The organism is Photobacterium ganghwense (assembly GCF_017329545.1).
GTDB lineage: Bacteria > Pseudomonadota > Gammaproteobacteria > Enterobacterales > Vibrionaceae > Photobacterium > Photobacterium ganghwense.
Map to the genome: position 1 here is coordinate 1,841,859 of NZ_CP071325.1, position 57,671 is coordinate 1,899,529.

Consider the following 57,671-nt stretch of genomic DNA (forward strand, 5'->3'; position numbering starts at 1 on the left):
ACAGTACGATAGTCACAATCACCACCAGCAGAGCAGCAAAGAAAGCAACGATCACCGGATGATTTGAGAAGTGATACCAGACAAGCTGCCATACCGGTAATTTACCCATATAGTAGTGCGAGCCAACGTTGTAACTGGCGACCTCACCATTACGCAGCGTCACCACAGAACCAAACATGTGTGCCACTTTACCGGAATCAGTGATTGCCTGATCCACCGCGGCAAAGTCTGCCGGTTTGGATGCCATAATGGAGACCAGAGTACGGTTTGGCGTAAATGGGGATTCCATGCCCGTAATGGCGGCAAACGAACCGCTCGCCTCAACAGAGACGAAATCAGCGGCATCCTGTTTGCTATTGGACGGATTCATCCAGTTCAAGCCAAGCTGTTGTTCGTTTTTACCCGGCAACAGAATCTGGCGTTTTCCGGCTTGCAGAACCAGATTGACCTGATCAGCATTTTGCGCAGCGTCTTTCAGTTCTGGCACCACACCAATACTCAGAATGTCTTTATTCTTCAGCGCCGCTTTATCCCATTGATCCGTTAACGTGACTTTAATGCCCGGATAGCCCGAGTCACCGCCCAGAGAGCCCATCACATTCATAAACGTTTGCAACGCTTCACGTGAGGCATTTTGCGGAATGACAACCACGGTTTCAGACAAGTCAGCCATACGCGTATACGGGAAACCGGACGTCGCAAAGGCACGCATGTTCGGCATTTCAATGTAATGCGGGAAGCCACTGAAATCGATGGTCGAATCGCCATCAATAACAGCATATTGCTTGCTCGGTTGCGTGACCAGACATTGCCCGTCAGTCACCGATGCAAAACCAAATTCAAACTCAATCTGGTTCTCACTGCCCACTTTGAACGCCGGGATACGAACCAGATCGTTAGTGCTCAGAAAACTGTCATCCAGCAGAGGGACACGAACGCGGTTGGAATCACCACCCTGTCCTGAAGTGGTCAGGTTGAAGGCTTCCACAAACTGATCGTTAATGCTCAGCGTCAGGCGCGACCCTGAGTTATCTTTAGTCGGTGGTGAATAGCGGTAGCTCAAATCCATCGGAATACCTCGGCTCTGCCAGGTAAACAGATCCGGCGGCAGACGCAAGCTGACATTGATCGGCGGCGGTGTCCGACCTTCTACCTGCAGCATGCTCTTTTGTTCAACCAGCTCTGACAACGCGACCGGGCGACTGGTGCTAACCCAGTTTGGCGCGTCATAAGGCACCCGAGGCTTAATCTGCTTGACCTCGTTGATTTTAGCCATGGGACCGGTCAGCAACTGGTTACCCAGCGCCAGTCCCTGCACTGCCGTGTTCAGATCATTGCTGTCGCGGCCGATCACCAGCAGCAGTTTGACATACGGATTTGTCGGATGACTGATGATCTGCAAGCGTGGGCCATCAGCATCAGGAAAATCACGCAGAAACGCCGGTTTGTTGTCATTGCTGACAAATACCACGGCGTTATGCTCAGGAACGCTATCAAAACTCAGCGGAAAGTGAGCGCCCCGCCAACCGGCTAACGAGCCAAAATAGGATGACAAGACCCCGGCCGCTTTGATTTCACTGAGCGAATAGTTATCTCCCATGATAATCGGCAGATTCAGCGGGCTGAAATCACGCACATCAAAGAAAGGCGCTGGCAGTAAACTCAGATCACTCTCCAGTTCCGTCTTTTGCACGTACATTTCGATACGGCTGCTCTGGCTAATTTCGGCCCAGATACTGGAGTCATTCGGGTTTGAACACTCTTTTTTGGTATTACCAATCAGTTCAAAACGAATCTGGTTAAAGTTACTGAAAAAGCGCGTATCCAAAGGCATCGAGAGGCTGAGCTTTTTCCCCTGCTGACCATCTTCAATGGAAGTGACACCCATCAGTTCATTATTCAGGTACACCTTGATATGCGAAACCAGTGACAACAATGCAGGTGACGGTGTCACATCAAAGTACAAGTTAGCCTTCGACACCACCTCATCAAGACGGGAACCAAAGCCAATGTATGCGTTTGCCTCACTGCCCAACATCGCAATCGAGCGGTTAAAGCCCAATTGGTTAAACGGCATCACCTTCTTGATAACAAGGGAAGCATCAGGTGTTTGAGACTGATCGTTGGAAACTGAAGAAAGCTGACTGACTTCCACAGCGGCAGCATCACCTGCCAGACAGGCAAGGCTTAATGCCGCAGTAAGCGCTGTTATTTTTTTATTAATTTTCATGAATAATGGTCCTGTTTGGGACATTTCGAGGTCGTAATGACCAAATAAAATTGCAACCTGCCATTACCGCACTGACACAAACGGTAACCGGCTTCGGACTGTGCTTAAGCAATCGCTTATAACCATTAAGCCCGACAAGAAGAACGGCCTGCATGCTCGACAAAGGCTTATCTGACTGATAACTCTGTTGCCATTTTGCCCATGTATCCGCGCGGGCAAACGTACACTGAACGTAATCAATTTGCTGCTGGTTAGTTAGTTCAGACAACTGCAATCCAACGATACCATTGCGCGCGTAAGCGACAACCATAGGGAAAACATACTCATGGCCGCCACGATTGAGCACGACGTCCAGCGGCTGCCCATTCTCGAACAAACCGATTTCAGCCTCAGATTCACTCATCTGAATGCGCACACCACCCAGAGAGAAATCTTTCATTTCCGCCTGCACCAAATGCCCGGAATTGAGTCGAACGGCAATAGGGATAGAAACTTCAACGCGATGGTCTTTACGTACTTGCTTGGCTTCTACAGCCACTGCGACAGCAGCCCCCAGAATCAACAGGTTGTATAGCGTCCAGACGATATTGACGATGACAGTACCAATTTCGTCCTGCGGCCCCCATCCGAGTCGGTAAACACCGGCTGCCAGACCTAAAATATTCAGCGCAACCAGCGCCAAATATGGCCGGGAGATAACCCAGTCGTAATGTGACTTCTCGACCAGACCACCTTTCGCGGTTACGTTAAAGGTTCCTTTATGCGGCGCAAACAAAGCAACTGTGGTTGGCCTTGCGATATACCAGGCCAGCACCGTTTCATACACCTCACCCCAGAATGAGTAGCGATAATCGCCCTGCATCCGCGAGTTAGTCATGCTGGCGTGAATCATATGCGGCAGCACGTACAGAATAATTGCTAATGCCGGTGCATAAATCACATAAGAGTGCAGAAGCAAATAAGCCAGTGGTGCGATCAAAAACACAATCCGTGGTATGCCCGATAAAAAATGCAGCATGGCATTGGCATAACACAAGCGCTGGGACAATTTCAGCCCTTTACCTTTAAAGGGGTTATCGACCCTGAAGATCTGCGCCATCCCCCTCGCCCATCGAATCCGCTGCCCCACATGGGCTGACAAGGTCTCTGTCGCCAAACCTGCTGATATCGGCTGCTTCAGATACGCAGAGTGATAACCCAAACGATGCATACGTAACGACGTGTGCGCATCTTCCGTTACCGTTTCAACCGCAATCCCGCCAACTTCTTCAAGCGGTTCACGACGCAAAATGGCGCAAGAACCACAGAAGAACGTTGCATCCCACAAGTCATTACCATCCTGAATCAAGCCATAGAAAAGGTTGCCTTCATTCGGCACATTTCGGAAGTTAGACAGGTTGCGCTCAAACGGATCCGGCGAGAAAAAGTGGTGTGGCGTCTGAATCAGCGCCAGTTTCGGATCTTTCAGAAACATACCCATGGTGAGCTGAAAAAAGGCCCGGGTTGGAATATGGTCACAGTCGAAGATCGCAACGTACTCACCACTGGTCTGCTTCAGGGCGTAATTGATATTACCGGCTTTGGCATGCTCGTTCGTTGGCCTTCGGATGTAATTCACCCCAATACTTTTGGCGAATTCACGAAAGTTGTCGCGTTTACCATCATCCAGAATATGGATCTTCAGCTTATCTTTCGGCCAGTCGACCCCCAGCGAGGCGTACACAGTTGCCCTTACAACGTCTAAATCTTCGTTGTAAGTCGGTATCATAATGTCGATTGTTGGCCATAAAGACTGATCATCCGGCAATGCCACAGGCTTGCGATTCAGCGGCCAGATATTCTGGAAATAGCCCAGAATCAGCACGACCCAGGAATAGGTTTCTGCCAGTAATAGAATGCCGCCTAGAAACAAGGCAAGCGGATCATCCCTGTTGAGCGTGGAAGAGTAACGCCACCACAGGTAACGGCACGACGCGGTGACCGACAAAATGATCAGCAACATCGTCGGGAAACGTCCCGGCATGCGCCGAAACATCATCGCCAACGACCACAACAGAAGAACAAAAACGATTTGCGCCTGATACCCAAATGGTACGGTAAAACACAGCAGTGCCAGGAACACAACCACAAACAGCAACAGATAATTCAGCAACATCGCTGACTTACTGGCTTTCATCTGTTCTCGAACTTCAGGTGATTTCGCCTGATTCGCCTTCATCTCAAGCCATTGCACACCTTTGGTAATGAATTCAAAAGGCAGGTAGAAGCACTCTGTCAGGACATCCAATGCTTTACCGGCCAGAAGATGTAAACGCTCAAGAAAAGCCATCGTCGCCTGCTGTTTGAAACACAGCAGCCAGATGCTCTGGATGATAAAGCGAAGAGGATCCAGTAACCCCGGTGCAGCAAAGTTAATCTGCGGGAAATACACCAACGGCAGTTTCCATGACGGAACACCTGCGATTGTTGGTTTTAAGAAGATAAAGGCAAAGCTGAGCCAGATTGTCAGACAGCACTCCCCTATCCAGGACGCACGGCAATCCCACTCACGTTCGTAAGTTCGCTTTTGCTTTTTGAACTGGTCAACAATCCAGTCCTGAAAAAAGAGATTCAGGCTACGAAACATAATCTAGTCATCAAGTTGATGTGAGGACAGAAACGACACGCACCAGAATGCCAGCGACTGAAAATCTTTTGCCGCCTGACTTGCCGGCGCATAGTGCTGAACTGTCGTTAGGTTGGCGACACTGTCCATGAGAGCCGTATCCTGATGAACTATAACCGGGACCAGAAGACCAGCCAGTTCCTGTTTCAGTACCAGCATAAAATCGCGGCCAACTTCCGTTTCTGGCTGGTATTTATTGGCGATAAATCGCAGCTTGCCTTGTTTGCTTAACACCTCTGCCGCAGGATGCGACTCTAACCATGACTGTAAAACCGTGTAGCTGACGGCATCTGGCGTTACAACAACAAACACCGCATCCATCGATGCCACAGCTTCTGTCAGGTATGAAGCATTCAGATCGGACATTTCCGCATGAAACAACATCCATTGCTCCCTGTCGGCAGAATCAAGCAGGTAGGTTTGCTTATTCAGGTCAACCAAGTACTGTTCGCGCGAAGCGTCAAATTGCTGTCTTTGTTCCGGTGACAACTGGCCAAAAGGTAATAAGGCAGCACCCTGAGGACTCTCAAAGCCAGCCTCATACCATGGGAGCCCTTTGAACAGATGGTGTGCCCATCCGTCAGTAGTAAAATTAGGAAGGCCAAAATGAAGGCGCAGCAGGTTAGCCGGCGCCGTATCAATCGCCAGCACATGCTTGTTGATCTTAACCAGAGCCTGAGCTAGGTTGGCGGTCACTGTCGTTGCGCCGCATCCACCTTTTAGGCTGACAAAAAGTAGTCGCTTCATACAGTATCCTGTTGTTCAGTGCCAGCAAAGGAATGCCCTTTCTGGTCTGTATGGGTTGAAGCGATATCTTCATTTGACTGCAATACCAGCCATTTACGACGAGCCCGCAGGTACGCTTCCTTTTCTGTAATTTCAATGTACTGGTGATTGTTCACCTTATATGATGCATAGATCGCATTAATATCTTTTGCTGATTCTGACACAACAATCATCCACTAATATGAGAGGGTTAACGCAACCTTGATGTTGCTTACGAAAATACTAAGAAGAAGCTTGAGCTAGGCACGCTACATGAAAAACCACACTGTTAAGTTTTTGTAATCAAGTCACAAACAAGAATCAACACAATATGGTAGAATTGAGACCTTAGTTCTGCACATCACAAGCATTGTCATCAAAGAGGATGAATCTGATAAGAACACATCATTAAGAATGATATTATCCCTGACAATATAATTACTTGTGATTTTTTGCTTGTAATTAATTGATTTACTTATCCATTAACAACTATTGCGCAAAATTGTATATCTATTTTTAATTTTTATCAATTTAGTTTAAGATTAAAGCGCCATTTTTTTGTCACTAATGATAAAATTCTGTCAGAAGACGTTTAAAGGCACTAACTGAAAGGCTATAACCTTTCTTAAGTTGCAAGAATTTAAGGTATTTTTATGTCTGGCATCCAAGGCCTAACAGCTATTACAAGCGAAAAACAGCTGAGATCTGTTTATGTCAATTTATTTTCACATAAAAGCTTAGCAATCGATTACCTTGCAAATTCTTGCTCTGTTGAAGATAACATTACCTTTACAAGCTGTTCTGATAAAGAATCCTTTTATTCGGGATTAAACAACCACAGCCAAGAGCAATTTAATGCTTGCGTCAATTCACGAATAAAGAATACCTATTTCCTTAATATTAAATACTCATCAAAGTTAATTAATATTTCTGATCTATCTGAAGATCTGTGCCGTATTAAAATTCAGAATAAATCCATTTTTATTCTTCTTATTCCTGACGCATTACTTTCAAATAGCAGTGATGCTGAAATTAATGATTTTTTGAAAAGGTTCAACTCCTTTTCAAAAAAACACACAGCAACAGTACAACTTTTTATATACGGTTCACTGGCACTGTCCCTGCTAAAGCCCAAGCTGCTAACAGCCAACAGTTATTTATCAGGTCTCGCAACGATGACCGTACTGGACGAGTACCGTTACAGTTACCTGGTGGATTTCTGGTCTAACACTCACGGTGTAAAGTCAGATGTTGAGTATATTTTGTCCCGGCTCGAAAATGGCGAAATTATTGCCGAGACGAATGAAAGTGCAGCACCAAGCATGCTAATTGAAGATAAAGCAGACAGTGAGCGTATGTATCTGAGTCAAGATGTACTTGGCGATAATACTATTCCGCCCAAAGGCGTGTATATCGCAGAGAACAATAAAGCATTATTAGGCTTACTCCAGAGTCCGCGTGCTTCTACGGTGATTTTCAGTTGCAGCAGTCAGAGCGAGATCCGTCAATTAACGATTGATTGCTTCCAACTTCGTAACCGAGCTGGTAATCAACTCAAAATCATTATTCGTGAAACCAGTCAGTGTTTACGTTACGCGGATGAAAAGTTTCTTATGCGGGCGGGGGTGAATCTGATCTCACCTTTCCAGGTGCCATTCGTAAGATTCATGACACAGGTTGAAGCTATTCAAGGACAAATACTTATCCGTCCTCAGCCAAAGAGTCTTGAAGAGTTGCTTAAATATGATCAAAAGTTCGGCCGAAAAGGATATTTACACAATAGCGACTTTACACATTATTGTCGGGACGTATTGAATAAATCCCTACAATCTAATATTCGCTTTGCGTTAATTCGCCTTCAGTTACTTCCGGGTATGAATGCAGAAGAATGTTTACGTCTTTGTCATATTCGCCGCGATGGCGATGTTATTACTGCGAGTGATAAAGCGCTATATGTTCTGTTTAGTGCAATCAGGCAAGATGACATTAATATTGCGCTAAACAATATTTTTGAGTTTCCGGTGAGGGATTTGTTCCATTCTGTTCGAACTTTCGAGAATCACCATGATATCGAAATTGAGCTCAAAAAGATTGATGAAAATGAAGTGATAATTTCTGAAGAAGTTTCAATGCTGGCTACAGAGAAACGTATTTTCTCATCAAAACCAACATCAAACGAAAACACGCCATCACTTTATGCCGTCAAAAAACCGCTTTCAGTTAAGGTGAGCGCATGAATATTAATGATTTCCTACTCACAACCGGAATTAGTTTAACCATAGGATTGCTTGTAGGTTATTTCATTCGGGATTTAATTGAGAGCGGTAAACGCTTTTATCAACGAAATCTCAAACGTTCGCGTTACTTTGAACAAGATATGACTACTAAGAAATAAGACAACCAGACAATGACGACCACTTCGAAAAACACCCCAACCCTACTGCAGGGACTTGGTTGGTGGAACATGTACTTTATTATCAAGATTGCCTTGTTTTTACAGGGGGTAATAGACTTCCACCCTGTCGAGAACTTTGCTCTGCTACTGTTGATCTTGTTTCCACTGCGTCAGAAAGCAATCAATGTGACCCGCCATATCGTTGCGGTTCCATTGGCTGTCTGGTTGATGCACTACGATTCATACCTGCCCCCGTTGGATCGGCTATGGGCACAAACCGGTCAGCTGCTGCAGTTTGAAACCGCTTATCTCATCGAATTACTGGGACGACTTGTCACATATCAGGTAATGATCGTGCTGTTCGTGCTCTGTACGGCCTATTACATATTGAGTAAGTTTTTGCGTGTGTCGGTACTTGTTGTAGCAACCATGATGTACATCAGCATCCCCCAACAGCAGACAGCACAAACCGTGGTGGCAGCGCCGATCACAAACCAGCAAACAGGTACTGCGGCCGGTAGCAAAGGAAACATGACAACAACACCTGTTGAAATCAATGACAGTGTTCTAAACAACCTTAAAGCGGACTTCTTTGAACGGGAATCAGCTCGTCAGGTTAACTTCAGTGCAGACAGCAGCAACGATGTTCCGTTTGATCTGTTGTTTCTCAGTATCTGTTCTGTTGCTTGGGATGACATCGAAATTACCGGCCTTGGTGACCATCCCCTGTTCAAAGAATTCGACATTATGTTCGATAATTTCAGTGCTGCTACCTCGTACAGTGGTCCGGCGGTCATTCGTTTGCTTCGAGCCAGCTGTGGCCAACAAGAGCAAGACGCGCTCTTTGAACCTGCACCAACTCAACAGTGCTACCTTTTCGACAACCTGAAAAACCTGGGCTTTGAAGAAAACCTGTTATTGAACCATAACGGTGTATTTGACAGCTTCCTGGATTTGATCCAGAAAAACGGAAATCTGCAAGCCAATATGATGCCTCAGACGGGATTAACCCCTTACCAGAAGTCATTTGATGGCTCGACAATTTTCAGGGATAAGCAAGTCTTAAATCATTGGTGGAACGAACGCTTGTCCAGTAACAGCGACAAAGTTGTGGCTCTGTACAATACCATCTCGCTTCATGACGGTAACCGTATCATCAGCGCCAACTCGTCAACCTCCATGGTGAGTTACAAGCGACGCCTCAATAATTTACTGGATGACTTGTACGATTTCTTCCAGACCTTGAAGGCATCAAAACGCAACATCGTGGTCGCACTTGTTCCAGAGCACGGAGCAGGTATGCGTGGTGATCGGATGCAAATCTCCGGTATGCGTGAAATACCGGCTCCGACCATTGTTCACACACCAGTAGGGCTAAAAATCTTTGGTGAAGGGATGGAACGTATTGGTGACAGCGTCGCAGTGAAGGCACCATCCAGTTATCTGTCTTTATCTCAGTTGGTGGCGAACATCCTTGAACAGGACATTTATAAAACCAAGCGTTATTCTCCAATCGCTTTAACTAAGGGTCTGCCTGAAACTCGTATGGTTTCTCAAAACTCTGGTTCTACGATGATGGAAGTAAATGGCAAGTATTATGTCACGCTGGATGAATCAAGCTGGAGTGAATACCCGGTTAAATAACGCAAACCACGTACCTCAGTCAGCCAGGAATAGATCATTCGACTGACTGAAAGACCACAGTACTCATCCAGTAACCCGCCGGATGAGTACTGCAACCTCAGGCTAAACTCTATTTAACCTTCTGGCCGCGTATGCTGAGCCGTTTTATCGTTCCTGCCGTCATCATTTACATCGGAAAGAACAATGAAACCTGACCTTCTAACTACCATTAGCAGTGATATTTTGCACTTTTCCTGCCACAGCGCACCGGGCAACCGCTTAGCACTGTATCTGCAAAATTGCCGTTCCCGCAGTCCCAATTGCCATACTCCTTCGTCTTCTCTCCCCTCAACAGATGTTGTGAGTTACCGGGTTCCATCTTGCCTGTGCGACCCTGCTGCCAACACTTTTGCACTGTCCGTTGAAGAGGCATTGACGCATATTCATCGCGAGCTACCTTTTATATCTGGCATCACGATTAGCTGTAATGAGGCAACACTGAAAGCCGATCTGGCGTTAGAATTGACGGTGGCGCTTTTCTCCGCCATCAAAAACAGTCCGGCACTGTGTCATTTGACTTGCTTGATCGACAGTAGCGGTTGTTTCAGTGAGGAAGGCTGGCTGAGACTGATGCCGTTTATGGATGGAGCGATGATTGATCTTCAAACCTGGCAAGCAGATACCCACCAATGGGTCACCGCTCGAGATCAGCACCGAGTAATTAGATCAATTGCTTTACTGTCACGTCATGACAAAGTGGAAGCGCTGAAATTGTTTTATATTCCGGGCATCACAGATTTTGAAGAAGAGTTAATTGAGCTTGCCCGTTGTTTAGGACAATTACCAGATAGAGCGCAGATTCAAATCAATCGATTTCAGCATCATGGTATGGATAGTGAGGTAGTGAACTGGGATATCTGCACCCACTATCAAGCAGTCGAATTTACTGAACAACTCAGGTTACTGGGAATAACCAGCGTCTGCCAAAGCGGGCTTGAAAAGAGGAAGAGCTAATGTGGCAAGGCAGTGCATTCGCTCCGACCCATCCGCTCCATTCATTCACTTTTCAATGCTTTCGATTTTCAATAGTATCACTTTTCAATAAAGAGGCAGATGGCTGGAACTCTGGTGATTAGCTCTCGCGAGCAACATGGACAATCTGCTCATAGAGCCACCGCTGGGCTGGATCATTCATGCCGGGCTGATGCCACACCAGTGAGTAAGCCACTTCACCGTAATCAAACGGCAGGGATTTAACCACTAAGCCCTTAGCCTGCCGCGCCGTTTCCGCCCACTTTTTCGAGCAGGTGAACAACAAATCGCTTTCGTGACACATGACTGCTGCGCTGCCAAAATCAGGCAGTTGTACTGACACCCGACGATGTCGGTGCTGCTGAGCCAATTGCAATTCAAAATATGGCACCGCGAGTTCACCATCAGAGATGCCAACATGGTTAAATCGCAGGTAATCATCAATCGTTAACGAATAAGCGGCCAGCGGATGCTCAGGCCTCATCAGGCACACCATCTCGTCATCCAGCAAACGTTCCCAGACCAGGTTACTCTGCGAGCTGGGCGGCTGGCTTTTGTCATGCGGCAAAATGATAAAATCCAACTGACCTTTACTCAGGCTATCGAACCCCATACTATCCCGCGAACAGATTTCCAGTCTCATGCCCGGAGCCTGACTCAATACCCGCGCGGACAATCGAGCAGCCAGCAATTCAAATGTACTTTCACGCATCGCCAGAGAAAACCGCCCCTGATAAGACGCCGGATCAAATGCCTCCTGCGTCAGCATCTGGTTCATTTCATTTATCATCTGGTGCACGGTTGGCCCCAGCCGACGAGCCAGCGGTGTGGCAATCAACTGATTACCGTGCCGGTAGAAAAGCTCATCATTGAGGCTTTCACGTAACTGACTCAGGGTTTTACTGACAGAGGAAGGACTCAGGCATAGCCGCTCAGCACTCACCGTCACGCTCAGAGTGTCCAGCATGACATGCAAAGTGATGAGGTGTTTCATACTGACACGCGACAGCTTGATAAGATCCATAACCCTTCTCTGGCTGAACAGTGGTAACAAAGGACGTTTAAACGTGAAAAAAGCCAGCAGTGAACCTGCTGGCTTATTGATAGTATCTGAACCGAGTGGTTATCTTCAAATGAAGATTTATCTTACACCATGCAGAAATTCAGCACGGGTCGCAGGGTTTCGTTTGAAAATCCCCCCCAGTGCCGTTGTGGTGGTCACACTCGTCGCATCCATAACACCACGCGCTTTCACACAGTAGTGAGTGGCATCCATGGTCACAGCCACATCGTCACTTTCTAGCAAGGTTTGTAGTGCAACCAGAATCTGCTGAGTCATACGCTCCTGCACCTGCGGGCGCTGAGCAAAGAAGCGAACAATGCGGTTGATCTTTGACAGACCAATAATTTTGCCACGCGGAATATAAGCGACAGTCGCTTTACCGTCGATAGTAACCAAGTGGTGCTCACAGGTACTGGTCAGTGTAATGTCTTTAACACGTACCATTTCATCACAGTTCATTTTATTTTCAATGACCGTGATTTTTGGGAAGTTGGCATAATCCAGACCAGAAAAGACTTCGTCGACATACATTTTCGCGATGCGATGTGGTGTCTCAACCAAGCTGTCATCGGTCAGATCCAACGACAAAAGCTCGAGGATTTCACGCATGTGATACTCAATCCTCTCTTTTTTCTCTTCGCGGCTGACAACCTTGTCGGTCATCGGGGTTTCAAGGCCACGATCAATCAGTGCCTGGCGCACCTTCAATGCAGATTCGCTGTATGCAGTCATTCTTTTCCTCCAACCGGCTGGCCGTACGACAAAACCATCTGCAGTTTTTGACTGAGACAACTTTCCGCTCTCCTTCCCCGTCATAAATCGGGACTGTCTTCTTTTTGCCGTCAGTAAATCGCATGCAATAAAAGAAGACCTGAGCTCCTGAACCTTCCGCAGCGATGAACACGAAAGACGCCTGAAACCCAGCAATGACATGAGATGAGAGCATGCCAGCAAACTTTGAGACCGAAGGATACCTGTAAATGGGAACAATTACACCACGAATTTGATCGGGTATTAGTGAACAACTTATTTTTTTGTCATAATAAGTGCTTACACAAAACAACGAAGATTATAGACGGATAGCAATTATGGGATGTTGTGACACACCAGGGTTGATGCCAGTTGAAGACGCACTGCAGAAGATTCTGGAACAAGTTAAACCACTGGAAACCGTCAATACGGTATCCCTGGCAGATGCCATGGGGCTGGTACTGGCTGAAGATATTCGCTCGCCGATTAATGTACCGCCTTTTGCCAACTCAGCGATGGATGGTTACGCCCTACGCAGTGCCGATCTGGCGCAGTCAGATACCTTGACCCTTGCCGGTAAATCATTCGCCGGGATCCCGTTTGAAGGCACCTGCGAAGCAGGCCAGTGTATCCGTATCATGACCGGTGCCCAAATGCCGGACGGTACTGATACAGTAATTATGCAGGAAGAGACCGAAGCGCATGGCGAGCAAATTCGCTTTCTGACGAAAGCGCCGGCGGGTGATAATGTGCGCCCGATTGGTGATGATGTTCGCCAGGGGGATGTTGTGGTTGCCAAAGGCACCCGTATCACCGCACGTGAAATGCCGTTACTTGCCTCTCTGGGTATTGCTACCCTACCTGTTTATCGTCGCCCTGTTGTTGCTTTCTTCTCAACCGGTGACGAACTTAGTCCGGTGGGTGAACCACTGGAAGCCGGGCAGATCTATGACAGCAACCGATACGGCATTCGTGCTCTGCTGGAAAAATTCGGTTGTGATGTGATGGATTTGGGCATCATCCCGGATTGCCCGGAAAAACTGCGTGATGCCTTTGCGGCGGCCACTAAAGCGGATGTTCTGGTCACTTCCGGCGGCGTCAGCGTCGGTGAAGCAGACTACACCAAAGATATTCTGGATGAGCAGGGAGAAATTGGTTTCTGGAAAATTGCCATGAAACCGGGCAAGCCATTTGCTTTCGGTACCATCAAAAACACCTGGTTCTGTGGTCTGCCCGGCAACCCGGTATCCGCCATGGTAACGCTATACCAGCTGGTTCAGCCTATGTTGGCTAAACTGTCTGGTCATACTCAATACCAGCCACCGCAACGCATGAAAGCTAAAGCGGCGACTGTCTTTAAAAAACGTCCGGGTCGGGCTGACTACCAACGCGGTATTTATCAGATTAATACCAATGGTCAGCTGGAAGTCTCCACCACCGGTAATCAGGGCTCTGGCGCGTTCAGCTCAATGCACCTTGCAAACTGTTTTGTCATCCTTGAGCAAGAGCGCGGTCGCGTGATGCCTGGCGAAGAGGTGACTATTGAACTGTTTAACCAGGCCATGTACTAATTCAAGGCAGTAACTGACAGGATATACCCGTGGTAGAACTTACCGATGCAGAGATGCTGCGTTATAACCGCCAGATCATTCTGCGCCAATTTGATTTTGAGGGTCAGGAGGCACTAAAAAGTGCTTCTGCCCTGGTACTGGGAGCTGGCGGACTTGGATGTGCCTCAACCCAGTATCTGGCTGCAGCCGGTATTGGCACGTTAACCCTGATTGACGACGACAAGGTGGAAGTCTCAAACCTGCAGCGTCAGGTACTGCATAACGACAATACGGTCGGTATGCTCAAGGTTGAGTCTGCGAAGCAAGCATTACAGACCATCAACCCGAACGTATCCGTCTCCACCATTGCCGCACGTCTTGACGACAGCGCTCTGCATGATTTGATCGAAAAGCACGATATCGTGCTGGATTGCAGTGATAACGTGGAAACCCGTAATCAGCTGAATCGTTTGTGCCACCAGCTGAAGACGCCTTTAGTGTCAGGGGCCGCCATTCGCATGGAAGGCCAGATCAGCGTCTACACCTATCAGGCCAATGAACCTTGCTACCAGTGCCTAAGCGCACTATTTGGACAACAGGCACTGACCTGTGTCGAAGCCGGAATCATGTCACCTGTGGTCGGTATCGTGGGCGCAGTACAGGCAATGGAGACCATCAAAGTGATTGCTGACATGGGGCAGCCCTTGTCAGGAAAAATCCTGATGCTGGACGCCATGACTATGTCGTGGCGCGAGATGAAGCTCAGTAAGCAACCTGCCTGCCCGGTGTGCGGATAACAGTCGCCATCAGCTCATTGATATAAACGGGCAGCGAACAAGAATTAATCGGTTTATTTGTTCACTGCCCGCTTTCTTATTGTCGATTTTATTTTGGTTTCCTGCTTCTGACAGGCTCACTGGTAAACAGGCGAGTTCGCGGACTCCCCTATGCTCCGTACTATTACGGCGTTGCCTCTTCAAATTTTGGCGACAATCTCGAAGCTATATTTTGACAATGACGATTGTGCTTGCGCACCGCCATATTGACTCTCAGCAATCAGCGCACTTTCCCTCCTGCTTACCTCCTGCGCTTGCGGAGGCTCCTTCCAAATCGATCAAGTTCTCAATTCACCGACTAACCTTCTATAAGGCAATCACAACGCACTAGAATAGATTCAAAGACTTAGCGTTATCAGATCCCTTAGCTCAGGAGTATCTCATGCAGGACTTATTCACGGTTATCGTTACGGTATTTATGGGTTTTTTTGCCATTATGAACCCCATTGCCAATACCGCAGTATTCGTCGGCCTCACCGGACAACAATCCGTCGAACAGCAACGCAGAACCGCTTTTAAATCAGTATTTACCGCTTTTTTGGTTGTCGCCGTATTCAGCCTTTTAGGCAAAGCCATTTTCTCGCTTTTTGGTATCACACTACCGGCATTACGGCTGTCTGGCGGTATTCTGGTTTTTATCGTCGGCTACCACATGCTGCAAGGCAGTAGTTCAACCATGCACAGCTCTACTGACAATTCTGACCAGGACATTGCCATTTCCCCGCTCGCAATCCCGATTCTGTCCGGGCCCGGAACCATTGCCACCGCAATGAACTACTCGGCAGCAGGAGGATTCTTGCAAATTCTGGTAACCATCGTCGCTTTTGCCATTTTGTGTGTCATTACCGTGGTTTGTTTCCTCTACGGTCAGCGGCTTGTGAAATATATGGGTTCGGAAGGCATAGGGATTGTCACACGTCTGATGGGACTCATCCTGACAGTCATTGCGATGCAGATGTTTATTCAGGGTGTGCATGATGCCAAGCACCTGTTTGATAAGCTGACCTGATTCGCCTGACCGTAACCAGAACGTGTCTCAGAGCAAGATCCTAATGCACTGTACAATGTATGGAATTGTATGGATTTAGGGTCTTAATAGTGCATTGCGATAAAAAGTCGTTATGATAGCCACCAACAAATTGAACAACGTTTTATATCAAGGTTATGGGCGACCCATGCGGATATAAAACCGTGATACAAACACAATGGCTTTCGAGAACGACGATGAATAAAGCAAGCATGACACTCTGTGGTTTAACTGCACTGATCCTGGCAGGTTGCGCCACCCCTTATGACACCGACAAAAGCTCCTTCTGGTCATTCGGTAAAGGATTCGAAGTAAGTAACCTGTCCAGCGATACCTGGCAAATCAGTTTTGTCGGTAATGAATACACTGATCGCACCAAAGCCCGTAATTACCTGCTGCACAAAGCTGCGGAACTGGCGCAGAATGCCGGTTACCCTTACTTCATGCTGCGTGGCGAACAGAATTATCGCGATCAGACCGGCACCAGCGGTTTTGGTACCAGCAGCCATGACTTTCTCTATGGCGTAGGCAACATTACTTCAGAAACAACCGTCATGGTAGAAGCTATCGGCCTGAAGGAAAAACCGCAAAACAGCACCCTGCCAGTCTACGAGTCAGGCTTTATCCTGCAGAACATTCAGGTTAAGTCTTAATCGCAAGTCAGGCTGCTACCACCAGCTAGCAACGTTTAATCGAAGATAAAAAGCCGGACCATGGTGGCCCGGCTTTTTCTGTTTTGATCTTGCTGATTTATTTCCGGTTGCCTGATTCCTCCGTGTGATACGGCAGTATCTGTAACAGGCATCAGGCTTCAGGCTTCAGGCTTCAGGCTTCAAAGTTCAGACATCATACGAATTACTGGATTTTATACAGATCACGGGTGTACCGGGCATCCGACGCATTGGTGGTTGAGTATCCACCGACTTTCGGGTTTTTCAGCACAGAACGTGTGTAGTGATACAGCGGGATAGCCGGCATCTCTTCTGCAAAAATCTGCTCAGCCTGCTGATAGTAATGATTACGTCCTTTACTATCTTTTGCGAGAATTGCTTTCGCCATGACCTCGTCATACTTCGGATTTGACCAGTCACCGTAGTTCATACCCTGGCTGTCAAAGAAAGACAGGAAAGTCGATGCTTCATTGTAATCCCCCATCCAGGCATAACGGGCCACACTGAAATTACGCTGTGACAGTTTTTGCAGAAACGTTTTCCATTCCTGATTGGCGAGTTCAACGTCGGCGCCCAGCGTTTTCTTCCACATCGAAGACATGACAATGGCCAGCTTTTTATGCGCTTCCAATGTGTTGTAAACCAGTTCAAACTTCAGCGGATTCGCCGCGTTAAAGCCTGCTTCTTCCAGCAACTGTTTCGCTTTCTGATTACGCTCTTTCTGATTCAATTCACCCCAACTCAATCTCGGCGCAGCAAAACCGTCCACTGACGGTGGTGTCAGGCCATAAGCGGGAATCTGTCCCTGCCCCAGAATCACATTAGTGACAACGTCACGGTCAATCGCATAAGCCAGCGCTTTTCGTACCCTCGGGTCATCAAACGGCTTCTTGTTAACATTGAACAAGTAATAGTACGTGCCGAGCGATGGCATGGTCAGCAGTTCATCCGGGCGCTGCTTCTTAATCGCATTGTACTGCTCCAGCGGAAACGACGACGTAATATCAATTTCCCCGGTACGGTAGCGATTGTATTCAGCGGTCATATCAACAATCGGCAAATATTTCACCTGGTTGATAACGGTCTTCGCGTTGTTCCAGTAATTCGAGTTTCGTTCCAGCACGATACGCTCATTCAGCGTCCATTCTTTCAGCTTGTAAGCACTGCTGGTAACAATATGCTCTGGCCTCGTCCAGGTGTCGCCGTGCGCTTCAATGGCTGGCTGATAAACCGGATAAGTGGATTCATGTACCAGCATTTTCAGCAAATACGGTACCGGCTTATCCAGCGTGATTTGAAACGTCTTATCGTCCGGAGCAGAAACACCCAGCTCTTCTACCGGCACCTTCCCTTCACTGATTGCGGTGGCATTTTTAATGTGTGCCGTACCGTAATACCAGGCATAAGGCGCGGCTGTTTTAGGGTTGATGACACGTCGGAAGCTGTAAACAAAATCACCGGCGGTAATGGGTTCACCATTGGACCAGGTGATGTTATCGCGAAGGTGGAAGGTATAGACTTTACCGTCAGCGGATTGTTCCCACCGGGTAGCGAGCGCAGGAATGATTTCCCCTTCAGGACTTTGAGTCACTAACCCTTCAAACATATCACCTATAACACGGGAACTGGCAGAGTCAGATGAGAATGAGGGATCCAGCGTGGGCACCTCATCACCGTTACCGCGTACAAGCACCTGCTCTTTTGCCAGTGTGACATCAGACGGCACATTTGCGGCCCAGGAGGGTGAGCTGGCGACAAGTCCGATAACCGCTGCGATAACGGAAAGTTTACTTCCTTGCATATATTGTCCTTTAATGCAGTTGTCTCTTTAGTGAAAACACCCATTAACATACACAGTTATAAAACATGACGATAGGTTTTCGGTCACAAAAAAACGGACAAAAACCATGCAAAAAGCCATGCCTTAAAACAAGTCAAACTGTTCCGATTAAGTCATACAAAACTGACAGCTTTTCATAGAGTTAACCGTGATTGAAAGCCGAAGGATAAACAGGCGATTTACGATGCTTTTTTATTCTTTTTATCCGCTTGGCTAAGCAATTGTTTCAGTACCCCGATTTGTTGTTTCATCGCGAGATACCCCGCATCGACTGCCGCTTCACGCTCCGGCGTGCGCCCGAAATTTACCAGGCTGTTATCCGGCGGGATGGGAGTGATCACCATATCAGCACTGGCAATTTCATCGCTGGCCAGCTGACAGCTTTGCAACCAGAAGGTATTCGCCATGGTATCAACGGCCTTCTCTCCCAGTGGAGGTGGTTGACTGCAGAAAACATCGACGGCAATAACGACATCGGCTCCCAGCTGGCGGGCGGCATAAACCGGCACCACAGACAGCACCCCGCCATCCACCAGTACATCCCCATGATGATTAACAGGCACAAATACCCCAGGTACACTGGCTGAGGTCTGAACGGCCTGCCCTACGTCACCGGCAGTAAACACCACCGGTTTCTGACGGGTCAGGTTCGTGGCAACAATGCCAGTTGGCATTGGTAGCTTGCGTATATCATCGTAGGCAACATGTTTATTAACCCACTTCGCGAGCGCCTTTCCTTTCAGCACACCCTCTGGCGAGAGGTTGACATCGGTAATGTCATGCTCGGCAAATTGAAACAGCAGGCGATGAACGGCGCTGTAATCATTCGCACTGTATAACGCTGCGGCAATGGCGCCCACAGATGTCCCCGTTACAATATCTGCTTTGATACCCTCTTCTTCCAACGCCTTCATCACTCCAAGATGCATCATGCCTCTGGCAGCACCACCGCCAAAGGCAATCGCCAGTCTAGGGGGATAGCGCCCGGATGAATCAGTACGTGGACTCGACGGAACAGAATCAGCTGGCCGACGAATCTCAGTTGTTTGCAAGTGGTCATACTGATTGACCGTGGAACATCCCGACAACGTCAATGATGCCAATGGAACCAACACCAGCATCGTAAGTGCGTTTCGTAAATGGTGAAAAGGTTGCATCTGGAGCCAAACATATTTTCTATACGCCATACCCTCACTCCTCCGGACCCGATCTAAGCCCTAACCGCGCAAGTTCCTTCTTATCTTCCTTTTCGTCATACGCTGCTATATCCCTGAACGTGAGGTGAGTAATACGTTTGCGCCACAGATTGTCCGGAATATGGGAGAAAGATGAACAGTACTTGCTGTTAATTTCCAAAACCAGCACAGCAATCTTATCCAATTCCAGGTCATAAAGGCGTGATGGCAGAGACAAGATCACCGGAAAATCAGTGACTTCGCTCACCTGCGATTTAGCCAGATACGGTCGCTGGGTATCTCCCAGTAAATAGTGACGTTTGAGTACCATGTACTTGCTAGGGATCGATTCCTGCGAGTCCCACCAGATGCCATCAACTGCATCCAGCGCCATTCTGGCCTGCGTCTTGTCAACGGCATCCAGCTGACGCAGACTGGCATCCAGCCACAGCGTCAGATTCCGGTTGTAGTCTTCTTCACTTAATATCTTGCGCTGCTGAATCAGCGCCAATACCAGCTTCGCCCCAAGCATGTTGGAATAGAGATCTTCTATCGAGTAGGCAGAGATCGTCTCCGGCCAGGCTGTAAAGCTGCTGTAACCGTGCCACTGGGCAATTTCATGGGATTCTGCTTTGAAATAGGCTAGTCGGGCCGCAACATGAGCGGCGATTTGCCACTGCTGTTCGGCAGTCAGCGCTGACGTATCAAAGGCTTTCAGTTCGATATACCGAGGACCAAGCTCCGAGGGCAATTCAATACGATGGGCCTTACCTAAGTGAGCCAGGATGTCAAAAAACAGCGAGATAGTATCGTCTGCGGTATCCCGAACATGCGCCAGGTCGATAAACCCACCGCGCCTGGTGTACATCAATCCGTTATTCTCCCCACCCGCTTGGTTCAGCGCAGAAGCCGACGCGGGGGTAAAATGGTAAATACCGCTGGCAAATTTATGCGGGCCCACATCCTCTCTGGCTCGCAGGTTGTCGAGACGGAAAAACGGCACCGGGACAGCGCCGACATTCACTTTCTGCATATCACCAAATGCGCAGCATGGCCTGACATTCTGGGGAACCCGAAACTGAGGGTAATGATGCTGACTGAGTTGCCACGAATCTTGGTTGATCGCCTCGCCATTCAGCATGGCATGAATCTGCTGCTCATCAGGCAGCGTGTTTGTATTCCACGATTGTGTCGTGCATCCCTGTACGGCCATTATCACGGCTGATAATAGAAAAACACTGAAAGTCTGTCTTTTCATAGTAAAGAAAGCGCCATATGCACTGAAAAATGTTGTTTTCTGAAAAGCTGTGTTAGCTGGATGCTCTATGCATTGGATAACTTATTGGCAGGATTACCTATTTAACTAACTGGCCACATAGCTAGCCGGGCAGTCCAGTCCCCTAAAAGGCTTCATTGATAGAAAAGTAAAAACCGCTCTGATCGTTGCCAAACCCCATATCCAGACGGAGGTTCACCCGCTGCTTTATTTCAAAGCGATAGCCAACACCGGCTGAATACAGCCATTTGTCCTGCCCAAGCTCGGAAAAGTCGCTGGCTAAGGTGCCGCCTCCCAGCCAATACACCATCCCGTGACGTCCACCCAGCGGCCTTCGGTATTCCACCTGAGAAAGCAACATATTGCGATCGCGGTAATGCCCTTGCTCATAACCACGCAATGCATCGGCACCACCCAGTAAGGCCATTTGATCCCAGCTGACATCACCGCGGTTAGATTCGAGCCGCACCTGCCAGGCCACAATGCCTGGCATGCCGGGTATCCCTTTCAGCGTCAGGTAATCGCTGTAGTTCAGTTTTATCCGTTCGAAATCATGATCCGAGCCTAAGGCTTGATCAAAATAAAAGTATTCAATCTGAACGAGTCGGCCAGACGAGGCATTCAACGCAAAGTCTCGGGAGTCATAAGTCAACGAGGCTTTTAGACCGATGTGGCTTTGTTTATGCGGAAAAGCGGTCATTGCCGACATATCCGCTGCGTCCCGATAAGCAATATCTGAGTTACCGTTTACAGAGCTGCTTGCTGCAATACGGGTGTTTTCAGCCCCTGTGTTTACTGAACCGTCACTGGCTTCCGTGCGAGTAAATTGCGCCCCCAACCCGAAATACGTAGAAGGAAAGATTTTCCTTTTTCCTTCCATTGAAACCGAATACGCCCGTCGGGTGTAGTCAACTCGAGGGTTGTACTGTCCGGCATCAATCCCGACCCCATAAAAGATATCCGGTGAATCAATCACTTCTGCGTTAAAGTACAACCGATATGTATCACGCTGAAGATAACTGGCGTTGCTGACAGACAAACCATAAGCGCCGTTTATCGAAGCAAAGCCATTCAGCGTCACTGCACTGGGTTGCGATACCTGATCATTCAGATCGGGTAAATACAGCCCAATCGCGGAAACCCCAACCCCCAGTTTTTTCTCCGGGGTATAAAACGGCCCGGGCATGACACTCCAGTCGATGCCTTTTTCCGGCGTAAATTGTCCGTCAGCACCCAGATCCAGCAATAAGTCGGAAAACCATGCCTGAGTTCGATGATACAGGCTGAGGTCATTATCAGCAGGCGGTGTCTCGTTTCCCGCCGCGGGTTTTGCCACCGCGGACACGGTAAACAACATCGCAAGCCATAGTCGCTTATGCTTCATACTGACTTAAAACCGCCGACCTAAGGAGAAAAACAAGGTCTCGCGGCTGCCGAAACCGGCCTCAAACAAGGCTTCCCAATCGCGGTTGAAGGCATACTGAAAACCAATCACCGAGTTCCATTTGTCTTCCGCATGCTGACTGACCTCAAACTCACCATCGGGTGCCAGTGATCCAAGCAGGTGATCGAGTTCTGACGGAAGCCCGATATCACGTAGGTTGCCGGACAAAAACTGTTCAACGTTCTGATACATCGCGCCGGCAAACACCCGAAGCTCCCTGCCGCCGTCATATTCCCAGCGATAACCGACCCGGGGTGCCGCAACAAACGTTTTGATATTGCCGTTAATCGCCGAAATGCTGGTGTAGGTATAGTTCATATCAAGCAAGGCAAACCAGTTGCCAATGCCACCCGCCAGTGTGGTGCCGACCCCATACGTGCCGCCATCCATATCGAGCACAAATTGGGTATTCTCCGGTAACGATTCGCCGCCCTTGTCTATGGCGGCGCACAACAATCGGTTAGGATTCAGCAAGCCTGGAAACTGACTGGCATCACAGTGGACCGCATTGATGTTTGCCTTACTTTTCCCCTGGGTATAACCGATGATGCCGTACACATTCATAAAAGGGAAAACCCAGACATCGCCACGTAAAGTAATGTTTGAGCCTGAAAAATGCGCCTGCCTAGCATCCACATCAACGGCGTTGAGTACGGGGTGGCCTGAAAAAGAAATGCTGTCGATAGTAATCGGATTATTCATGTCCATGTAAGACAGAGATAACCCATAAGGCTTAGGTAATGTGTATCCGCGCTGCTCTGCTTCCTCGCCCCAGATAGGGAAAAAACTGTCCTGGGCACTGAGGCACGACGAGGTCAATGCGGTAAGTAATAATAGTTTTTGTCGTTTCAAGGTGGTGTTTCAACCTATCCGCCCATTAACCATGAGCTAAAAGTGGTTATTAAAAGGGGGCCAGTATGGTTTCGGAATACTTAATGATTTCTTAATCAACCTTCCAATAATCCCAAGAGTCATATTTTCAATGTGTAACAATTCATGATTTTAACGCTAACTCATTGTCGGCATGTGGAGTTATTCAGCGCTGTTTACATGTAAAAAAAGAGGGGGAAATGAGAGGCAAGCAAGAGGAAAAGAGATGGGAAAACGTAGGTCAATTGTGGTTCTCCTGTCGCACCTGATACACACGAGAAACACACGGGGAAACGGGCGAGATAACCGGCATAACGCACGGATAAAAAAATGCCCCGTGAATACGGGGCACTTTCGAAGCAGTATTAGTTATCGTTCAGACGGATACCGTCACGCTCGATAATGATCAGTCCCTGTTTGTATAAGCTACCGATGGTTTTTTTGTAGGTCGCTTTACTGGTACGGAACTCTTTAAAAATTTCATCCGGGCTGGATTTATCGCTCAGCGGAATGAAACCGCCCTTGCGTGCCAGTGTGGTCAGGATTTTATCTGCTAGATCATCAACGCGTGCACGACCCGCTTTTTGCAGCGACAGGTTAATCTTGCCGTCAGGACGAATCTCTTTAATGAACGCTTTCAGCTTCTTACCCGGGAACAGTTTACCGAACGCTTCAGTTTTGAAAATCAGTCCCCAGTGCTCACCTTCAATCACTGCCTTGAAGCCAAGATCACTCACTTCGGCAATCATTACCTTTACTTCTTGGCCTACTTTGTAGTTTGCAGGGGTTTTATCCAGGAAGCGGTTAAACTTGGTACTGCCCACGATACGACCTGATGCCTTATCTGTGTAAATGCGCACCATGATTTCCTGTCCGACTTCCAGACGACGGCGCTGCTCACTGAACGGAACCAGCAAGTCTTTCTCCAGACCCCAGTCAACAAACGCTCCGACACCGCAGATACCCACGACTTTCAGGCGAGCAAACTCACCAACGGTCGCCAGTGGCTGCTTCGTGGTCGCAATAATTTCGTCTGATGAGTCAAAATAAACGAAGACTTCCAGTTTATCACCCAGCTGAGTGCCGGCAGGAACGGAAGCATTTGGCAGCAGGATGTTACCAAAGTCCTCACCACCATCAAGAAAGACGCCAAAATCTACCATCTTAACGACTTCTAATGTGTTGTATTGTCCGATTCTAATCATTCTCTCGACACTCTCTGGATACATGACATGGCGACGTTACCCACAGGCACACAACTTGTCACAACATGTCTCACAAACTATGGCCGCGCATTATACGTGATGTTACTCCACTGCGCCTGACCTATCTTAAAATTATTGGCTACTTTTCCACCTGTCAGCCTTATCATGGTGAATAAGCCATGCTAATAACTGATTAATTCATCTAAAATTAAAGTCATTTCCGACGCCTTAATACATACTGTCAGCCCCCTACTGTTTCCCCGCGGCCCGAAAGAGGATAAATACAAGCGTGATCACTGTTGAAAAGAAAGACGGACATAAGATTAAAATCTCTCATGTCATTCAGGAAACCACCAACAGGCAGCTTGACCTCTTCATTTTTGTCCCCGGCGAACTGGGGCTGAACAGCCATATTATTTCCGCTGACGAATTTTACCATAATGCCATTCAGGGTAAGCGGACTTACTACAGTGACGTGAACCATTTACCTTTGGTACACAGTCGGCTGGCCAGTCGCGGTAAACTCTCTACCGAGCAATACCGTCTGAGCCTGAGCCTCTATGCCTTCCAGTATGCGCTGGCATTAGAAAAAACGACCCAGGCGCTGCTTGATTCGCAGGAAGAGCGAACGCTGGAAGAAGTCGAGGAAGTCGCCCAGCTCACCATCCGTATCCTCAAGCGTCTGCGCCGTAATGTGCCGTCCGACAAGAAACTGCACAAATACTACGAGAACATCGACAATTACCTGTCATGGTTTACCGAACAGCGCCTGCTGGAGCTGGTTGCCCACCTGCCACGTAACAGTGAATACAGCAACATCAAAACCATGCTGCTGGAAGTGTGCGAAAACGAGGCCGAACACCGACTGAATCACGAGTACAATTCGTCAAAAGCCCGGTCTGATTTAACCCGGATGTCCAACAAAATGCGTCTGCTGCGACGGTTGATCGAATATCCGGTCACCATGAAAGAGAAGACGGACGAGCTGGGTCAGAACACCCGCAAAATTGTCACCGGTTTTGCCGCAGGTTTTGTGATGATTTTCGTGACCCTGATGCTAATCAAAGCCCGAGGCGTACTCGGGGACATTACCGCCTCCTTTATTCTGGCGTTGTCTTTCATTTATGCGGCCCGCGAAGTGTTCAAGGACGACCTCAAACTCATGCTCTGGCGCTGGGTACGCAAAGGCAAACCTAAGTGGCGCAAACAGTTTTACGACGTCAACACCAATCAATTGATTGGCCGTCAGCTGGAATGGATGGAGTATTGCAGTTTCAAAAATCTGGATGAAGAAATCCGCCAGATTCGTAAACACAAGGTCTCACAACGGGAAGAAACCATCCTGCATTACAAAAGCACCACCCGTATGTCTCCCACTAAATTCCTGAGTGGTTATGAACAGACGCTGGAATCGCTGATGCTGGATCTGCGCGGTATCACCAAGCTGATGGAAAAAGGCTCTCAGAAAATCTACCAGCTTAACGATGGTCAGGTTTCCAAGGAATCGGTCGATAAGCGCCACCTGATCAACCTGATCACCCGTGAAAGGGATGAAGACAACACGGTGCGAATCCAGCGCTGGAAAATCGTCATGAACCGCTCAAAAATCGTTGATATTGAGCCAATAGAGACCGAAAGCAGCACCGAACCTTCCGGGCTTGAATAGCCCTACTTTCTTTCCGTTGTAACCTGAGACCAAGTTGTTACGCTTAAAGGGAGAATTTTAAATCCGAGCCCTTTATGAAAACACTGTCGCAACTGGTTTTTAATAACACTTACCGTCAACTGCCAGCGTCTTTTGGCACCCCGGTTTCTCCTCAACCGCTGGATGACCCATTTCTGGTCAGCGTGAATCAGAAAGTCTGCCGCTGGCTGGAGCTGGATCCGGCGGATGCCGCGACGCCCTATTTCATCGACGTGTTTACCGGCAACGAAGACCATGACGGGTTTGAACCTTTTGCCATGAAATACACCGGTCATCAGTTCGGCCAATATAACCCGGACCTCGGCGATGGCCGCGGCCTGCTGATGGGCGAAATCGTGACGTCTGAAGGTAAAAAGTGGGATGTCCACCTCAAAGGGGCTGGCATGACACCCTACTCACGTCAGGGCGACGGACGGGCAGTATTGCGCTCCAGCATCCGTGAATACCTGGCCAGTGCCGCCATGGAAGGACTGGGGATAAAAACCACTCATGCGCTGGCCGTGTTATCCAGTAACACGCCGGTTTATCGTGAACGTATTGAGCGCGGAGCGACTCTGATCAGAATCGCGGAAAGCCACATCCGTTTTGGCCATTTCGAATATTTCTTTTATACCAACCAGCACGCAGAATTACAGTTGCTGGCCGATTATCTGGTTACACACCATTTCCCCGAAATTGCCCAGCAGTCTGACAGCCGTGACCCTGAGCGCTATTCCCTACTATTTCGGGAAATTGTCCGCCTCACCGCCGAGATGATCGCAGACTGGCAGGCCGTCGGCTTTGCCCACGGGGTAATGAATACCGATAACATGTCTGTACTGGGGCTCACCTTCGACTACGGTCCGTATGGCTTTCTGGATGACTATAACCCCGGCTTTATCTGTAACCATTCCGACTATTCCGGTCGTTATGCCTTTAATCAGCAGCCATCCATTGCCCTCTGGAACCTGTCTGCACTTGGCTACGCCCTGTCACCGCTGCTGGACAAAGAAGCTATCGACGATGCTCTGAACAGTTATCAACCAATACTGCAGACAGCCTACAGCCGGAACATGCGCAGCAAACTCGGACTCAAAGAAAAACGGGATGAAGACACGCCGCTGTTTTCCGATTTGTTCCAGCTGATGACCCAGCAAACCGTTGACTATACGCTGTTTTTCCGCACCCTATCGGACATTGAGAGCTCGGCGCTGCCAGACGCGGCAGAACAATTCGGTGCTTTCGTGAAGCAGCAGCCACCACTAAAAGAGTGGCTGGGGCGCTATGCAGAAAGACTGCAACACGAAGTCGTGCCGGACGAAGAGCGTCTCACCCTCATGCGCGCCGTCAATCCGAAATACATTTTGCGGAATTATCTGGCGCAACAGGCCATTGAAAAAGCAGAAGGCGGCGACTTCGCAATGATTGATCAGCTGCTGCATGTACTCGAAACGCCATATCATGAACACCCTGATTACGCGTATTTCGCCGACCTGCCACCGGAATGGGGTAAACACCTGGAAATCAGCTGCTCATCGTAGCATCGTCTTCAGGCACTCTGGTCAACAGCCAAACAAAGCCCGTCCGAGCACCTAATAGGCTCGGACGGGCTGCTTTTTGAATCGGTGATTTTGCGATTTTTTTGTTAACTAGATTTTTGGGTTAACTATATGGTTAGCTGTTTGGTTTGCTTGCGGGAAAAGGCAAGGGGGAATAGGTGAAAGGCAGCGCCCGCTCCCTTCCCTCACGGCTTCTTTAGTAAGCAATCACCCGAGTCATCCCCTGTTCCAACAGCCACTGCTGCAGGTTCGGTGCCTTGCTGATAAAGTGGCTGAGTACTTCTGCCGGTTTACCGGCTTTGCGTGCTGCACGGAGAGACTGAGCAACCAATTGCAACACGGCTTCGTTCTGATCATCATGCAGATATGCGAGCGCCGGATGATCAAAGTCCACGCCCAGCGCAAACCGGGCAAGCTGGTCAACATCAATGATCAAACCATCAAAGTAGTGCAGGAAGGTTTCAGCAGTCAGGGCATTTGCCGGCAACTCGGCCATCAGATGCACCTTCAGGCCGTCGGTTCCCCGGCTGAGCCCCTGCTCGGCCAGCAAATCCATCACTGTCGCCGCTTCGCTGAACGTGCGTACAAACGGGATCACCAGCTCTATGTTTTTCATTCCCGCTGACAAACGTGCCCGTTTGATGGCCTCACATTCCAACTCAAACGCCTTGCGAAAGGTGTGATCAGCAAAACGCGACACACCACGCAGCCCGATCAGCGGATACGCTTCTTTCGGCTCTAACTCCGCCCCCGGCAGCGCCTGACGGTGGCTGGAATCCGCGCCACTGAGACGAACACGCAGCGGCTGCTCTCCGGCCAACTTCGCCGCCTGCACCAGGTGCTCTGAAAGGGTCGAAACAAAAAATTCAGCCGGATTTCCCTGACAGCGCTTCAGCAACGACTGCTGGCTGTCCTGAGCAAGCTCAGCCACATACGCGGCAGCATAAGGGTGAATGTTCAGTTCACTGATTAAGTCATCCATTGACACCAAACCTATCGACACCTGTCCGATGGCAACATCCTGGTTTGCCAGTTGTTCTGACGACGTCATCACCGTCATGAATTGAAGTCCAGACTGAGCACAACTTGTCATAAGGCACCTTACTGCTAGCGAATATGCACATTGATAGAATGGCAGGCTCCGGACAGCTATCCCGAACATGCGCGACTGGTATTCAACTTACTGACAACATATGGATAACGCAAGGTGTTACTGGGCATCCCGTCTTTCCTTTTGAACAGGCAGATATTATTCCTGCAAGACTATTAGTTGACAGCATATTGATCGGCGGATTGCTTCACTGAATGTCTAAAAACTCACCACGCATTGATCCGGGTTGACTATTTTTGAATAAAAGGAAAGACGCAGAGAATAAAAAACTAAGCTATATCACAAGTTTGGTTTATTCCTACCGGCTTTTAAGCTATCTTTACGCGTTATTAATTTTTGCAATACCGAGATAGGCACGACTATGCCAATGAAAACCGATGAACTTCGTACCGTGAGTCTGGGCCCTATGCCTACACCTGCTGTGGTCGAAGCCGCATATCCGATTACGGATGCTATTGCGGAGCATGTCGCCCAAGCGCGTCGTCAAGTTGAAGCAATTCTGACGGGTGAAGACACTCGCCTTCTGGTTATCGTTGGTCCTTGCTCGGTGCATGACCCTGAAGCAGCCATTGATTACGCCACCCGCCTGAAAGCGTTGCAGGACAAGTATCAGAATGAGCTGTTCCTCGTCATGCGCACCTACTTTGAAAAACCGCGTACTGTGGTCGGCTGGAAAGGTCTGGTTTCCGACCCGAACCTGGACGGCAGTCTGGACTTGGCAAAGGGCCTGCATACCGCACGCAAATTGCTGGTAGATATCAATCGCCTTGGCGTGCCAACCGCAACGGAATTCCTTGATATGATCACCGGTCAGTACATTGCAGATCTGATTGCATGGGGAGCTATTGGGGCTCGGACAACAGAATCTCAGATTCACCGTGAAATGGCCTCGGCCCTGTCCTGCCCAGTAGGTTTCAAAAACGGTACTGACGGGAATATTAAAATTGCGGTAGATGCCATTCGTGCCACCCGTGAGCCACACGTCTTCTGCTCACCGTCTAAAACCGGCGAGATGACTATCTACCGTACGTCCGGTAACCCATACGGACATGTCATTCTGCGTGGCGGCAAATTGCCTAACTATCATCAGGAAGACATTGATGCTGCGTGTGAAACGCTGGCATCCTTTGAATTACCACCACGTTTGGTGGTGGATTTCAGTCACGGCAACTGCCAGAAGCAACATAAACGTCAGCTCGACGTTGCCGCAGACATTTGCCGACAAATAAAAGCCGGTAGCCGCCATATTGCTGGTATTATGGCTGAAAGCTTTATTGTCGAGGGGAACCAGAGTGTTGACGCAGGCAATCTGGACGCCCTGACTTATGGCCAGTCGATCACGGATCCGTGCATCAACTGGGACGATACCGTTACCATGCTAAACATGCTGGCGGAAGCAGTAAAAAATTCTTAAGCCGTCTGAATCGACAGCGGCTATGCTGAAAAACATTACAAACACACTGTGAAAGACGTTAGGACATCAACATGCCTTCTTTTGACATTGTCTCTGAAGTAAACACTGTAGAACTGAAAAACGCGGTTGAAAACGCCATCCGTGAACTGGATACCCGCTTTGACTTTCGTAACGTTGAAGCCAGCTTCAAACTGAACAAGGATATCGTGACCGTTTCTGCGGAATCTGACTTCCAGATCAGCCAAATGGTGGATATTCTTCGCAACAACCTTGCCAAGCGCGGCGTTGAAGCTAAATCCATGGAACTGAAAGACATTGTTCATTCCGGTAAAATGTTTAACCGTGAAGCCCACTTTGCGCAAGGTATCGACACCATGACAGCAAAGAAGATCGTGAAAATGATCAAAGATGCCAAGCTGAAGGTTCAGGCTTCTATCCAAGGCGAAAAAGTACGCGTTACCGGCAAAAAGCGTGATGACCTGCAAGCGGTTATGGCACTGATTCGTCAGGCTGATATGGACAAACCGTTCCAGTTTGAAAACTTCCGCGACTAATTATCCGGAAAAACGCAAACAACACAGCATGAACGCAAACGGGAAAAGGTCACTTTTCCCGTTTTTCTTTCTGTGCAGAATATCTCAATCATATTAGCTCTCGCTGCCCCACCCGTTTCAAAGTGAGTGAAATGACTCGCAACCTCATGGTTTCGCCCAGCGATAATTCGCAATAAAAACTATCTTGTTTTTTGTCTTTGACAATCAACATCATAAGGAAAACCATGATAAAACGTTCTCATAAGCCGTTGCCGCACAAACACCTGCTTATTGCCGCCAGTATTTCCGCAGCCATGTTTGCCGGCAGTGCCTTCGCCAGTTATCCGAATTACAGTGCTGATGCCGTCTATCACAGTGGTGATCAGGTGCTCTATCAGGGGCAGGTCTACAAAGCAAAATGGTGGACCACCAATGAGCTGCCGGGTAGCAGCAGTGGTGTCTGGGCTCTGGTTGATTCAGGCACGACTCCGCAACCAGAACCCACCCCTGAGCCGCCCCCTGTTCCGGAACCGACACCAGAACCAACGCCTGAACCAATTCCTGATCCGGCTCCGGGTACTGCAACCTACCCTACGTACGAAAACGGAAAAGTGTATGTCGGAGGCGATAGAGTCAGCCATAACGGCAAGCTATACGAAGCCAAGTGGTGGACGCAGAATGAAGCGCCGAACGCAGCAAACGGCACTGGAGTTTGGCAATACATTGGAGAAGGCAGCACAACGCCTGATCCGGGTCCAAACCCTGACCCGACACCGGATCCAGATCCCACACCAGACCCAACTCCGGATCCTGTTCCTGAAAATGGCATCATCGGGCAAAACCCAGACGGCAGCTATATCATGAGTAAAGCGTATCTGGATGCCAAAGAAGCCGCACTCACCAATTCACCTCAGTTTGATCAGGTGCTGGCATCCATTGCAACTCAGCCAAACAGTGTGGTTGAAGCAATTCAACCGGGCGCGACCACTAACCCGGATAACGTAAAACGCGTTGAATCGCTAATCTCTGAGCAGCAATGGGACTACACCTTCCCCGAGCGTAATCCGGTCTACACCTATACCAACTTCCTCAAAGCTGTGGGTAAATTTAAAGGGTTCTGCGCTACTTACACTGACTACAGGGCTGCGCAGTCAGATGACATCTGTGCCAAATCGCTGGCCGTGATGTTTGCTCATTTTACGCAGGAAACGGGGGCCCATAATCCCCACTCACCTAACGAAGAATGGCGTCAGGGGCTGTATTTTGTTCGCGAATCCGGCTGCTCTGAAGAGGCTGGCTCCTGCGGCTACAACAGTGAATGTGCCGCAACAAACTGGCAGACAGAGCAATGGCCGTGCGGTAAAAATGCAGATGGCAGCTACGTGAAATATTACGGACGCGGCGCCAAGCAGCTTTCTTACCACTACAATTACGGTCCATTCTCTGATTTCATCTTCAATGATGTGAATGTGCTGCTGCAAGATCCGGATCGGGTGGCGAACAGCTGGCTGAACCTGGCTTCTGCGGTCTTCTTCTTTGTCTATCCGCAACCGCCTAAACCTTCCATGCTGCATGTGATTGACGGCACCTGGCAGCCAAGCGCGACCGACATTGCCGAGAAACGCACAACCGGTTTTGGTGTCACGACCATGATCATCAACGGCGGGATTGAATGTACCCTGGAGACGGAAAAGCCGCAGTCGGTCAACCGTATCAAGTACTACCGTGGCCATGCTGCGGCGCTGGGTGTACCTGTTCCTGCTGACGAACAACTGGGCTGTGCCGGTATGAAACCGTTTAAGAAAACCTCAGATAACAGCTTCGGCCTATACTGGGAAAATGACTGGGGTTACTACCCGAATAATCCGGGCGGTGCCAGTTTCGCCTGCCGGATTGAATCCGGTTACCAAACTGCACATACCACACTGAAAGAGGGTGACTACGCGAAGTGTGTTCAGAAATACTACAATGTGACCATTGAATAACACCCGTAGTTATTAATAGCTTTTATCAAATTACGCCCACTTTTTAATATTTGAAAGTGGGCGTTTACAATTAGTTACCCTTATACATAACTGCCTATAACCCTGATTATCAGGGGGATCTACATATGCTGTAATTTTATGCAAACAGCGCAGCCAGAGTCGAAAATACATAGGTGTTAGATAGCTAATCCCATATACTTTCTGTGTCCTATTTAGGGTTCAAATTGTTGTTGATTAAAGGTAGATAATAAGAAATATAGAGCGAAAATGACCAAGTAGCGTTCTACTTGTATGGAAACAATATCGCCAGACCCAGGACGTCACCCCTAACATTTCAGGAAATTGAAACTGTTAACTCCCCAGCACGCTTCTTTATCATTCCAGATGAAAAAATCTTTTTCAGGCTGCTCATATTCCTTTGCCAGATAACTTTTTATGATGGCAAAGCAGGGAAGGTACACAGTGTGAACCCTTTAAGGCTAATAAATAATACCTATAAAGGAGATGTCCATTATGGGCACTGTGAAAACAAATACAGTTCATTCTCAAATTACAAGCAACACAAAACCAACTTGGAAAAAAAGCGATACACTTTGGGTACTTGGCCTTTATGGCACAGCTGTCGGCGCTGGTACTCTGTTCCTGCCAATTAATGCCGGTGTCGGCGGTCTGATCCCTCTGTTGGTGATGGCTGTTCTGGCGCTACCTATGACATTCTTTGCCCACCGCGGAATGACACGCTTTGTGCTGTCCAGTTCCAACCCGGGTGCCGATATCACTGAAGTGGTTGAAGAGCATTTTGGTACAGGTATGGGTAAAGTGATCACCCTGCTCTACTTCTTTGCCATTTATCCGATTCTGCTGGTGTACAGTGTCGCCTTGACGAATACCGTTGAAAGCTTCATGCAATACCAGCTTGGCATTGAGCCACCAGCCCGCGCATTGCTGGCCTTCATGCTGATTATCGGCCTGATGGCAATTGTCCGACTGGGCGAGCAGCTGATTGTTAAAGCCATGAGTGTACTGGTGTTCCCGTTTGTTGCGGTGCTGCTCATGCTGGCGCTGTATCTGGTTCCTTACTGGAACGGTGCAATTTTTAACAACGTGATTCCGGCTGAAAATGGTGTGTCATCTATTATGATGGCTGTCTGGCTAATTCTGCCTGTGATGGTATTTTCCTTTAACCACTCACCGGTTATCTCATCGTTCGCAGTCGCAACCCAGAAAGAACACGGCGCACAGGCAGAGCAGCAATGTTCACGCATTCTGGCCCGCAGCCATATCATGATGGTCGTGACAGTCATGTTCTTCGTATTCAGCTGTGTGCTGAGCCTGTCTCCGGCTAACCTGGCGGAAGCCAAAGCGCAGAATGTTTCGATCCTGACTTACCTGGCGAACCATTTTGATACGCCGATCATTGCTTACGCGGCACCGGTTGTGGCGATTATCGCGATCACCAAATCGTTCCTGGGCCATTACCTGGGTGCAAGCGAAGGTCTGAAAGGTCTGATGATTAAAATGGCACGTGGTCGTGGTAAAACGGTCGGTGATAAAACCCTGAACACGGTGACTGCCTTGTTCATGCTGGTTTCGTCTTGGGCGGTTGCCACTATCAACCCGAGCATTCTGGGTATGATTGAAAGCCTGGGCGGCCCGATCATCGCTATGCTGCTGTTCATCATGCCGATGTACGCGATTCAGAAAGTTCCGGCTATGCGCAAATACTCCGGTGCGCTGAGCAATATTTTCATCGTCGTGATCGGTCTGATTTCAATCTCAGCGATTTTCTACTCGCTGGCGCAATAATGATCAGAGGCCATCTTCGGATGGCCTTTACTGTTTTTTTTCATCATCAACTTCTTCATATTGTTCTTTTTTCTTCTACATTTTATTGGCCCTTTAGCCGGGCACTCTTAGCACACTTTTTCTGCAGCCACTTAGCCCAACATTTAATCCCCCTTGCCCTACATCAACATCCGGGCTTGAGCTTACCCGGTCGGCTCTGATAGCCTACTACACTGATTTTTGGACATGAGCGTTTATGCTACAGCCTCAACCACAGCCCTCAGTACCCACACCAGATCAATATGAAAACCCGTTTGTCTGGCCGATATACAATCTGCTCTGCAATCAGTCTGAAGGGTGGAAAATCCATACTCTCGCGGCGGAGTTAAGCGCCAGGAAATTGCTTACCCGACTCGACAATGATGACTATCAGCATCTGTTCAAAACCAATTTTCTGATCATGAATGCGCTGTATCAGTTGCAGAACTTGTTGCTGCCAGCGCAATGGTTGCAGGTTGATGCCATGAATATCCGCCTGCAGTCCGCGCAAGAAATCGGGCAAGCGAACGCAACCCTGCCATACGCAAGTGATTCACTGCGTGATTATTACCTTGACTGGCAGCACTACACCTTGGACTCAGAAGAAATTCAGCATCTGCTGACTGACTTCTGGACACGCTATGCTGCCTATCAAGGATTAGCCACAGCATCAGCCACAAGCCTGGAAGATGATTTACAAGCATTCGGCCTTAGCAACAACGCTTCAGCACACGACGTACGTAAACGCTGGCGACAACTGGCGCTGAAATGGCATCCGGATCGCCCGAACGGTAACGCAGAGCAATTTAGGTCACTGTACGTCGTCTGGCAACGCTTGCGTGTCAGCACCCCGGCCTAGCGTGTGTCTCTAAGCGTAAACCTCTACTCCACATCTTCTGAGCAACCCAGTAGCCTCCCACGATAAATACTGCGTTATCTGAAGCTTGCCTTTGATTAAACGCGTTATACAAAGTCATTCAAATTTTTGAAACAAGCTGTTCGTTTCAGCCCTCTGTATGTCTGCCCTAATGCTTTCTACACTGTGTGCATAACGATTACATGCCGTATCAGAGCAAATTCGCATTCAGGAGGCCACCATGGCAATTCGACACGTCAAACAGCTCATTCGTTCTCACCCATCAGCAGATGGTGACGGCGTTAAAATTCAACGTGTAGCAGGATTTGATAACCCGGTGTTCTCTCCTTTCCTGATGATCGATGAGCTAAAATCAACCAGTGCTGACGATTACATCGGTGGCTTTCCTCCGCACCCCCATCGTGGCATTGAGACCCTGACTTACATGTTAAATGGTCATTTTCAGCACAAAGATCATATGGGTAATGTCGGCGAGTTACGTGACGGCGGCGCGCAATGGATGTCTGCCGGACGTGGCGTGATTCACAGCGAGATGCCAATCATGACAGCGGGCCAGTTGCACGGTTTCCAGATCTGGATAAACCTGCCCGCCGCCAAGAAAATGCAACCGGCTGACTACGCAGATTTTCAGCCCGAAATGATCACGGAGCACGCCCTCAACGACAACAGCCTGATCCGGGTGATCGCCGGGGATCTGACCATTCGCGGTACGACCCTGACCGGCCCGCTGCAGAAAACCGGGGTTGCTACGACCATCGCAGACTGGCATGCCAGCCGTGGCGAAGTACTGACCAGCTGCCTGAACCCGGATTTTCAGGCACTGATCTATGTCTATCGCGGGGAGGCTGAAATCAAGGGGGTCAGCATTGATGCCGGCACACTTGCTGTACTCGATCATGGCGAAGGTATCGAAGTTAGCGCGAAACAGGATACCGGTCTGCTTTTACTCTCCGGACTGCCGCTGAATGAGCCGGTTGTTCACTATGGGCCGTTTGTCATGAACTCACTGGAAGAAATTGAACAAGCCATCACCGATTATCAAAACGGTCAGTTTGTTTAGTTCGTAGCAAATGTAAAACCCGACGAAGCAGTCACCATTGGCTTTCCATAACAGCCTTGTCACCACGGTCATCGCCATAGTTGGCTGTTTAGAAATAAAAAAGCTTCCCACAGTGGGAAGCTTTTTTCACAACTTTAGTTTAGATAACCTGAAATGCTGTCAGCGCACTCAGTAAAGCGACGGCTCGCCTTCAGGACGCGTTTTGAATCGGCGATGCAACCACATATACTGCTCTGGCGCTTCCATGATAGAACGCTCAATCGCTTTATTGGTATACGCAGCCGCTGCATCCGGATCATTGTGCGGGAAGGCGTCCAATGGCGGGAAAACCTTCAGCGTGTACTGACCAGAATCGGTATTGCGGACCATCGCAAACGGCACCACAGCACATTTCGAGGCGTCCACCAGCAGGCTGGTACCTGTGGTGGTACACGCTTTCTCTACTGCAAACAGTGGCGCAAAGGTTGAACGGCGGCGACCGTAATCATGGTCAGGTGCATACCACACACGTTCTGCTGTGCGCAGCGCTCGCAGCATCCCTTTTACGTCTTTACGATCAATCATATATTTGTTAGAACGCACGCGGCCTTTAAACTGAAAGTAGTCAAAGCACGGGTTCTTATTAGGACGGTACACCCCAACCCCCGGCGTTTGCATACCAAAAGCACGCGCACCCAGTTCAAGGTTCAGGGAGTGGCAAGCAACTAGCAGCACGCCTTTGCCTTCCGCTTCCAGCTGACGGATATGTTCCATACCTTCATAGGTTACATGGCGGCGCACACGAATATCCGGCCAGAACCAGGCCATGCCGGTTTCGAACAACGCCAGACCGGTATTATCAATGTTCTTTTTCACCATCTCGTCGCGCTCTTCCTGCGACATCTCAGGAAAACACAGCTCCAGATTTCGAACGATGGTTTTCTGGCGTTTTTTCAGCAAACGAATCCCCAACCGCCCCAGCAACTGACCCAGACGGAACTGGATGAAATAAGGAAGCCAGCTGATCAGATACATCAGACCAATCATGACCAGTGTCAGCCAGTAACGCGGATGAAGAAGCGCCTTGGTGAAAGTAGGAGCTGTAAATTTACTCATTAGAATCGCTGTCCCGTTGTCTTTATTGTTATCGCACCCAGTCATCGGTAAGAGTCTGAAGCGTAAACTGAACAGCAAATTTTATGCTGCTGCCCCCGGTCATGCAAGGCTTAACACCTTCACATAAAGGGGAAGGTGCCTTTCCGAACCAACCCTAGCAGTAACCTGCTTCACCGGTTCACAATAATGCGGACAATCAAACGAAACAGAGGCAGAAAAAGGGATGACTCAGAATGACACGGCGGATGCCGTCACGGTGCAAACCTGACGACAGTCGTTTGCAGATCGCGTGCTACAGAGAGCGTATTGCAGAAAGCGCTTGCTGAATACGAGCATAAATCAGGCGGCTGCATCCTGCAGCCTCATCACATATCTCTAAGATAATAAATCCATTAAAATCCTTCCACACCACTCATATTCGGCAAACGGTGAGCAATCCCTTTGTGGCAATCAATACAGGTTTTTGAGCCATCAGCCAGGGAGCTTGAATGTTGTGTGGATGCCCGTGATGATTGACGGGTGAAGTCCATATAACTGAACTCATGGCAGTTACGGCACTCCAGCGAATCATTTTTCTTCATTCGGGTCCACTCACGCTCAGCCATGTGCAGACGACGGGCATCAAACTTTTCTTTGGTCGAAATCGCACCGGTTATCCAGGCCCACACTTCTTTGGATGCCTGCATCTTACGCGCCATTTTATCCGTCCAGTTGTGAGGTACATGACAGTCAGAGCAAATCGCCCTCACCCCGGTTCGGTTGGTAAAATGGATCGTGCCCTGTATTTCCTGATAAACATTGTTTTCATGACAACTGACACAGAAAGGTTCGGTGTTGGTCAGTTCCATCCCGGTATTGAATGCCCCCCAGAAAATGATCCCGGCGATGAATCCGCCAAGAGTAAGGAAGCCCAGACTGAAATATTTCGCCGGTGAGCGTATGATTCCCCACCACTTCTTAATCCATTGCCACATAGGATCCTCCGTTACTCTTGCTGATCTAGCAATGTATCGAGATCAGAAAAAGTGGTCCCGACGGCAGGCTTAGCATCTGTCTGCACCACGTGGCATTGTTGACAGAAGTAGCGCCGGGGCGAAAGCTCTGCCAGAAAGTTACCGTCACGGTCCATATAGTGCGTCACACTGATCATGCGGGCCTGTGTTTCTTCCACCCGGCTGCGAGCATGACAGGCCATACATTTGTTGGCATTCAGATCGACCTGATAATTATCGATCTTGTGCGGGATCACCGGCGGCTGCATCGGATAATTGCGTTTCGGTATCCGGTCGGTGTTGAGTGTATTGTTCATTGCCGGCGGCTCTGGTTCGCCCACCAGAGCAAACTTACGCAGCGTCGCCAGCTCATCGCCCTTGATCACAGTGGTGGCGGCAATCACTCCGGTAGTAAACAGCAATATCATCAGCATTATGATGCGGTTCATAGCAGGCTCCTGAGCCAATGCTTGGCTGTTGGGTATGCTCTTCTCGGTATCAGGCCTTCACGACCTTAACGGCGCATTTTTTGAAATCGGTCTGTTTGGATAACGGATCCGTTGCATCCAGTGTCACCTTGTTGATGAGCTGACTGGCATCAAACCACGGCACGTACACCAGACCTTTCGGCGGTTTATTCCGTCCCCGGGTTTCAACCCGAGTAATGATCTCACCTCGCCGCGATATCACTTTCACCGCATCACCCCGTCGCAGACCTCTGGTACGGGCATCTTCCGGATGCATGAAGACCTGTGCATTCGGATAAGCCATGTACAATTCCGGTACACGTCGGGTCATTGAACCGGAATGCCAGTGCTCCAGCACCCGTCCGGTTGAGAGCCACAAGTCATACTCTTTATCAGGACTTTCCGCCGGCGGCTCATAAGGCAGCGCAAAAATCACAGCCCTGCCATCCGGTTTTCCGTAAAATTCAAAACCGGTTCCGGGTTTCACATACGGATCGGAGCCTTCTCGGAATCGCCATAAGGTTTCTTTACCGTCGACGACCGGCCAGCGCAGCCCGCGTTCTTCGTGGTATCGCTCAAACGGTGCCAAATCATGACCGTGACCGCGTCCGAACTGGGCGTATTCTTCAAACAGCCCCTTCTGGACATAGAAACCGTATTCGGTCGATTCGTCATTACTGCGACCTTCGGCAATCTCTTCCAGCGGGAACTGATTCACCTGACCGTTAACGAACAGCACGTCAAACAGCGTTTTATCCTTATACGCAGGGTTGGCATCTAACAGATCTTTCGGCCACACCTCATCGGTCTTGAAGCGTTTGGAGAATTCCATCAACTGCCAGAGATCTGACTTGGACTCTCCCGGTGCATCGACCATCTTGTGCCAGAGTTGGGTACGGCGTTCGGCATTGCCATATCCCCCCTCTTTTTCGACCCACATGGCCGTTGGCAATACCAGATCGGCTGACTGCGCCGTGACCGTCGGGTAGGCATCCGACACCACGATAAAGTTATCCGGATTGCGATACCCCGGCAGGGTCTCTTCATTGATGTTCGCCCCGGCCTGGAGGTTGTTGTTAACCTGAATCCAGTAAACATTAATCAAACCGTCTTTGAGCATCCGGCTTTGCAGCACCGCATGAGCCCCTACCTTTTCAGGAACGGTTCCCTCCGGCAGTTTCCAGATTTTTTCAGCTGTTTTACGGTGTTCCGGATTGGTTACGACCAGATCAGCAGGCAGTCGATGCGCAAATGTCCCGACTTCACGCGCAGTACCACATGCTGACGGCTGCCCGGTCAGTGAAAATGGACTGTTGCCCGGAGTCGAAATTTTCCCGGTCAGAAGGTGAATGTTGTACACCAGGTTGTTACACCAGACACCGCGGGTATGCTGGTTAAATCCCATCGTCCAGAACGAGGTCACTTTGGTTTCCGGGTCGGCGTACAGCTCAGCCAGTTCAATCAACCGGTTTTGTGGTACACCCGACATTTCGCTGACCTTTTCAACGGTGTACTCCGCCACGAAATTTTTGAATTCATCAAAGGTCATCGGATCCGATTCGCCGCTGTCCGGATTTTTGGCTTTTTGCTGCAATGGGTTATCCGGTCTCAGACCATAGCCGATATCGGTCGCCCCACGGCGGAAATTGACATGCTTATCTACAAAGTCATGGTTCACTTTGTCGTTGGTGATGATGTAGTTGGCAATAAAATTGAGAATGGCCAAATCCGTCTGCGGGGTGAAGACAATCGGAATATCGGCCAGTTCGAAGCTACGGTGCTCAAACGTCGACAGCACAGAGACTTTAACATGCGGATTCGACAGACGCCGGTCAGTCACCCGAGTCCACAGGATCGGATGCATTTCTGCCATGTTCGATCCCCACAGCACAAAGGCATCTGCTTCTTCGATGTCGTCATAACAGCCCATAGGCTCATCGATACCAAATGTGCGGATAAACCCCACAACGGCAGAAGCCATACAGTGTCGTGCATTGGGTTCAATGTTGTTTGAACGGAACCCGCCTTTCATTAACTTTGACGCGGCATAGCCTTCATAAATCGTCCATTGGCCGGAACCAAACATCCCGATGGCCTCTGGGCCTTTGGCTTTGAGGGTCGCTTTCCATTTCTCAGCCATGATGTCGAACGCCTGCTCCCAGGTGATTGGCGTAAAATCACCCTCTTTATCAAATTTGCCGTTTTTCATTCTTAGCAACGGCTGCGTCAGGCGATCCTCCCCGTACATAATTTTGGAGAGGAAGTATCCTTTCACACAGTTCAGGCCGCGGTTTACCGGCGACTTAATATCGCCATGAGTGGCCACCACCTTGTCGTCCTTCACCCCGACATTCACCGAACACCCCACGCCGCAAAACCGGCAGGGTGCCTTTTCCCAGGTGATTTGCGTTTTGCTGGCATCGGTAACGACATTACTGGCCACAACCGGTATGGAGATACCAGCAGCGGCAGCAGCCGATGCGGCGGCCTGCGCTTTGATAAAGTTACGCCGTGAACATTTCATTGCGTCCTCACTCTGCTGCTTAATCTATGCTGACAATCTGCTGTGCCTGATCAGCAATCGGCTGTAGGCTCAATGGCTGACCAAGGCTAATAGTAGGCTCTGTAAACTCGCTCTTTAGCTGTTTTTTCATTTGGCGCTAAGTGTTTATCCCGCCATGACCTGTAAAAACCACACTAGGAAGCCGTAGCCACCAACCACAGCGACCGCCAATACAGGAAACAAAATAACGGTGATAAACAGGAAGGCTTTCAGCTCTGAGCCTCGACGATTTGCGTCACTCATAGTGATATCCCAATATCCATTCCCTATCGGTTTATTATGTTTAACTCTAGTTAGCTTCTGAGAATTTGATAACTTAGTCAGGCGGGAATTAGGACTAAAGGGGTAGCCGATCGGCGCTGACGCACGGTAGAAAAGCGATCAAGACAAAGAACCTCGATACAATGAGAATGGACTGTTGCCGGACCCATTTCAGTGATAGGCTTATTTACAGCCTAAACACCTGCTAACCATTTGTTTTATAGGCACCCTGACGATAAATGTTCAGGCTGAGAAAAACGCGTTCACAAACTGTTCAGCCAAACAGAATTCCATCAGGTATGCGAAGGGAAATGCCGGGCAATAACAAAGGCGACGCAATAAGGATTTTTCAAGAAGGACCGTCTGAAATGACAATTAGCAAGACCAAAACCAGCTTTTACCGCCGCCTTTATGTGGCATACCTGATAGATAACGGCATCGCCACGGTGCCGGGGTTACTGGAATACACCGGTATGCCGCGCCGTACAGCGCAGGACACCATCAAAAGCCTTGCTGATCTAGATATTGTCTGCACGTTTAAGCAGGCGCAAGGTGAACGCAATCGAAGCGGCATGTATGTGATTGAAGAATGGGGTGCCATTAACAAACACTGGATTCATGACAATCTGAGCGACATCAAAATGGTGCTGGACTACCCGTAACATCCCGGATTCGCCAGCGAGGCCAATCCGCGTGTTTGCGTCCTGGCTTGCACCTTTACTTGCACCTTTAGCTAAACTATTCATTGCACTCTTAGCCGCGCAATTAACGTCACTCCGCTAACTTAACTCTGCACGCTCTTTGCCCGGCTCACGTCAGACGGGCAAAGCATGTTTTGATTCCACTGCATTAGCCTCATTGCCAAAAACAACCGGCAACGGAGGCATAATCCGTAAACATTTTCCTGCAAACCCAGCCAGATACGCTAAAACTGAAAAGGGATACGCATCTTGTGGCCGACCGGGCAGATTAGCATGCGTATTTTTCCGCGATGACAGAGCTTTGTCAGAGATTTTTGATGGTAAAGTGAGCGACAGCGAAACGAATTGATTTAATTAGGGCAAAAAAATGACAGGCTTAGATGTAATGCACCCTGATTATGATAAGATTCGCCCTAATTTTGAATAAGAATCTCACTGTTTATAGAGAATACGGAATATGGCTTTTGATTTTTCTAATCTGACTGTGGATCTATCGGCAATGCCGACAACTATCGACATGGGTCACGCCTGGCTGGCAGGTCTTGTCGTTGTTCTTCTGGTGCTGTACGTCGCCAAAAAAGGCAAACCGGTAGAAATCGAGAAAGTCGTTGAAAAGGAAGTGGAGAAACTGGTCGAGGTTGAAATACCCGTCGAGAAGATTGTTGAAGTTGAAAAAGTGGTTGAAGTCGAAAAGATCGTCGAAGTTGAACCAAAACTGAAAACCGCCACGCCTGATGCGGCACTTCAGTTACTTTCACTGCTTCAGCAGGAAGCCCGTTTCATCGACTTCATGCAAGAAGATTTGAAAGGCTTTGCCGATGCTGAAATCGGTGCTGCTGCGCGCGTTATTCACGAAGGTGGCCAGAAAGTACTGAACGAGTACTTCAGCTTTGCCCCAGTGCGTAGCGAAGACGAAGAAACCCGCATTACCCTGCCACAAGGCTTTAATGCATCAGAAGTTCGTCTGACCGGCAATGTTGTTGGTGAAGCGCCATTTACCGGAACATTAATCCACCGCGGCTGGAGAGTCACTGACGTCAAACTGCCTAAACTGGCAGAAGGTCATGATGCGCGTATCATTGCCGCCGCTGAGGTAGAACTGTAATGCACGAAACACAAGAACACCGTTACAGTGTCGGTATCGACCTGGGTACCACACACTGCGTTTTATCTTACGTTGATCTGCAAGATGAAGATGCTCGCGTCAATGTGATGCCGATTGCCCAGCTGACTACGCCAGGTAATGTCGAAGAAAAAGATCAGCTGCCGTCTTTTATGTATCAGGCTCACGAGTCTGAACTGGCACCGGGCGACACGGCCCTGCCTTGGAACGGTCAACCGAAAGCCATCGTCGGTGCCATGGCTCGCCAATTAGGCAGCAAGACCCCTATCCGTCTGGTTGCCAGTGCAAAAAGCTGGCTGTGCCATGGCGGCGTAAACCGCCGTGATGCGTTTCTGCCGCTGAACAGCCCGGAAGAAGTTGAGAAGGTGTCGCCACTGGAAGCGACCCGTCAGTACCTGTCTCACCTGGCTGATGCATGGAATCACCAGCACCCTGACTCTCCGCTGTTTGATCAAGACGTGACCATTACGGTACCGGCCTCGTTTGATCCGGCAGCCCGCGACCTGACCGCCGATGCGGCCCGCGAAGTCGGTTTCCGACACATGACGTTGCTGGAAGAGCCACAAGCCGCGGTATACAGCTGGCTGAAAAACAATGAAGAAAACTGGCGTGACCAGGTTTCTGTCGGCGACGTGGTTCTGGTTGTTGATATCGGTGGTGGTACTACTGACCTTTCACTGGTTGCCGTCACTGAAGAAGACGGCAATCTGGTACTGAACCGTGTTGCAGTCGGCGATCACATCCTGCTGGGTGGCGACAACATGGATTTGGCGCTGGCTTACCGTCTGAAAATGAAACTGGCGCAGGAAGGCAAGCAGCTTCAACCATGGCAGATTCAGGCCATCACACACGCTTGTCGTGATGCGAAAGAAGCACTGCTGAGCGACCCAGAGCTGAAAACGATGCCGATCGTGGTGCCTAGCCGTGGCTCGAAGCTACTGGGCGGCACACTGCAGACTGAACTGACTCAGGAAGAAGTCCAACAGACACTGGTTGAAGGCTTCTTCCCACGCAACAGCGTTAACGAACATCCTGTCGAAATGCAGCGTGGTGCACTGACCCAGATGGGTCTGCCATACGCACAGGATGCAGCGATTTCCCGTCATGTTGCCGGCTTCCTGAGCCGTCAATCTTCTGCGGTTGATGAGCTGTTTGAGAAATACGACCAACTGCACGAAGATTTCATTCGCCCGACCGCGATTCTGTTTAACGGTGGCGTTCTGAAATCGGATCTGCTGTCACAGCGTCTGATGTCCATCATCAACAGCTGGCTGACCACCGCAGGCAGCCCGGAAGCGAAGCGCCTGCAGGGTGTGGATTTGGACTTGGCCGTTGCAAGCGGCGCCTCTTACTACGGTTCGGTGCGCAAAGGCAAAGGCGTTCGTATCCGTGGCGGTATTGCAAGCAGCTACTACGTAGGTATCGAAAGTTCAATGCCTGCAATTCCGGGCATGGAGCCACCGTTGGAAGCTCTGTGTGTGGCACCGTTTGGGATGGAAGAAGGCACTCATGCCGACGTCCCAAGCCGTGAATTTGGTCTGGTGATCGGTCAGCCGGTTCAGTTCAAATTCTTTGGCTCAACGGTTCGCCGAGAAGACCCGGCCGGCACCCATCTGGACTGGTGGCAACCGGAAGAACTGGAAGAGCTGCCTGCGATTCAGGTTACCCTGCCAGTTTCTGAAGGTCGTACTGCAGGTGAAGTGGTCCCTGTTCGTCTGGCTTCTCGTGTGACTGAACTGGGTACTTTGTGCCTGGAAGCGATTCCGACTGACGGCGGCCAGAAATGGCAGGTCGAATTCGACGTTCGCGACAAGTAATCCCCTCCATAAAACGGCGCTTAATGCGCCGTTTTTCTTACCGTTCGTTATTGTAATCAAAGATTTGACTCAACAGAGACCGGTTTACAACGTTATAATGGCCGCTGTCTTTTTGCATACTAATCTGAATAAGGAAGATTCAGTTTCCGGTCAGTCCCCTTTCAGCCCATCCTGATAAGGTGATTTTCAAAACCTGTATCCGCACTGAATCCTACATGTTCTGAACACTGAATGATCAGCCTGGAGTAATCATGTCATCCCCTCGTTATCTTGTCGGTATTGACCTCGGGACAACCCATACCGTTGTTGCCTACACCCCGATTTCTGACGATCTAGAATCGAGTCCAATCAAGATATTTGAAATTGATCAGCTCATTGCTCCGGGAGAGGTCGCCCGTAAGCCGCTGCTTCCGTCATTCCGGTACCACCCTGCCGACGGTGAGATTGATCCGTCACAGCTGGTGCTGCCGTGGGACAATACGCCGGTTCGCGGTGACATTCCTCATGCCATTATTGGTGATTTTGCCCGTGAACTTGGCGCTAAAGTAGAAGGCCGTCAGGTCGTCAGTGCAAAAAGCTGGTTGTCACACACCGGCGTTGACCGTAATGAGCCTATCCTGCCTTGGTCTGCCAACACCAGCGTGCAGAAAGTGTCTCCGGTCGTTGCCAGTGCCAGTTACCTGAACCATGTACGCCAGGCGTGGGACTACCACCACCCGGATGCCAAACTGAACAGACAGGAAGTCGTCATTACAGTGCCGGCTTCTTTCGATGAATCAGCCCGTGCGCTGACCCTGGAAGCCTCAGCCATGGCCGGTTTAACCAATATTCTGTTATTGGAAGAGCCACAGGCAGTCTGCTACGACTGGTATGCACAGAATAAATCGCAGGCGGAGCATCTGCTGCAGGATATTCCGTTGCTGATGGTCTGCGATGTCGGCGGGGGAACCACAGACCTCAGCCTGATTAAAGTCGGTACGAAAGCAGGTAAACTTACATTGGATCGTATCGGTGTCGGGGATCACCTGATGCTGGGTGGTGACAATATTGACCTGGCTCTGGCACATCTGGCTGAAAAACGACTTCACGGCGACAGTAAAAAGCTCAGCGCCGCCGGACTATCAAAGCTGATTCAGCAAACCCGCAAAGTCAAAGAACGTCTGCTCTCTGGTAACGCGCCGGAAAGTGCCAACATCACCATGCTTGGCAGCGGTTCACGCCTGATTGGCGGAGCAAAAAGTGTGGCTCTAACCCGTGATGAAGTACACGGAGTTGCGCTTGATGGCTTTTTCCCTCGCACTGCGTTCAGTGATCAGCCTGCCCATCGTCAAGCTGCCGTGGTAGAGTTTGGCCTGCCCTATGCTGCCGATCCGGCAATCAGTAAACACCTGGCGCAGTTTATCTCATTGCACGACAGTGTTTGCCGCGAATCTCTTCGTGAAAAAGGCATTGAGTTATCCAAAGAACAACCCGCAATTCCGGCCGCTGTGATCCTTAACGGCGGTGTGTTTAACAGTCCACTGCTCTCCGAGCGGGTGCTGGAAAACTTTTCCGCATGGCGAGGTGACACTGTCACTGAGCTTGAGAATCCACATCCGGATCTGGCCGTCGCCTTTGGTGCTGTTGCGTATGCCAAAGCCCGTCACGGGGCACAGCTTAAAATCGGTGGCGGTTCAGCCCGCTCATTCTTTCTGGTTCTGGATGACAAGAAAAAAGACAGACAAGGCTTATGCTTGCTGCCGAAAGGGCTGGATGAAGGCACTGAAATTCGTCTGAAAGATCGTAAATTTGCCCTGACGCTGGGCGAACCGGTTCGTTTCAACCTTGTTTCTTCCACTGACGATCAGCACACACAAGCCGGCAAGCTTTACCCTATCGATCATGAGAGCTTCGTTAGTCTGCCGCCTTTCATTGCCACACTCGACAGTGAGCGGGATCGCTCTGAACTGGCTGCCAACCAGAAAGATCGCGAGGAAGTTACCCTGGCCTGCCAGCTTACCGAGGTGGGAACACTGCAACTGGAATGCGTCAGTACCCAGGACGACACCAAACGCTGGAAAGTCGAATTTGCCATCCGAAAAGATCTGGCAAAACTGAATCAGTCTGGTCACGCGAATCTGGCCGAGTCCGGTGTACCAGCCAAAATGGATGACGCAGTAGCACTCATTAAACAAGTGTACGGTGGCAGCACCAAAACGGCCGATCCAAAAGCCATCAAAACCATCAACAAACAACTGGAAAAATTACTGGGGAAACGAGATAGCTGGGAAACGCCGTGTTTGCGAGAGCTGGCCAATGCTCTGCTCGACAGCCGCAAGCGCCGTCGCCGTTCAGATTTACACGAACGAAACTGGCTAAAACTGGCCGGATTTACGATGCGTCCCGGTTTTGGTTACCCATCAGATGAATGGCGCATGGAGCAAATCTGGTCGCTTTACCAGCATGGTATTCAGTTTGATAACCCGAAAACCTGGAGCGACTGGTGGACCTTCTGGCGGCGCGTCGCCGGGGGGCTGACTCAGGAACAGCAAAAACTGATTTTTAAGGAAATTGCCAAGTACATTAATCCGTCGGCATTGCGAAACAGTAAGCTGGCTAAAGAAATGCAGGATCGCAGCTACGAGGACATGGTTCGTTTAGCAGCATCACTGGAAAACCTGCCGTTTGAGTACAAACTGCAGCTGATTGAGTGGCTTTTCGGCCGCTTGCAGAAGCCCCAGTTCGCTCAGGCACATTGGTGGGCCATTGGCCGGATTGCAACGCGTAGCCCGTTTTATGGCAGTGCGCATAACCTGCTAACACCACAGCACGTTGCCTACTGTTTACCAGAGCTGATGGATCTCGATTGGCGCAATGATTCCAACATCGCCTTTGCGGCCGTTATGATGTGCCGCATGACCGGTGACCGGGCACTGGATGTGGATGATGAAAGCCGTCAGGCTGTACTGGAAAAACTGAAGCTCAGCAAAGTACCTGAAAGCTGGATTGAGATGGTATCTTCCGTGAAAATGCTGACAGAAAGCGAAACAAAACGCGTATTTGGTGATGCACTACCAGCAGGTCTTCGCTTGCTCGATTAAGGTTCTGTTAGGGTTCGGCTGGTAATCTCTGTGGCATAAATAAAACGACTTTTTACTTTTGAGCAATTTTAGTCCTTTTTTGCCGAGCGAGTAATACCAGATGAACCGAGCCCAATACCAAATTATCGCACAACGTATTTTTAAATCTGACAATCAACGCGTTGCTGTCGAAGCTGTAGTGTTTGAAGGCCTTTCCAGCTACGAAGCTGAGAAACGCTTTGATGTTCCTAAGGGCACACTGTCACGTAATGTTCGTAAGTACAAGCGTGAAGTAGACTACATCAAGAGTGTCACAACAGCCTGACCGCTGTTGCTGACAGGGAAGAAAATAAAAACGGAGAGCAGTGCTCTCCGTTTTTATTTCTATCAGTTCAAGGTGCTAAACAGTGCCAGTTTCCTGCAAGCAAACACCTACTAGCAAGCACCTACAAATAAATACTCGCAAACAAGCACCCGCAAACCATCACTGGCACAAAAAGTGTGTCCTAACTGGCTCTGTTTGCTGGCTAATGTCGCTATCACATACGTAGCATTTCGTCTCGCCCGCGTAACCAGACGGATGCCAGAAACATCAGTACACTAGCAACCAGCAGTATCGCGTTCAACCAGCCTAACATCAAATAAGCGGGCAGAGGTTCACTGCTGGTCAATACGGTTACCGGTAGCCAGTAAATATCAGAGAGTCGACTTCCCAGTTCCGTTGAACCCGTCGCCTGAATCATCGCAACCTTGAAGATAACAATCGCCATAATCACTGTTAATAGTGGATAACGTGTCAGCTGAGAAACTGCCAGCAGCAAGGTGGCAATCGGCAATAATGCCAGGCTCATCAAGCCAAGGCGCGTCACATAACCAATCCAGTGCATTGCGGCACCAGTTACTGAAATGCCCAGCGAGGCAATTACGTCCTGCGGCATAAAGAGCGACGCCAGCACCCAGACAATGGCATCAGCGCTAAGCAACAAAACGGAAGAGATAGCGGGAATAACCACCAGCGCGAAACAAAGCTTGGCCGCCACTGCCAGCGTGTCAGACACAGGCATTGAACGCCAGAACATCAGACTTCCCTCTTGTTTTTCTTTACGCATCGTCTTCGGAACATAAATAAAAAACAGCACTAAAGAAACAATACCGGCGAGCAACTCATTCAATTTCCCGATGAGTCCCGCAAACGCATCCGCTTCGATTCCCCAGTCAATCATCGCGCCCGAGCTCTTTACAGAGAACATCACCTGACTGTCTCCGCTAAGAACAATGGCAAAATTGACCACGGCAAACACGACAAGAAACAACGGCAGCTTGATAACGATTCGATATTCCAGCAGTTCTTTCTGTAGCAACGTCATCCAGCTTTTCATTGTTCCTCCTGCTGTAATGCCAAAAACACTTCTGCCAACGTTGGGATAGAGAGTTCCCCTAAGCGAGCCAGTTTTTCAGGGGGCTGATTGCGGTAATACCCCACTCGAGAATTTGCCCCATGTTGAATCCAAACCGGGCGGGCCACTTCTGCAGCATGGTATTGCTCGGGCAATAACTGTACTTTCGTCAGTTGAGTAACCGCATCGGCAATGGTTCCCATAAACACAGGCTTGCCGCGTTTTAAAATCAACACATCAGTCAGTAAATGGGCAATTTCATCAACTTCGTGGCTGGCAATAATTAACGCTCGGTCGTCTTGCTCAAACCATTGCATCAGGTGCTGGTAAAATGTCTCACGGAACATTAAATCCAGTCCCAGAGTAGGCTCATCAAGAATCAGAACTTTTGCCTGACTCGACATAACCAACCCTAAATGCAACTGCACTTTCATGCCTTTAGACAGACGAGAGATTCGGGTTGATAACTGTATATTTGTTTTTTTCAGAAACTCATGAACAGCGTCTTTACTGAATTTCGGGTGCACGCCGGACACAAAATTGATCACCTGCTTCACGGTCATCCACTCCGGTAACATGGCAACATCAGAGATGTAGGCCAGATCCCGGACGATGTTCACCCGATCCTTACGGGGCGACAACCCAAAAACAGAAAGCTCGCCATCAAAATCATGGGCACCAAGTAAACTTTTGATTAATGATGATTTTCCTGCACCATTGTGGCCAAGCAGCCCCATCACCTGCCCGGCTTTCAATTCAAAACTGACATCCATCAGGGCTTTAAACCGGCCATAAGATTTGCTCAGTTGTTTCGCTTTAATTAAAGTTTCCACACTTTACGCCTGTATATTTTTTCTTTGCATTTATTTTTTGACAGGCCAGATTTCTTGGCACAATCAATGCTGAAGCACTAGTTTATACCAAGCCTAAATTGATATACAGAATCCGATAGATTGCTCAGTTGATAGCACAGAATGAGCAAGATGACAGCGTCCGTTTCAATTGTAAGAAACTTATATTACATCAGACAAAGGAAAGACAATAAAAGACAGAAGCGCCAAACCATATTTGGCGCCCAAGTAAGAGGTAAAGAGAAAATCACTCTCTTTAATCATTAGAATTCATTGAGAGTTAACTGTGTACGCATTACACGCAACAGAAAATCGATAATTAAATGGCTTAATTATCGGTGAACAAGATATCTTTTTCTTATTCACGAATCAGAACTTGGTGCTCAAAACTCGTTAACTAAATATATGCAGTCAGTTTTATACTTCGTAGCTGTTTTCCAGCAATTCTTCCGGGTGTACCCCGTCTTTTTCCATCTGCGCCAGGATCTCATTCATACGAACCTTACGCGACTCTTCTTTAAACTCGTGCAACACAGCAATCAAGTTATTAATCTTCTGTAATGGAATACGCTTAATTACAGCTTTCTGACGACCAGGAACCTCATCAGCAAAATCAATCAATATCTGGCGGTAATCAACGCGCTCTTCTTTAACTGAACCTGATTTACTATCAACGCTTTTCAGCATCGCTGATAGCGCCTTTTCAGCGGCAGCAAAATTATCCATGAATTATACCTCTTAAACCGAATACCACATCCGGCTCATTCTGAATCGACAGAAGATATGATTGACTCTCAGCGAGGCACGGAATTGATAATCGAAAAGTCACAACAAAAAACACAGCCTCAGAACTGAGCTGGTTTGACAAACATTCTGAACCACATTCAATATGCAGGACACTCGTCATTTAAAGCATTGTCATTGAGAGCATAGAGCGTGGCAATCAGAAACCACTAAGGTTAGACAGGCCGATGATACCTCTACTTCTTGTACATGTGAACTTAAATTTCTGCAAAATTAACCTTCGTTCAGGTAGTAGCAGGTTTTTGTTCTTTCAAAATGAGTGTGGTTCACACTTGTTTGTTTGGCAACAGTTTATCTATATGAATCGTATCCTCTATAATATCTGCAAATATTTCCATACATACGCGCCTAATTAAATCATGCCAATTTCACAGACTCGTCCAATTAAACATTTCGCTTTTCTGCTCATTGCCAGTTTAGTCCCAATTACCAGTTTCGCTTCAGTTAAGGTTAATGGATCGTTCACTGCCTCAGAACGGTGCCCGGCTTTTCAATCCATCAAGAAACAAGCTAACCCGGGCGACTGGTACACTGATTCCGGCAACACCTATCAGGCATTACAGCTTAACAAACCAAATGGCGACTGGGTTCAGTTGGCCATTCCTGGTGCTCACCCGCAAGAACGCTGGGTAAACCTTAATTGCGGTAAAGCGGATTTCACACAATCTCAGTCGCCGCCATTTACGGCATCTCAGAATAATAAACGCCAAAACAACCAATGCCAGATTCCAAACCAGCATGACTCCTATGTTCTGGCTGTCAGTTGGCAAAAAGGATTTTGTGAGCACAACAAAAATGCCAATCAAAAACCTGAATGCCGTGCGATTAACCACAATAAACTCACTGTTAATAATCTGACCTTGCACGGTTTATGGCCGAATCGAAATGTTTGTGGCACCCAATATGGGTACTGTGAACCCGCTGAGCCAATGCGCCTTTCACCTTCCACGATAAAAGCGATCGCTCCCTGGATGCCTAACTTTTATTATGAAACTGACTTTGGTGAATACCAGTGGAAGAAACACGGTGCCTGCCAGAACCGCGCAGATGACGACTATTTCTTATTGGCCACAAAATTAGTGCAACAGGTCGATCAGTCTGTGGTAGGGCAATTCATTAAAGCTAACATTGGCAAATCCGTCCCTGTAACTCACTTCCGTGAGATGATGGTTGCGTCATTGGGCGAAAGTGCAACCCAAGGTATTCAGCTTTCTTGCCTGAACGGTCATTATCTGCAAGAGATACGCCTTTCACTGCCGAATGATTTTGAACAACACTCAACACTACGTGCCAAGCTTGAAGCATATTCTGCCCAGACCGGTTTTAAAAAACGGGGACAAGACAAGGCGTTCAGAGGGAACTGTCAGGCCAATATCCGCATCGAGGATTAAACGCTCCCCCAGTTATTGCCAGGAATCCTGATTTTCCCACAACACAAATGTTCTCCCATGACACGAATGCAGCCTGTAATGGCCTTACCGGCTGCATTTGTTTCTACCCTTAGCACGCTATCCTTACTTAGCGCCGCTCCTCGTCATGGTTTGATTAAACACCGCGAATGCTTCTCTTGCATTTTTACGACAGGCACACAATCATCAGTCAATCAGTAGCCAGTAGCCAGTAGCCAGTAGCCAGATATCCAATAACAGACATACACAGCCAGACAGTTACAAACCAGAGATAAGATGGGGAATTTTTCACCAAACAACCGACCTGTTCTGAGAGATAGCTTAAATTTCTCGTGGAGAGGCTATTGCATTCTTTATTTTCTTGAGTACACTCATTTGCACTAACGTAATGAATATAAAGCCTTTTGGCGGACATTAGCGCAGCCTGGTAGCGCACTACTCTGGGGGAGTAGGGGTCGCTGGTTCGAATCCAGTATGTCCGACCAGAAGGCTTTTTTATTCTGATGCATCTTCCCTACTCTCAACATTCACTTTCAGAGCACCTTTTTCATGCCTCCTTCGGCTGAAGGTATTTTTCTGTGTACCTTTCCTCAATCCTTTGTTACCAGTGAAATTTTAGTCATCTCTGATTAATAATGCCGCAGATCCCGTCGCGACATGATGACGATTCTGACCGTTAGTTTACAGAAAGTTATCAATAAATTAAGGTAGTATACTTACAGCAGGCTTGAGCGTATGTTGTTCAGTCATGCTGCTAATGATGAATAGTAATGAGGCTTTCACAGATATATGGTTCCACTTCTTTTATGAAACTGCTGTTTTTCTTACGCATCAGTGTTGTTTTTCTGATTCTGTTTGCCTCATCTGCCTTGCTTGTTGATCGGTGGTTTACGTCTCAGGCTTCGTCGCGAATTTTTGAAGATACTGCAGATATCCCAGCCCGCTCAGTCGGTCTGGTGCTGGGCACCAGCAAATATATCGCGAAGTCACTGAACCCCTACTATCAATACCGGATGAATGCCGCCCAAAACCTGTACCAGTTAGGTAAGGTAAATGTGCTGCTACTCAGTGGTGATAATGCCCATCGTTCTTACAATGAACCCTGGACCATGAAGCGGGACTTATTGAAGGCCGGGATCCCGGATCAAAACATCGTGCTGGATTACGCGGGGTTCAGAACGCTGGACTCTGTAGTGCGCGCTAAAAGTGTGTTCGATGCCGACCACTTTGTCATTATCACACAGCGCTTTCACTGCGAACGGGCACTCTTTATTGCTAAACAAAACAACATCGATGCCATTTGTCTGGCCGTACCTGAACCCAAAGGTGCTGCGGGAATGAAAATCCGTGTTAGGGAAGTATTCGCACGCGTAAAAGCGGTTATTGATATCTATGTGCTAGATATGCAGCCGAAGTTTCCGGGACCGAAAGAGCCAATCTTGCAACAAAGGCTTGAACAGGATGCCCCACATTCATCACTGTAAGCCCGCAACGCACACGCTGACGTAAATATAATGCTGTGTCATCAATTCCTTTCGATGAACCGGCTGACTAACGGATACAAAAACGCCACTGAGTTTCAGTGGCGTTTTTCATCACAAATACTGTTCAATTGACTTTCGCCTTAGAGCCGTCGGCAAAGGATCTGATAAATTTTGCTCTTACGCTACGCATGTGAGTTTGTACTTCACTCTGAATGCGCTTTTTCATCAAAACCTTCTTTGTACTCATTGTGTCCCTAGCCTTTTTGTATATTAATTATGATTCCTTTTTACTTATGATACATAAGGCATAACAGTAACTAAATACTGTATTCATCAGGTGCCAACCTTAATTGGAGCAAGATCACACTTGTTTCGCCAAAAACCTGCTGTGCGTCCATAACACCAGTCAAAGTATTGACATTGTTGTTCAGGTCAGATTCATCCAAATGATGCCCTTCTGCCAGGCGAACATCATCATTACGCCACGACTTTTTTGTTAACATATCTGACGGTGTACCCCATAAGATGCGACGGGGAATACTTTCTGTTTCATGGGTGACAGCTTCAATGGGTATATTCCCACACATTCCCTGAACACCAACTCACAAAAAGAAAAACCCACCCGATAAAGGCACAACATTTGCGCGCTCTTTGGTTAACAATAGCCATACAACTGATAACATCTGTACCCGATTCACCGCCAAGACAAGCACTTGCTCGGTAATAACTATAATCTAGCGAAAGGAACTATTATGACAGCCTTGACCATGACCCTACGTAAGTGGCTGTTTGACCGGAACAGTATTATTCTGCTGGCAGACATCGCCCTTTTTACAATACTGCTGAATACCCTGCCTTTTGACCACAACGTGGTTGTCGGCCTGAGTATTCTGGTGTTCGTTGCTGTACTTTGGCTGACGGAAGCGCTACACGTCAGTATTACCGCTATCCTGATTCCTATTCTGGCAATTGGATTTGGCATTTTCCAGACGCCTCAGGCGCTCAGTAACTATGCCAACCCGATTATTTTCCTTTTCCTGGGTGGTTTCGCTTTGGCAGCCGCACTGCATAAGCAAGAACTGGATAAAGCGATTGCTGACAAAGTACTGCTGATGGCTAAAGGCAAGATGTCTGTTGCCGTATTCATGCTGTTTGGGGTGACTGCAGGCCTGTCTATGTGGATCAGTAATACAGCCACTGCTGCAATGATGCTGCCACTGGTACTGGGTGTCCTGAACAAAGTTAACGCCAAAAGTGAACGCAGTACTTATGTCTTCGTGTTGCTGGGTATCGCTTACTGTGCAAGCATCGGTGGTATCGCAACCATCGTTGGTAGCCCACCAAACGCCATTGCCGCTGCAGAAGTGGGTCTGAGCTTTACAGAGTGGATGGCATTCGGTGTGCCAGTTACAGCTATCCTGCTACCTGTTTCTGTAGGTTTGCTGTACCTGCTGCTTAAACCAAACCTGAACCACACGTTCGAACTGGATCATAAGCCGGTTGAATGGACCAACGGTAAACTGGCGACACTGGTTATCTTCTCTATCACTGTCTTCCTGTGGATTTTCAGCAAACCGATTAACGCATTCCTGGGTGGTTTCGGCAGCTTCGACACTCTGGTAGCTCTGTTTGCCATCGTCATGCTGGGCACCTCGCGCGTTGTTGAGTGGAAAGATATCCAAAAATCAACTGACTGGGGCGTTCTGCTGCTGTTCGGTGGTGGTATCTGTCTGAGTAATATCCTGAAAGCAACCGGCACCAGTGTGTTCCTGGCTGAAGGGCTGAGTGGTTTCCTGGATCAAGCTGGTCTGTTCTTCACGATTCTGGTTATTGCGGGCTTCGTTGTCTTCCTGACTGAGTTTGCAAGTAACACGGCAAGTGCGGCACTGCTGGTGCCAGTATTTGCGACCGTAGCAGAAGCGTTGGGTGTATCACCTGTCATTCTGTCTGCTCTGATTGCTGTTGCCGCTTCATGTGCCTTCATGTTGCCAGTGGCAACACCACCTAACGCAATCGTGTTTGGTTCGGGCCACATCAAGCAGTCTGAGATGATGAAAGCCGGTATCTACCTGAACCTGGCTTGTATTGTGGTGCTGACACTGATTGCTTACCTGTTCTGGTAATCCGCCAGCCTGCTCAAACATTCAATAAAAAGGGCCTCTCAAATTGAGAGGCCCTTCTGTTTCTGCCATATCCCGGCCCAATTACCCCCAATCGCCCCAATAAAAACGCCTTCATAGCACTCACGGATGCCAATCTACTGCCCTCTCGTCGTAATACACGAATGCTCCCTAGCGACAAAAAAGCCAGACAAGCATCTCCTGGCCGGGTTACACACAGATTCAAATAAAAAGACCAATATGAACAGCTGTAAGCTGAACATATCGGTCTTTTTTCGTTCATCAATATCGTGCGTCTAAAAGCACCTGTGTTTTTAGGTATCCTTCAGTTGCTGCTTATACATCGACTCAAGTCAGACGAGCAGTATTCACTGATTAGGTATTACAGCTTATCGGCCGGATAGCGCACACCAATAATTTCTCGAGCCTGAGTAATGATTGCACTGACAATCTGGCTGCGCAGTAACCCTTCATGGTCAACCTGCTGGCTCTCTACCAATTCGGCAAAAACTTCGGCCTCATAGCGCATCGCATTCTCATCCTGCGCTACGGACAAATCGACGACGGGTTCACCTCGACGGTGCAGTTTTACACCATGACATTCAGAAATAAAATCAACCAGTAACGTACCCTGCTCGCCCTGAATTTCACTTGGGATAATTCCATCGCTCACTTTTGAGTGACACACCACCACGTCACACTCGCGGTAATGCAACACAAGCGTACCGTGCGCATCAACACCCGAATCCAGAAGTGCCCCCTGTGCCGTAAAACTGTTAGGCTCACCAAACAGTGCAATCGCCGTGCTCAACGGATAAATGCCAATATCCATCAGTGAACCATTGGAAAACGCCGGGTTAAACGTATTCGGATTTTCACCGTCCAGGTATTTCTGGTAACGGGAAGAGTACTGGCAGTAAGACAAATACACTTTGCGCAATTTACCCAACTTCGGTAACGCCTGTTTCATGGCGTAAAAGTTCGGCGTATACGTTGCTTTCATAGCTTCAAACAGCACCACCTGATTCTGTTGCGCGACATCAATCAAGTCCTGAACTTCAGTG

The 57,671-nt window shown here is 48.8% G+C and carries 47 protein-coding genes and 1 tRNA gene (2 of these 48 cut by a window edge); 25 read left to right on the plus strand and 23 right to left on the minus strand.

The window, feature by feature from the left end; genetic code table 11:
• The 4 genes in view from bcsB to FH974_RS08515 are tightly spaced (at most 3 nt apart) and all read right to left on the minus strand, a layout consistent with a single transcriptional unit that may run on beyond the window.
• On the minus strand, window positions 1-2,230 hold the 5' portion of the coding sequence (gene bcsB / locus FH974_RS08500) for a cellulose biosynthesis cyclic di-GMP-binding regulatory protein BcsB (RefSeq protein ID WP_047885495.1). Its footprint begins 59 nt before the window's first position; only the first 2,230 of its 2,289 coding nucleotides appear in the window; it begins with the start codon at window positions 2,228-2,230; its stop codon lies beyond the left edge, outside the window.
• Window positions 2,220-4,856, minus strand: coding sequence for a UDP-forming cellulose synthase catalytic subunit (bcsA, locus tag FH974_RS08505; protein WP_207103179.1), 2,637 nt, complete (start codon window positions 4,854-4,856; stop codon window positions 2,220-2,222). Before bcsA ends, bcsB begins: the two co-directional genes overlap by 11 nt.
• 3 nt (window positions 4,857-4,859) lie before the next feature.
• On the minus strand, window positions 4,860-5,642 hold the full coding sequence (gene bcsQ, locus FH974_RS08510) for a cellulose biosynthesis protein BcsQ (protein WP_207103180.1): 783 nt from the start codon (window positions 5,640-5,642) through the stop codon (window positions 4,860-4,862).
• Window positions 5,639-5,845, minus strand: coding sequence for a hypothetical protein (locus tag FH974_RS08515; RefSeq protein WP_146149649.1), 207 nt, complete (start codon window positions 5,843-5,845; stop codon window positions 5,639-5,641). The genes bcsQ and FH974_RS08515 overlap by 4 nt, the downstream gene beginning before the upstream one ends.
• A gap of 468 nt (window positions 5,846-6,313) precedes the next feature.
• Between FH974_RS08515 and bcsE the strand changes: the two genes are divergently transcribed.
• The 4 genes from bcsE to FH974_RS08535 all read left to right on the plus strand — a co-directional run bounded on the left by bcsE (window position 6,314) and on the right by FH974_RS08535 (window position 10,692).
• The gene (bcsE, locus tag FH974_RS08520) at window positions 6,314-7,897 is read left to right on the plus strand and encodes a cellulose biosynthesis protein BcsE (protein WP_207103181.1); all 1,584 of its coding nucleotides are present in this window, start codon (window positions 6,314-6,316) and stop codon (window positions 7,895-7,897) included.
• Entirely contained in the window at window positions 7,894-8,055 is a 162-nt protein-coding gene (locus tag FH974_RS08525; protein ID WP_207103182.1) for a hypothetical protein, read from the plus strand. Before bcsE ends, FH974_RS08525 begins: the two co-directional genes overlap by 4 nt.
• Window positions 8,056-8,067: 12 nt before the next feature.
• Window positions 8,068-9,699: a cellulose biosynthesis protein BcsG gene (gene bcsG, locus FH974_RS08530; protein WP_207103183.1), complete on the plus strand. Its 1,632-nt coding sequence runs from the start codon at window positions 8,068-8,070 to the stop codon at window positions 9,697-9,699.
• A 183-nt stretch (window positions 9,700-9,882) separates the two neighbouring features.
• Window positions 9,883-10,692: a YjjW family glycine radical enzyme activase gene (locus tag FH974_RS08535; RefSeq protein WP_146149650.1), complete on the plus strand. Its 810-nt coding sequence runs from the start codon at window positions 9,883-9,885 to the stop codon at window positions 10,690-10,692.
• Between the two features lie 118 nt (window positions 10,693-10,810).
• Here FH974_RS08535 and FH974_RS08540 read toward each other — a convergent pair whose 3' ends face one another.
• Together FH974_RS08540 and folE are read right to left on the minus strand one after the other, a co-directional pair.
• Window positions 10,811-11,734 (minus strand): LysR family transcriptional regulator, encoded by a 924-nt coding sequence (locus FH974_RS08540; protein WP_047885500.1) that lies wholly within the window; start codon window positions 11,732-11,734, stop codon window positions 10,811-10,813.
• Between the two features lie 117 nt (window positions 11,735-11,851).
• A complete protein-coding gene (gene folE / locus FH974_RS08545) occupies window positions 11,852-12,505 on the minus strand; it encodes a GTP cyclohydrolase I FolE (RefSeq protein ID WP_047885501.1) in 654 nt (217 codons plus the stop codon).
• 356 nt (window positions 12,506-12,861) lie between these two features.
• Between folE and moeA the strand changes: the two genes are divergently transcribed.
• The 4 genes from moeA to FH974_RS08565 all read left to right on the plus strand — a co-directional run bounded on the left by moeA (window position 12,862) and on the right by FH974_RS08565 (window position 16,589).
• Window positions 12,862-14,094 (plus strand): molybdopterin molybdotransferase MoeA, encoded by a 1,233-nt coding sequence (moeA, locus tag FH974_RS08550; protein ID WP_207103184.1) that lies wholly within the window; start codon window positions 12,862-12,864, stop codon window positions 14,092-14,094.
• A 29-nt stretch (window positions 14,095-14,123) separates the two neighbouring features.
• Window positions 14,124-14,870, plus strand: coding sequence for a molybdopterin-synthase adenylyltransferase MoeB (gene moeB / locus FH974_RS08555; RefSeq protein WP_207103185.1), 747 nt, complete (start codon window positions 14,124-14,126; stop codon window positions 14,868-14,870).
• Between the two features lie 421 nt (window positions 14,871-15,291).
• Window positions 15,292-15,918 carry a MarC family protein gene (locus FH974_RS08560; RefSeq protein ID WP_047885504.1) on the plus strand — a complete coding sequence of 209 codons (627 nt, stop codon included), beginning with the start codon at window positions 15,292-15,294 and terminating at the stop codon, window positions 15,916-15,918.
• A 215-nt stretch (window positions 15,919-16,133) separates the two neighbouring features.
• The gene (locus FH974_RS08565) at window positions 16,134-16,589 is read left to right on the plus strand and encodes a CC0125/CC1285 family lipoprotein (protein ID WP_047885505.1); all 456 of its coding nucleotides are present in this window, start codon (window positions 16,134-16,136) and stop codon (window positions 16,587-16,589) included.
• 202 nt (window positions 16,590-16,791) lie between these two features.
• Here FH974_RS08565 and FH974_RS08570 read toward each other — a convergent pair whose 3' ends face one another.
• The 6 genes from FH974_RS08570 to FH974_RS08595 form a co-directional block, all read right to left on the minus strand.
• The gene (locus tag FH974_RS08570) at window positions 16,792-18,408 is read right to left on the minus strand and encodes a peptide ABC transporter substrate-binding protein (RefSeq protein WP_047885506.1); all 1,617 of its coding nucleotides are present in this window, start codon (window positions 18,406-18,408) and stop codon (window positions 16,792-16,794) included.
• Window positions 18,409-18,626: 218 nt separating this feature from the next.
• Window positions 18,627-19,634, minus strand: a complete 1,008-nt coding sequence (locus FH974_RS08575) for a patatin-like phospholipase family protein (protein WP_207103186.1) — start codon at window positions 19,632-19,634, stop codon at window positions 18,627-18,629.
• A gap of 4 nt (window positions 19,635-19,638) precedes the next feature.
• Window positions 19,639-20,835 (minus strand): DUF4056 domain-containing protein, encoded by a 1,197-nt coding sequence (locus FH974_RS08580; RefSeq protein WP_242551808.1) that lies wholly within the window; start codon window positions 20,833-20,835, stop codon window positions 19,639-19,641.
• A 187-nt stretch (window positions 20,836-21,022) separates the two neighbouring features.
• Window positions 21,023-22,282, minus strand: a complete 1,260-nt coding sequence (locus FH974_RS08585) for a BamA/TamA family outer membrane protein (RefSeq protein WP_207103188.1) — start codon at window positions 22,280-22,282, stop codon at window positions 21,023-21,025.
• A gap of 6 nt (window positions 22,283-22,288) precedes the next feature.
• On the minus strand, window positions 22,289-23,194 hold the full coding sequence (locus tag FH974_RS08590) for a hypothetical protein (protein WP_047885508.1): 906 nt from the start codon (window positions 23,192-23,194) through the stop codon (window positions 22,289-22,291).
• A 383-nt stretch (window positions 23,195-23,577) separates the two neighbouring features.
• Window positions 23,578-24,417: a CvfB family protein gene (locus FH974_RS08595; protein ID WP_207103189.1), complete on the minus strand. Its 840-nt coding sequence runs from the start codon at window positions 24,415-24,417 to the stop codon at window positions 23,578-23,580.
• Between the two features lie 289 nt (window positions 24,418-24,706).
• Here FH974_RS08595 and FH974_RS08600 point away from each other — a divergent pair, with 289 nt between their 5' ends.
• Window positions 24,707-26,083, plus strand: a complete 1,377-nt coding sequence (locus tag FH974_RS08600; protein WP_047885510.1) for a hypothetical protein — start codon at window positions 24,707-24,709, stop codon at window positions 26,081-26,083.
• Between the two features lie 74 nt (window positions 26,084-26,157).
• Window positions 26,158-27,642 (plus strand): protein adenylyltransferase SelO, encoded by a 1,485-nt coding sequence (locus tag FH974_RS08605; RefSeq protein ID WP_047885511.1) that lies wholly within the window; start codon window positions 26,158-26,160, stop codon window positions 27,640-27,642.
• A 214-nt stretch (window positions 27,643-27,856) separates the two neighbouring features.
• Here the strand turns inward: FH974_RS08605 and FH974_RS08610 are convergent, their stop codons facing one another.
• A complete protein-coding gene (locus tag FH974_RS08610; RefSeq protein WP_242551809.1) occupies window positions 27,857-28,720 on the minus strand; it encodes a putative PEP-binding protein in 864 nt (287 codons plus the stop codon).
• 412 nt (window positions 28,721-29,132) lie between these two features.
• On the opposite strand from FH974_RS08610, the gene FH974_RS08615 reads away from it, so the two are divergent.
• The 6 genes from FH974_RS08615 to FH974_RS08640 all read left to right on the plus strand — a co-directional run bounded on the left by FH974_RS08615 (window position 29,133) and on the right by FH974_RS08640 (window position 36,464).
• Window positions 29,133-30,185 carry a 3-deoxy-7-phosphoheptulonate synthase gene (locus FH974_RS08615; RefSeq protein WP_207103190.1) on the plus strand — a complete coding sequence of 351 codons (1,053 nt, stop codon included), beginning with the start codon at window positions 29,133-29,135 and terminating at the stop codon, window positions 30,183-30,185.
• A gap of 71 nt (window positions 30,186-30,256) precedes the next feature.
• Window positions 30,257-30,739: a YajQ family cyclic di-GMP-binding protein gene (locus tag FH974_RS08620; protein ID WP_047885514.1), complete on the plus strand. Its 483-nt coding sequence runs from the start codon at window positions 30,257-30,259 to the stop codon at window positions 30,737-30,739.
• Between the two features lie 224 nt (window positions 30,740-30,963).
• Window positions 30,964-32,703: a glycoside hydrolase family 19 protein gene (locus tag FH974_RS08625; protein WP_053061841.1), complete on the plus strand. Its 1,740-nt coding sequence runs from the start codon at window positions 30,964-30,966 to the stop codon at window positions 32,701-32,703.
• Window positions 32,704-33,216: 513 nt separating this feature from the next.
• Entirely contained in the window at window positions 33,217-34,509 is a 1,293-nt protein-coding gene (locus tag FH974_RS08630; RefSeq protein WP_207103191.1) for an HAAAP family serine/threonine permease, read from the plus strand.
• A gap of 235 nt (window positions 34,510-34,744) precedes the next feature.
• A complete protein-coding gene (locus FH974_RS08635) occupies window positions 34,745-35,386 on the plus strand; it encodes a DNA-J related domain-containing protein (protein ID WP_047885516.1) in 642 nt (213 codons plus the stop codon).
• 238 nt (window positions 35,387-35,624) lie between these two features.
• Window positions 35,625-36,464: a pirin family protein gene (locus tag FH974_RS08640; RefSeq protein WP_047885517.1), complete on the plus strand. Its 840-nt coding sequence runs from the start codon at window positions 35,625-35,627 to the stop codon at window positions 36,462-36,464.
• A gap of 168 nt (window positions 36,465-36,632) precedes the next feature.
• On the opposite strand, the gene lpxL is transcribed toward FH974_RS08640, so the two are convergent.
• The 5 genes from lpxL to torE form a co-directional block, all read right to left on the minus strand.
• Complete coding sequence (gene lpxL / locus FH974_RS08645) at window positions 36,633-37,559, minus strand: LpxL/LpxP family Kdo(2)-lipid IV(A) lauroyl/palmitoleoyl acyltransferase (protein ID WP_047885518.1); 927 nt, start codon at window positions 37,557-37,559, stop codon at window positions 36,633-36,635.
• A gap of 392 nt (window positions 37,560-37,951) precedes the next feature.
• Window positions 37,952-38,533: a NapC/NirT family cytochrome c gene (locus FH974_RS08650; protein WP_047885519.1), complete on the minus strand. Its 582-nt coding sequence runs from the start codon at window positions 38,531-38,533 to the stop codon at window positions 37,952-37,954.
• Window positions 38,534-38,544: 11 nt separating this feature from the next.
• On the minus strand, window positions 38,545-39,000 hold the full coding sequence (locus FH974_RS08655) for a nitrate reductase cytochrome c-type subunit (protein WP_047885520.1): 456 nt from the start codon (window positions 38,998-39,000) through the stop codon (window positions 38,545-38,547).
• Window positions 39,001-39,049: 49 nt separating this feature from the next.
• Window positions 39,050-41,542 carry a nitrate reductase catalytic subunit NapA gene (gene napA, locus FH974_RS08660; protein WP_047885521.1) on the minus strand — a complete coding sequence of 831 codons (2,493 nt, stop codon included), beginning with the start codon at window positions 41,540-41,542 and terminating at the stop codon, window positions 39,050-39,052.
• 144 nt (window positions 41,543-41,686) lie between these two features.
• A complete protein-coding gene (gene torE / locus FH974_RS08665) occupies window positions 41,687-41,824 on the minus strand; it encodes a trimethylamine N-oxide reductase system protein TorE (RefSeq protein WP_084712569.1) in 138 nt (45 codons plus the stop codon).
• 386 nt (window positions 41,825-42,210) lie between these two features.
• Between torE and FH974_RS08670 the strand changes: the two genes are divergently transcribed.
• The 5 genes from FH974_RS08670 to FH974_RS08690 all read left to right on the plus strand — a co-directional run bounded on the left by FH974_RS08670 (window position 42,211) and on the right by FH974_RS08690 (window position 48,867).
• Window positions 42,211-42,504: a winged helix-turn-helix domain-containing protein gene (locus FH974_RS08670; protein ID WP_047885522.1), complete on the plus strand. Its 294-nt coding sequence runs from the start codon at window positions 42,211-42,213 to the stop codon at window positions 42,502-42,504.
• A 517-nt stretch (window positions 42,505-43,021) separates the two neighbouring features.
• Window positions 43,022-43,648: a DUF2760 domain-containing protein gene (locus FH974_RS08675; RefSeq protein WP_207103702.1), complete on the plus strand. Its 627-nt coding sequence runs from the start codon at window positions 43,022-43,024 to the stop codon at window positions 43,646-43,648.
• The gene (locus FH974_RS08680; protein ID WP_047885524.1) at window positions 43,648-45,483 is read left to right on the plus strand and encodes an Hsp70 family protein; all 1,836 of its coding nucleotides are present in this window, start codon (window positions 43,648-43,650) and stop codon (window positions 45,481-45,483) included. The genes FH974_RS08675 and FH974_RS08680 overlap by 1 nt, the downstream gene beginning before the upstream one ends.
• A gap of 251 nt (window positions 45,484-45,734) precedes the next feature.
• Complete coding sequence (locus FH974_RS08685) at window positions 45,735-48,563, plus strand: Hsp70 family protein (RefSeq protein WP_047885525.1); 2,829 nt, start codon at window positions 45,735-45,737, stop codon at window positions 48,561-48,563.
• A 100-nt stretch (window positions 48,564-48,663) separates the two neighbouring features.
• Window positions 48,664-48,867: a helix-turn-helix domain-containing protein gene (locus FH974_RS08690; protein ID WP_047885526.1), complete on the plus strand. Its 204-nt coding sequence runs from the start codon at window positions 48,664-48,666 to the stop codon at window positions 48,865-48,867.
• A 214-nt stretch (window positions 48,868-49,081) separates the two neighbouring features.
• On the opposite strand, the gene FH974_RS08695 is transcribed toward FH974_RS08690, so the two are convergent.
• From FH974_RS08695 to FH974_RS08705, 3 genes are all read right to left on the minus strand, one after another.
• Window positions 49,082-49,921 (minus strand): hypothetical protein, encoded by an 840-nt coding sequence (locus FH974_RS08695; RefSeq protein ID WP_047885527.1) that lies wholly within the window; start codon window positions 49,919-49,921, stop codon window positions 49,082-49,084.
• Window positions 49,918-50,772, minus strand: coding sequence for an ABC transporter ATP-binding protein (locus tag FH974_RS08700; protein WP_047885528.1), 855 nt, complete (start codon window positions 50,770-50,772; stop codon window positions 49,918-49,920). The genes FH974_RS08695 and FH974_RS08700 overlap by 4 nt, the downstream gene beginning before the upstream one ends.
• Window positions 50,773-51,207: 435 nt before the next feature.
• A complete protein-coding gene (locus FH974_RS08705) occupies window positions 51,208-51,516 on the minus strand; it encodes a hypothetical protein (protein WP_047885529.1) in 309 nt (102 codons plus the stop codon).
• Between the two features lie 437 nt (window positions 51,517-51,953).
• Between FH974_RS08705 and FH974_RS08710 the strand changes: the two genes are divergently transcribed.
• From FH974_RS08710 to FH974_RS08720, 3 genes are all read left to right on the plus strand, one after another.
• Window positions 51,954-52,985: a ribonuclease T2 family protein gene (locus tag FH974_RS08710; RefSeq protein WP_047885530.1), complete on the plus strand. Its 1,032-nt coding sequence runs from the start codon at window positions 51,954-51,956 to the stop codon at window positions 52,983-52,985.
• A 426-nt stretch (window positions 52,986-53,411) separates the two neighbouring features.
• Window positions 53,412-53,488 (plus strand) — tRNA-Pro (locus FH974_RS08715).
• 321 nt (window positions 53,489-53,809) lie between these two features.
• Window positions 53,810-54,487 (plus strand): SanA/YdcF family protein, encoded by a 678-nt coding sequence (locus FH974_RS08720; protein WP_047885531.1) that lies wholly within the window; start codon window positions 53,810-53,812, stop codon window positions 54,485-54,487.
• 317 nt (window positions 54,488-54,804) lie between these two features.
• Here the strand turns inward: FH974_RS08720 and FH974_RS08725 are convergent, their stop codons facing one another.
• Entirely contained in the window at window positions 54,805-55,074 is a 270-nt protein-coding gene (locus tag FH974_RS08725) for a hypothetical protein (protein WP_047885532.1), read from the minus strand.
• Window positions 55,075-55,239: 165 nt separating this feature from the next.
• Here FH974_RS08725 and FH974_RS08730 point away from each other — a divergent pair, with 165 nt between their 5' ends.
• The gene (locus tag FH974_RS08730) at window positions 55,240-56,610 is read left to right on the plus strand and encodes an SLC13 family permease (RefSeq protein ID WP_047885533.1); all 1,371 of its coding nucleotides are present in this window, start codon (window positions 55,240-55,242) and stop codon (window positions 56,608-56,610) included.
• 379 nt (window positions 56,611-56,989) lie between these two features.
• Here FH974_RS08730 and FH974_RS08735 read toward each other — a convergent pair whose 3' ends face one another.
• Window positions 56,990-57,671 carry the 3' portion of a Gfo/Idh/MocA family protein gene (locus FH974_RS08735; RefSeq protein WP_047885534.1) on the minus strand. Its footprint extends 299 nt past the window's final position, so 682 of the gene's 981 nt are visible here — the last part of the coding sequence; the start codon falls outside the window, past its right edge — the gene reads right to left on this strand; its stop codon occupies window positions 56,990-56,992.

Excerpts from the sequence above, each read along its gene's own strand:
- bcsA (WP_207103179.1), bottom strand. The coding sequence starts at position 4,856 with ATGTTTCGTAGCCTGAATCTCTTTTTTCAGGACTGGATTGTTGACCAG.
- bcsQ (WP_207103180.1), bottom strand. The coding sequence starts at position 5,642 with ATGAAGCGACTACTTTTTGTCAGCCTAAAAGGTGGATGCGGCGCAACG.
- bcsE (WP_207103181.1), top strand. The coding sequence starts at position 6,314 with ATGTCTGGCATCCAAGGCCTAACAGCTATTACAAGCGAAAAACAGCTG.
- FH974_RS08525 (WP_207103182.1), top strand. The coding sequence starts at position 7,894 with ATGAATATTAATGATTTCCTACTCACAACCGGAATTAGTTTAACCATA.
- bcsG (WP_207103183.1), top strand. The coding sequence starts at position 8,068 with ATGACGACCACTTCGAAAAACACCCCAACCCTACTGCAGGGACTTGGT.
- FH974_RS08535 (WP_146149650.1), top strand. The coding sequence starts at position 9,883 with ATGAAACCTGACCTTCTAACTACCATTAGCAGTGATATTTTGCACTTT.
- FH974_RS08540 (WP_047885500.1), bottom strand. The coding sequence starts at position 11,734 with ATGGATCTTATCAAGCTGTCGCGTGTCAGTATGAAACACCTCATCACT.
- folE (WP_047885501.1), bottom strand. The coding sequence starts at position 12,505 with ATGACTGCATACAGCGAATCTGCATTGAAGGTGCGCCAGGCACTGATT.
- moeA (WP_207103184.1), top strand. The coding sequence starts at position 12,862 with ATGGGATGTTGTGACACACCAGGGTTGATGCCAGTTGAAGACGCACTG.
- FH974_RS08560 (WP_047885504.1), top strand. The coding sequence starts at position 15,292 with ATGCAGGACTTATTCACGGTTATCGTTACGGTATTTATGGGTTTTTTT.
- FH974_RS08565 (WP_047885505.1), top strand. The coding sequence starts at position 16,134 with ATGAATAAAGCAAGCATGACACTCTGTGGTTTAACTGCACTGATCCTG.
- FH974_RS08570 (WP_047885506.1), bottom strand. The coding sequence starts at position 18,408 with ATGCAAGGAAGTAAACTTTCCGTTATCGCAGCGGTTATCGGACTTGTC.
- FH974_RS08575 (WP_207103186.1), bottom strand. The coding sequence starts at position 19,634 with ATGGCGTATAGAAAATATGTTTGGCTCCAGATGCAACCTTTTCACCAT.
- FH974_RS08580 (WP_242551808.1), bottom strand. The coding sequence starts at position 20,835 with ATGGCCGTACAGGGATGCACGACACAATCGTGGAATACAAACACGCTG.
- FH974_RS08585 (WP_207103188.1), bottom strand. The coding sequence starts at position 22,282 with ATGAAGCATAAGCGACTATGGCTTGCGATGTTGTTTACCGTGTCCGCG.
- FH974_RS08595 (WP_207103189.1), bottom strand. The coding sequence starts at position 24,417 with ATGATTAGAATCGGACAATACAACACATTAGAAGTCGTTAAGATGGTA.
- FH974_RS08605 (WP_047885511.1), top strand. The coding sequence starts at position 26,158 with ATGAAAACACTGTCGCAACTGGTTTTTAATAACACTTACCGTCAACTG.
- FH974_RS08610 (WP_242551809.1), bottom strand. The coding sequence starts at position 28,720 with ATGACGGTGATGACGTCGTCAGAACAACTGGCAAACCAGGATGTTGCC.
- FH974_RS08615 (WP_207103190.1), top strand. The coding sequence starts at position 29,133 with ATGCCAATGAAAACCGATGAACTTCGTACCGTGAGTCTGGGCCCTATG.
- FH974_RS08620 (WP_047885514.1), top strand. The coding sequence starts at position 30,257 with ATGCCTTCTTTTGACATTGTCTCTGAAGTAAACACTGTAGAACTGAAA.
- FH974_RS08625 (WP_053061841.1), top strand. The coding sequence starts at position 30,964 with ATGATAAAACGTTCTCATAAGCCGTTGCCGCACAAACACCTGCTTATT.
- FH974_RS08630 (WP_207103191.1), top strand. The coding sequence starts at position 33,217 with ATGGGCACTGTGAAAACAAATACAGTTCATTCTCAAATTACAAGCAAC.
- FH974_RS08635 (WP_047885516.1), top strand. The coding sequence starts at position 34,745 with ATGCTACAGCCTCAACCACAGCCCTCAGTACCCACACCAGATCAATAT.
- FH974_RS08640 (WP_047885517.1), top strand. The coding sequence starts at position 35,625 with ATGGCAATTCGACACGTCAAACAGCTCATTCGTTCTCACCCATCAGCA.
- lpxL (WP_047885518.1), bottom strand. The coding sequence starts at position 37,559 with ATGAGTAAATTTACAGCTCCTACTTTCACCAAGGCGCTTCTTCATCCG.
- FH974_RS08650 (WP_047885519.1), bottom strand. The coding sequence starts at position 38,533 with ATGTGGCAATGGATTAAGAAGTGGTGGGGAATCATACGCTCACCGGCG.
- FH974_RS08655 (WP_047885520.1), bottom strand. The coding sequence starts at position 39,000 with ATGAACCGCATCATAATGCTGATGATATTGCTGTTTACTACCGGAGTG.
- napA (WP_047885521.1), bottom strand. The coding sequence starts at position 41,542 with ATGAAATGTTCACGGCGTAACTTTATCAAAGCGCAGGCCGCCGCATCG.
- torE (WP_084712569.1), bottom strand. The coding sequence starts at position 41,824 with ATGAGTGACGCAAATCGTCGAGGCTCAGAGCTGAAAGCCTTCCTGTTT.
- FH974_RS08670 (WP_047885522.1), top strand. The coding sequence starts at position 42,211 with ATGACAATTAGCAAGACCAAAACCAGCTTTTACCGCCGCCTTTATGTG.
- FH974_RS08680 (WP_047885524.1), top strand. The coding sequence starts at position 43,648 with ATGCACGAAACACAAGAACACCGTTACAGTGTCGGTATCGACCTGGGT.
- FH974_RS08685 (WP_047885525.1), top strand. The coding sequence starts at position 45,735 with ATGTCATCCCCTCGTTATCTTGTCGGTATTGACCTCGGGACAACCCAT.
- FH974_RS08690 (WP_047885526.1), top strand. The coding sequence starts at position 48,664 with ATGAACCGAGCCCAATACCAAATTATCGCACAACGTATTTTTAAATCT.
- FH974_RS08695 (WP_047885527.1), bottom strand. The coding sequence starts at position 49,921 with ATGAAAAGCTGGATGACGTTGCTACAGAAAGAACTGCTGGAATATCGA.
- FH974_RS08705 (WP_047885529.1), bottom strand. The coding sequence starts at position 51,516 with ATGGATAATTTTGCTGCCGCTGAAAAGGCGCTATCAGCGATGCTGAAA.
- FH974_RS08710 (WP_047885530.1), top strand. The coding sequence starts at position 51,954 with ATGCCAATTTCACAGACTCGTCCAATTAAACATTTCGCTTTTCTGCTC.
- FH974_RS08720 (WP_047885531.1), top strand. The coding sequence starts at position 53,810 with ATGAAACTGCTGTTTTTCTTACGCATCAGTGTTGTTTTTCTGATTCTG.
- FH974_RS08725 (WP_047885532.1), bottom strand. The coding sequence starts at position 55,074 with ATGTGTGGGAATATACCCATTGAAGCTGTCACCCATGAAACAGAAAGT.
- FH974_RS08730 (WP_047885533.1), top strand. The coding sequence starts at position 55,240 with ATGACAGCCTTGACCATGACCCTACGTAAGTGGCTGTTTGACCGGAAC.